The 56825-nt window shown below is 68.9% G+C and carries 52 protein-coding genes and 1 pseudogene (1 of these 53 running past the window's edge); 28 read left to right on the top strand and 25 right to left on the bottom strand.

Translation table 11 applies throughout. The annotated features are described in order from the left end of the window. Nucleotides 1-252 precede the first annotated feature (252 nt). Together ACIRRA_RS38735 and ACIRRA_RS38740 are read right to left on the bottom strand one after the other, a co-directional pair. Complete coding sequence (locus tag ACIRRA_RS38735) at nt 253-1068, bottom strand: SDR family oxidoreductase (RefSeq protein WP_402779061.1); 816 nt, start codon at nt 1066-1068, stop codon at nt 253-255. 10 nt (nt 1069-1078) lie between these two features. Beyond that, nucleotides 1079-1282, bottom strand: a complete 204-nt coding sequence (locus tag ACIRRA_RS38740; RefSeq protein WP_402779064.1) for a hypothetical protein — start codon at nt 1280-1282, stop codon at nt 1079-1081. A gap of 224 nt (nt 1283-1506) precedes the next feature. On the opposite strand from ACIRRA_RS38740, the gene ACIRRA_RS38745 reads away from it, so the two are divergent. Beyond that, the gene (locus ACIRRA_RS38745) at nt 1507-2535 is read left to right on the top strand and encodes an AraC family transcriptional regulator (protein ID WP_402779067.1); all 1029 of its coding nucleotides are present in this window, start codon (nt 1507-1509) and stop codon (nt 2533-2535) included. Between the two features lie 15 nt (nt 2536-2550). On the opposite strand, the gene ACIRRA_RS38750 is transcribed toward ACIRRA_RS38745, so the two are convergent. Both ACIRRA_RS38750 and ACIRRA_RS38755 read right to left on the bottom strand, forming a co-directional pair. Beyond that, a complete protein-coding gene (locus tag ACIRRA_RS38750) occupies nt 2551-4272 on the bottom strand; it encodes an amidohydrolase family protein (RefSeq protein WP_402779070.1) in 1722 nt (573 codons plus the stop codon). Between the two features lie 564 nt (nt 4273-4836). Continuing rightward, a complete protein-coding gene (locus ACIRRA_RS38755) occupies nt 4837-5145 on the bottom strand; it encodes a hypothetical protein (RefSeq protein WP_402779072.1) in 309 nt (102 codons plus the stop codon). Nucleotides 5146-5307: 162 nt separating this feature from the next. Here ACIRRA_RS38755 and ACIRRA_RS38760 point away from each other — a divergent pair, with 162 nt between their 5' ends. Then, nucleotides 5308-6006 (top strand): lysophospholipid acyltransferase family protein, encoded by a 699-nt coding sequence (locus ACIRRA_RS38760; RefSeq protein WP_402779075.1) that lies wholly within the window; start codon nt 5308-5310, stop codon nt 6004-6006. Between the two features lie 435 nt (nt 6007-6441). On the opposite strand, the gene ACIRRA_RS38765 is transcribed toward ACIRRA_RS38760, so the two are convergent. Further along, on the bottom strand, nt 6442-6831 hold the full coding sequence (locus ACIRRA_RS38765) for a RidA family protein (protein WP_402779078.1): 390 nt from the start codon (nt 6829-6831) through the stop codon (nt 6442-6444). Nucleotides 6832-7025: 194 nt separating this feature from the next. Here ACIRRA_RS38765 and ACIRRA_RS38770 point away from each other — a divergent pair, with 194 nt between their 5' ends. Next, nucleotides 7026-7484, top strand: coding sequence for an SRPBCC family protein (locus tag ACIRRA_RS38770; protein ID WP_402779081.1), 459 nt, complete (start codon nt 7026-7028; stop codon nt 7482-7484). Between the two features lie 25 nt (nt 7485-7509). On the opposite strand, the gene ACIRRA_RS38775 is transcribed toward ACIRRA_RS38770, so the two are convergent. The 6 genes and pseudogenes from ACIRRA_RS38775 to ACIRRA_RS38800 form a co-directional block, all read right to left on the bottom strand. Continuing rightward, nucleotides 7510-9060, bottom strand: a complete 1551-nt coding sequence (locus tag ACIRRA_RS38775; protein WP_402779084.1) for a flavin-containing monooxygenase — start codon at nt 9058-9060, stop codon at nt 7510-7512. A gap of 10 nt (nt 9061-9070) precedes the next feature. Next, entirely contained in the window at nt 9071-11668 is a 2598-nt protein-coding gene (locus tag ACIRRA_RS38780) for an SDR family NAD(P)-dependent oxidoreductase (protein ID WP_402779087.1), read from the bottom strand. A gap of 53 nt (nt 11669-11721) precedes the next feature. Next, nucleotides 11722-12108 (bottom strand): annotated as a pseudogene (locus tag ACIRRA_RS38785) (NAD(P)-binding protein); the annotation flags it as partial. Nucleotides 12109-12251: 143 nt separating this feature from the next. Next, nucleotides 12252-13703 carry an ABC1 kinase family protein gene (locus tag ACIRRA_RS38790; RefSeq protein WP_402779090.1) on the bottom strand — a complete coding sequence of 484 codons (1452 nt, stop codon included), beginning with the start codon at nt 13701-13703 and terminating at the stop codon, nt 12252-12254. 146 nt (nt 13704-13849) lie between these two features. Then, nucleotides 13850-14656, bottom strand: a complete 807-nt coding sequence (locus ACIRRA_RS38795; protein ID WP_402779092.1) for an amino acid-binding protein — start codon at nt 14654-14656, stop codon at nt 13850-13852. 153 nt (nt 14657-14809) lie between these two features. Then, nucleotides 14810-15145 carry a TfoX/Sxy family protein gene (locus tag ACIRRA_RS38800; RefSeq protein ID WP_402779095.1) on the bottom strand — a complete coding sequence of 112 codons (336 nt, stop codon included), beginning with the start codon at nt 15143-15145 and terminating at the stop codon, nt 14810-14812. Between the two features lie 128 nt (nt 15146-15273). Between ACIRRA_RS38800 and ACIRRA_RS38805 the strand changes: the two genes are divergently transcribed. Then, nucleotides 15274-16362 carry a glutamate--cysteine ligase gene (locus tag ACIRRA_RS38805; RefSeq protein WP_402779097.1) on the top strand — a complete coding sequence of 363 codons (1089 nt, stop codon included), beginning with the start codon at nt 15274-15276 and terminating at the stop codon, nt 16360-16362. A gap of 9 nt (nt 16363-16371) precedes the next feature. On the opposite strand, the gene ACIRRA_RS38810 is transcribed toward ACIRRA_RS38805, so the two are convergent. From ACIRRA_RS38810 to ACIRRA_RS38825, 4 genes are all read right to left on the bottom strand, one after another. Beyond that, nucleotides 16372-16911, bottom strand: coding sequence for a DUF4333 domain-containing protein (locus ACIRRA_RS38810; protein WP_402779100.1), 540 nt, complete (start codon nt 16909-16911; stop codon nt 16372-16374). A gap of 173 nt (nt 16912-17084) precedes the next feature. Then, the gene (locus ACIRRA_RS38815; protein ID WP_402779102.1) at nt 17085-17711 is read right to left on the bottom strand and encodes an MBL fold metallo-hydrolase; all 627 of its coding nucleotides are present in this window, start codon (nt 17709-17711) and stop codon (nt 17085-17087) included. Further along, nucleotides 17711-18796 (bottom strand): S-(hydroxymethyl)mycothiol dehydrogenase, encoded by a 1086-nt coding sequence (locus tag ACIRRA_RS38820; protein ID WP_402779104.1) that lies wholly within the window; start codon nt 18794-18796, stop codon nt 17711-17713. The genes ACIRRA_RS38815 and ACIRRA_RS38820 overlap by 1 nt, the downstream gene beginning before the upstream one ends. Nucleotides 18797-18918: 122 nt before the next feature. Continuing rightward, nucleotides 18919-19797: a LysR family transcriptional regulator ArgP gene (locus tag ACIRRA_RS38825; RefSeq protein ID WP_402779107.1), complete on the bottom strand. Its 879-nt coding sequence runs from the start codon at nt 19795-19797 to the stop codon at nt 18919-18921. A 73-nt stretch (nt 19798-19870) separates the two neighbouring features. Here ACIRRA_RS38825 and ACIRRA_RS38830 point away from each other — a divergent pair, with 73 nt between their 5' ends. Beyond that, nucleotides 19871-20488 carry a LysE/ArgO family amino acid transporter gene (locus ACIRRA_RS38830; RefSeq protein WP_402779110.1) on the top strand — a complete coding sequence of 206 codons (618 nt, stop codon included), beginning with the start codon at nt 19871-19873 and terminating at the stop codon, nt 20486-20488. A gap of 73 nt (nt 20489-20561) precedes the next feature. Continuing rightward, nucleotides 20562-20987 (top strand): ester cyclase, encoded by a 426-nt coding sequence (locus ACIRRA_RS38835; RefSeq protein WP_402779113.1) that lies wholly within the window; start codon nt 20562-20564, stop codon nt 20985-20987. 10 nt (nt 20988-20997) lie between these two features. On the opposite strand, the gene ACIRRA_RS38840 is transcribed toward ACIRRA_RS38835, so the two are convergent. From ACIRRA_RS38840 to ACIRRA_RS38850, 3 genes are all read right to left on the bottom strand, one after another. After that, entirely contained in the window at nt 20998-21795 is a 798-nt protein-coding gene (locus ACIRRA_RS38840) for a hypothetical protein (protein ID WP_402779115.1), read from the bottom strand. 88 nt (nt 21796-21883) lie between these two features. After that, nucleotides 21884-22894: a Gfo/Idh/MocA family oxidoreductase gene (locus tag ACIRRA_RS38845; RefSeq protein WP_402779116.1), complete on the bottom strand. Its 1011-nt coding sequence runs from the start codon at nt 22892-22894 to the stop codon at nt 21884-21886. A 14-nt stretch (nt 22895-22908) separates the two neighbouring features. Further along, a complete protein-coding gene (locus ACIRRA_RS38850; protein ID WP_402779118.1) occupies nt 22909-23913 on the bottom strand; it encodes a LacI family DNA-binding transcriptional regulator in 1005 nt (334 codons plus the stop codon). 251 nt (nt 23914-24164) lie between these two features. On the opposite strand from ACIRRA_RS38850, the gene ACIRRA_RS38855 reads away from it, so the two are divergent. From ACIRRA_RS38855 to ACIRRA_RS38935, 17 genes are all read left to right on the top strand, one after another. Then, entirely contained in the window at nt 24165-25097 is a 933-nt protein-coding gene (locus tag ACIRRA_RS38855) for a TIM barrel protein (RefSeq protein ID WP_402779120.1), read from the top strand. 16 nt (nt 25098-25113) lie between these two features. Beyond that, complete coding sequence (locus tag ACIRRA_RS38860) at nt 25114-26112, top strand: sugar ABC transporter substrate-binding protein (RefSeq protein WP_402779123.1); 999 nt, start codon at nt 25114-25116, stop codon at nt 26110-26112. 19 nt (nt 26113-26131) lie between these two features. Next, nucleotides 26132-27187 (top strand): ABC transporter permease, encoded by a 1056-nt coding sequence (locus ACIRRA_RS38865; RefSeq protein ID WP_402779126.1) that lies wholly within the window; start codon nt 26132-26134, stop codon nt 27185-27187. Next, nucleotides 27184-27993, top strand: coding sequence for an ATP-binding cassette domain-containing protein (locus tag ACIRRA_RS38870; protein ID WP_402779129.1), 810 nt, complete (start codon nt 27184-27186; stop codon nt 27991-27993). The genes ACIRRA_RS38865 and ACIRRA_RS38870 overlap by 4 nt, the downstream gene beginning before the upstream one ends. Then, nucleotides 27990-28928: a 5-dehydro-2-deoxygluconokinase gene (iolC, locus tag ACIRRA_RS38875; RefSeq protein ID WP_402779131.1), complete on the top strand. Its 939-nt coding sequence runs from the start codon at nt 27990-27992 to the stop codon at nt 28926-28928. Before ACIRRA_RS38870 ends, iolC begins: the two co-directional genes overlap by 4 nt. After that, nucleotides 28919-29812, top strand: coding sequence for an aldolase (locus tag ACIRRA_RS38880; RefSeq protein WP_402779134.1), 894 nt, complete (start codon nt 28919-28921; stop codon nt 29810-29812). Before iolC ends, ACIRRA_RS38880 begins: the two co-directional genes overlap by 10 nt. Before the next feature lie 163 nt (nt 29813-29975). Continuing rightward, nucleotides 29976-30866 carry a 5-deoxy-glucuronate isomerase gene (gene iolB / locus ACIRRA_RS38885; RefSeq protein ID WP_402779137.1) on the top strand — a complete coding sequence of 297 codons (891 nt, stop codon included), beginning with the start codon at nt 29976-29978 and terminating at the stop codon, nt 30864-30866. Continuing rightward, complete coding sequence (gene iolD, locus ACIRRA_RS38890; protein WP_402779140.1) at nt 30863-32728, top strand: 3D-(3,5/4)-trihydroxycyclohexane-1,2-dione acylhydrolase (decyclizing); 1866 nt, start codon at nt 30863-30865, stop codon at nt 32726-32728. Before iolB ends, iolD begins: the two co-directional genes overlap by 4 nt. 151 nt (nt 32729-32879) lie before the next feature. Next, on the top strand, nt 32880-34382 hold the full coding sequence (locus ACIRRA_RS38895) for a hypothetical protein (protein ID WP_402779143.1): 1503 nt from the start codon (nt 32880-32882) through the stop codon (nt 34380-34382). Nucleotides 34383-34489: 107 nt separating this feature from the next. Then, the gene (locus ACIRRA_RS38900; RefSeq protein ID WP_402779146.1) at nt 34490-35641 is read left to right on the top strand and encodes a serine hydrolase domain-containing protein; all 1152 of its coding nucleotides are present in this window, start codon (nt 34490-34492) and stop codon (nt 35639-35641) included. A gap of 691 nt (nt 35642-36332) precedes the next feature. Then, on the top strand, nt 36333-38288 hold the full coding sequence (locus ACIRRA_RS38905) for an MFS transporter (protein WP_402779149.1): 1956 nt from the start codon (nt 36333-36335) through the stop codon (nt 38286-38288). A 44-nt stretch (nt 38289-38332) separates the two neighbouring features. Then, nucleotides 38333-39247, top strand: a complete 915-nt coding sequence (locus tag ACIRRA_RS38910) for a winged helix-turn-helix transcriptional regulator (RefSeq protein WP_402779151.1) — start codon at nt 38333-38335, stop codon at nt 39245-39247. Nucleotides 39248-39316: 69 nt separating this feature from the next. Then, on the top strand, nt 39317-40777 hold the full coding sequence (locus ACIRRA_RS38915) for a carotenoid oxygenase family protein (protein ID WP_402779154.1): 1461 nt from the start codon (nt 39317-39319) through the stop codon (nt 40775-40777). A 14-nt stretch (nt 40778-40791) separates the two neighbouring features. Further along, entirely contained in the window at nt 40792-41997 is a 1206-nt protein-coding gene (locus ACIRRA_RS38920; RefSeq protein WP_402779157.1) for an LLM class flavin-dependent oxidoreductase, read from the top strand. Beyond that, complete coding sequence (locus ACIRRA_RS38925; RefSeq protein ID WP_402779160.1) at nt 41990-43174, top strand: acetyl-CoA C-acyltransferase; 1185 nt, start codon at nt 41990-41992, stop codon at nt 43172-43174. Before ACIRRA_RS38920 ends, ACIRRA_RS38925 begins: the two co-directional genes overlap by 8 nt. 46 nt (nt 43175-43220) lie before the next feature. Further along, the gene (locus tag ACIRRA_RS38930) at nt 43221-44945 is read left to right on the top strand and encodes a class I adenylate-forming enzyme family protein (protein ID WP_402779163.1); all 1725 of its coding nucleotides are present in this window, start codon (nt 43221-43223) and stop codon (nt 44943-44945) included. Between the two features lie 26 nt (nt 44946-44971). Next, nucleotides 44972-46192, top strand: a complete 1221-nt coding sequence (locus tag ACIRRA_RS38935) for an acetyl-CoA acetyltransferase (protein WP_402779166.1) — start codon at nt 44972-44974, stop codon at nt 46190-46192. A gap of 66 nt (nt 46193-46258) precedes the next feature. Here the strand turns inward: ACIRRA_RS38935 and ilvD are convergent, their stop codons facing one another. Next, on the bottom strand, nt 46259-48112 hold the full coding sequence (gene ilvD, locus ACIRRA_RS38940) for a dihydroxy-acid dehydratase (protein ID WP_402779168.1): 1854 nt from the start codon (nt 48110-48112) through the stop codon (nt 46259-46261). Nucleotides 48113-48216: 104 nt separating this feature from the next. On the opposite strand from ilvD, the gene ACIRRA_RS38945 reads away from it, so the two are divergent. Then, the gene (locus ACIRRA_RS38945; protein WP_402779171.1) at nt 48217-48813 is read left to right on the top strand and encodes a TetR family transcriptional regulator; all 597 of its coding nucleotides are present in this window, start codon (nt 48217-48219) and stop codon (nt 48811-48813) included. Between the two features lie 9 nt (nt 48814-48822). On the opposite strand, the gene ACIRRA_RS38950 is transcribed toward ACIRRA_RS38945, so the two are convergent. The 3 genes from ACIRRA_RS38950 to ACIRRA_RS38960 all read right to left on the bottom strand — a co-directional run bounded on the left by ACIRRA_RS38950 (nt 48823) and on the right by ACIRRA_RS38960 (nt 50779). Then, complete coding sequence (locus ACIRRA_RS38950; RefSeq protein WP_402779174.1) at nt 48823-49218, bottom strand: nitroreductase family deazaflavin-dependent oxidoreductase; 396 nt, start codon at nt 49216-49218, stop codon at nt 48823-48825. A 212-nt stretch (nt 49219-49430) separates the two neighbouring features. Next, complete coding sequence (locus ACIRRA_RS38955; RefSeq protein WP_402779177.1) at nt 49431-49778, bottom strand: hypothetical protein; 348 nt, start codon at nt 49776-49778, stop codon at nt 49431-49433. A gap of 158 nt (nt 49779-49936) precedes the next feature. Continuing rightward, nucleotides 49937-50779, bottom strand: coding sequence for an NAD-dependent protein deacetylase (locus ACIRRA_RS38960; protein WP_402779180.1), 843 nt, complete (start codon nt 50777-50779; stop codon nt 49937-49939). 86 nt (nt 50780-50865) lie between these two features. Between ACIRRA_RS38960 and ACIRRA_RS38965 the strand changes: the two genes are divergently transcribed. Beyond that, the gene (locus tag ACIRRA_RS38965; protein WP_402779183.1) at nt 50866-51045 is read left to right on the top strand and encodes a hypothetical protein; all 180 of its coding nucleotides are present in this window, start codon (nt 50866-50868) and stop codon (nt 51043-51045) included. Nucleotides 51046-51069: 24 nt separating this feature from the next. On the opposite strand, the gene ACIRRA_RS38970 is transcribed toward ACIRRA_RS38965, so the two are convergent. Beyond that, nucleotides 51070-52065 carry a 1-aminocyclopropane-1-carboxylate deaminase/D-cysteine desulfhydrase gene (locus ACIRRA_RS38970; protein ID WP_402779185.1) on the bottom strand — a complete coding sequence of 332 codons (996 nt, stop codon included), beginning with the start codon at nt 52063-52065 and terminating at the stop codon, nt 51070-51072. Between the two features lie 114 nt (nt 52066-52179). On the opposite strand from ACIRRA_RS38970, the gene ACIRRA_RS38975 reads away from it, so the two are divergent. Together ACIRRA_RS38975 and ACIRRA_RS38980 are read left to right on the top strand one after the other, a co-directional pair. After that, complete coding sequence (locus ACIRRA_RS38975; RefSeq protein ID WP_379401383.1) at nt 52180-53043, top strand: SDR family oxidoreductase; 864 nt, start codon at nt 52180-52182, stop codon at nt 53041-53043. A 21-nt stretch (nt 53044-53064) separates the two neighbouring features. Continuing rightward, nucleotides 53065-54375, top strand: coding sequence for a phytoene desaturase family protein (locus ACIRRA_RS38980; RefSeq protein WP_402779189.1), 1311 nt, complete (start codon nt 53065-53067; stop codon nt 54373-54375). Nucleotides 54376-54471: 96 nt separating this feature from the next. On the opposite strand, the gene ACIRRA_RS38985 is transcribed toward ACIRRA_RS38980, so the two are convergent. Next, the gene (locus ACIRRA_RS38985; protein WP_402779192.1) at nt 54472-55143 is read right to left on the bottom strand and encodes a TetR/AcrR family transcriptional regulator; all 672 of its coding nucleotides are present in this window, start codon (nt 55141-55143) and stop codon (nt 54472-54474) included. A gap of 70 nt (nt 55144-55213) precedes the next feature. On the opposite strand from ACIRRA_RS38985, the gene ACIRRA_RS38990 reads away from it, so the two are divergent. Then, complete coding sequence (locus ACIRRA_RS38990) at nt 55214-56632, top strand: cytochrome P450 (protein WP_402779194.1); 1419 nt, start codon at nt 55214-55216, stop codon at nt 56630-56632. A 38-nt stretch (nt 56633-56670) separates the two neighbouring features. Here the strand turns inward: ACIRRA_RS38990 and ACIRRA_RS38995 are convergent, their stop codons facing one another. Further along, a protein-coding gene (locus ACIRRA_RS38995) for a TY-Chap domain-containing protein (RefSeq protein ID WP_402779197.1) crosses the window boundary here: on the bottom strand, nt 56671-56825 show its 3' end. Its footprint extends 850 nt past the window's final position; the window shows 155 of its 1005 coding nt (coding positions 851-1005); its start codon lies beyond the right edge, outside the window; its stop codon occupies nt 56671-56673.

The following is a 56825-nucleotide window of genomic DNA, read 5'->3' on the forward strand; positions in this document are numbered from 1 at the left end:
GGTGGCCGCCCTTCACCGGCTCGACACGCCGACACCACCCCCAACCGTCCCCGACCAGGCAATCCACACGGTCACGAACTACGGCTGGAGTACTAGCCGATGTCCGGGACGCTGATGTGAGCTATGTCAAGGCTGCCACGCCGTGCGTGTGGTGATTTTCGTTGTGGCGGTGTGGATTCGGTCGTTTGGTAAATCCCTTACTAGGTAATCTTTGTCTGTCTCTTTGGGTTTCGGTTCTTCGGCATTTCGTCCTTATCGTTTGAGCCCTTGGGCGGTAGCGATCAGCCGCTCCATCGCAGTGCGAGGCAGGATGCGGCGGATGGCGAACATCAGCGGGGCATTGCTTCCTACCGCATACAGCGGCTTCGGTCGGTCCGAGTCGGCTGCTGACACAATGGTTTCCGCGACCTTCCCGGGCGGGATCCCCTTGCTCATCTGACTGTCGAGCTTTGCCATGAACTTGGTGAACTCTGCGGCGTGCGGAGAGCCTTCGGCGATGTATTTCATCCGGCGCTCGCTCAGGCCGGTGTCGATCTGGCCGGGTTCCACGGTGGTGATCCAGACCCCGTACGGCGACTCCTCGAACCGGGCGGCTGTCGCGAACCCGCGCAGTGCCGCCTTGGTCGCCACATACGAGGAGCGGTAGGGCATGGGGAAGCTGCCCAGCATGGAACCGACCATGACAACTCGCCCGTAGCCTCGCTGGCGCATCCCGGGCAGCACCGCCTGTGTCAGCGATACCGCACCGAACACGTTGAGCTGGAACAGTCTTTCGATCGCTTCTCGGGGCAGTTCGGCGAGCGGTCCGGCCTGGCTTTCTCCGGCGTTGTTGATCAGGATGTCGATTGCGCCGAGCGCGGTGGTGAAGCGGTCGATCGAGTCGAGGTCGGTGATGTCCAGCGCACGGTATTCGACTCCGGCCACGCGGTCGGCGGCGGCGATGGCGTCGGGGTTGCGGCTGGTGCCGATCACCTTGTGGCCGCGGGCCGCGAAGGCAGCGGCGGTGGCCTTGCCGATGCCGGAGGACGCGCCGGTGACAACCACGGAACGGGTGGTGTTGCTGCTCATACGGCAGACGTTATCGGGCTCGGCGGGACTCCGGCCAGGTGGCGGGCCGGGGTTGCGTCTGGATGTCGGGCCGTGAGCGCAGGACCTCGGTGCAGCGGGCCTGGCGGCTTTCCGCGGCCGATTCGCCGGTAGCCGACCGGATGCCGAGCCAAATGCCGATGCCGAAGGCGGATGCCGCCAGTGCGGGAATTAGCAGGATGGCGATGGAGCTCATGGTGGGAAGACCTCGATTGCTGGTCGTCGTCCGGACCGGATGTCGATGAATCGCACGGGGGCAGCGGCTGTTACGTGACGAATCGCGTGTCGCCCGAAATACATCATGCGTCGCATTCGAATCTGTCGGTTGCGCCACACCGGACGGTCTCTCGTTGATATGTTTCGCCAACCCGATGGGGAACAGACATTTGGTCGGGAGTAGTCGAAGAGGACGACGCGTACATGTTCGACTGGGATCTAGTCAGGAACACCTCCGGCGTGCACATCGTGACGCGACTCGCGGAGGAACGGGGGATGCCGGTGGGGGAGTGCCTGGCGGGCACGGGAGTGCCGCACGAGGCGGTGATCGATCGATACGCGGACCTGTCTGCGCGGCAGGAACTTACGGTGGTGCGCAATCTGCTCGCCCGGTTCGGGGACGAATCGGGGCTGGGTGTGGAGGCGGGTCTCCGCTATCGCGTCTCGCTGCGCGGTCCGTGGGGGCTGGCCCTGATGGCCAGCCGCACGCTGCGGGACGCCGTGCAGGTTGCCCTGCACTGCGTGGAGCCGGCGTTCGCCTTCGGCCGGTTGAGCTTCGAGGAGGCGGACGGCGAAGGGCGGCTGCGGTTCGATGATCGGGAGTTTCCCGAGGATGTCCGCGCCTTTCTGGGCGAGCGGGTCATGGCAGGTGTCCAGGTGATCGCTCGGGAATTGTTCTCTGTGGGAGTTCCGGTGCGGCGCTTGAGTTTCCGGCACGGCGCACCCGCCGATACCGCGCGATATCGGTCGGTCTTCGGGGTGGAGCCGGACTTCGGCGCGGCCGGCACCGAGCTCGCGTTCGACGCCGCCCATCTGGATGTGGCGCTGCCGCAGGCCAACGAGTGGGCGCGCAGCAGATGCGAGCAGATGTGCCGGGACCTGCTGGCCCGCCGCCACGCTCGTACCGGCGTCGCGGGCGCGGTGCGGGATCTGCTGATCCGCAATCCGGGGGTGCTTCCGGACCAGTCGGCGGTGGCGGCCGAGATGTACGTCAGTGCGCGCACGCTGTCGCGGCGGCTCCACGAGGAGGGCACCTCCTTCCGCACGCTGCTCGACGAGGTGCGGCAGGCACTGTCGGAGGAACTGCTCAACCGGACCGATATGACCACCGAACAGGTGGCGGGGCGGCTGGGCTACGCCGAGGCCGCCTCCTTCATCCGGGCCTTCCGGCGGTGGCAGGGTTGCCCGCCCCAGGAGTATCGCGCGCGCGGCAGGATGCCCGAACTCGTGTAGGCGCGTCGTTCGGTGTCAGTGCTGCGCGGTCAGGAAGGTGCCCGCGCGGAGCGTGGTGCCGAAACCGGGCGCGAATTCGCCGTACTCGTAGACCAGGTGGCCGCCGACCACGGTGGCGGCCACCGCACCGTCATTGCGGTTGACCATGCGCTGCAGGCCCGCGACACAGGGGAACGGCGCCTCGGTGTAAGCGCTGCTGGAGCCGTCGAAACCGGCGGGGTCGATGACGGCGATATCGGCGCGGCCGCCGACTCGCAGATGACCGGCGTCCAGGCCGTACGAGTCCGCCAATTCGCCCGTGACTCGGTGGATCGCGGTCTCGAGCGGCAGGAATCCGCGCTGGTGCGCGCGTTCGAGCAGGCGCAGCCCGAAGTTGTAGAAGGCCATATTGCGCAGGTGCGCACCGGAATCGGCGAAACCCACCTGCATCATCGGCGAGCGCTGCAGCCGGTCCAGAACCTCCTCGCGATCATTGGCGATGACGGTGCGCCACCGGAGCGCCGGGCCGTGCGCGACCGCCAGATCCAGCAGGGCGTCGGCCGGATGGATGCCGCGTTCGTCCGCCACCGCGCCGAAGGACTTGCCGACGACCTCCGGATCGGGGCAGGACACGATCACCGCGTCGTACAGGTCGCGGTTCCACACGCGCGGGCCGTACTTCTTGGCCAGGTCCTTGCGGAAATCGCGGCGATAGGATTCGTCTGCCAGCAGTTCGCTGCGTTTCATGACATCGCGGATATTGAGCGCGGCGACCCCGGAACCGAACTCCTCGAACACCACCAGGTCCACGCCGTCGGCGTACACCTCGAACGGGACCGGCAGATGCTGCCACCGGAAGCGTGCTCCGCCAACGGTATTCACGATCCAGGCCGCGGTGGTGGCGGCACGGGCGATGGTGCGGTCGGCCTTGACGTCCATGCCGGCGATGAGGGTGGTCTTGAGCGGCTTGCGGAAACGGCCCGCGCTCTCGGCGAAATAGCGGGCGATCTCGGCGCGGGCGGTGAGGTTGGGCGTGCTCTGGTGCACGCGGCCGCGGCGCCGCAGGATCGCATTGAGGGCGTGGTACTCCCGCCAGGTGGCGTACGTGGACGGCAGCTGCCGGGTGGGGAATCGGACGCCCTCCAGCTTGGAGAACGAGCTGCGAATCGTGGACAGGCCCAGGAAACCGGCGTCGAGGGCGTCGTCGAGCATGGCGCACATGCGGGTCAGCTCGGCCTCCGTCGGCCGTGCCGCCGCATCCACCGCGCGGGCCAGGCCCATGACGGTGACGCGCATATCCGAATGTCCAAGGAACGCAGCGACATTCGCGCCGAGGGGGCGGTCGGCGATGGCCTTCGCATAGGAGTGCGGGCCGTCCCAGTCCTTGTGCTCCTTGACGGCCGAATGCACCGCGTCCCACGGCAGGGCCTCGACGCGTGCGAACAGGTCGGCGCAGTCCTCGGCCTCCGAATACACGGTGGACAGCGAGCAGTTCCCGAGCACGACCGAGGTGACTCCGTGCCGGACCGATTCCCCCAATCCGGGACTTCCGAGCACCTCGGCGTCGTAGTGGGTGTGCACGTCGAGCATGCCCGGCATCACCCATCGGCCGGTGGCGTCGACCGTGCGCTCCCCGTCCGGAATCTCGCCGATGACCGTGACCTTGCCGTCGGTCACCCCCACATCCGCGCGTACCGGCGGCTTCCCGGTGCCGTCGAACACCGTGCCACCGTGTATCACCAAGTCGCACCGAGCCATCGCCATCACCCTGTTCATCAGCTCGCCATTGAGGGCTTTTTACAGGCTATAACCGAAATGTCCGGTTGGTCACGGGTCAGTGTGGCGGGACAATGATCATTGCGGCGGCGGCACGGTGATCGGGGTCCGGCGGGTGCTGTGCCGCGGCCGCTGCGCCGGGGCACGATCGGTGCTGCCAAGTTCTTGGACGGCGATCAGGTCGGTGTCGATCGCGGCGGCGGCTCGCCTGAGGCCGGGGGAGAGGCGTTGCCGGTGAACGGTTCCGGAAGCGACCCGGAAGGTATCCGAGGCTGGTGTGATGGCGATCTCTGGTGCTCACCACGAGCCGAAGATGAAGGCCCACACCAGAAGTGGGTAACGCATGTAGCCGCTCCGTCGGCACTGTTGTCCGACTCGCTCGGCGTCCATGCCTGTCGCTGCTCGGCCCCGCGTGGCGCTCTTGTCACGGGCCCGGGACCGGCCATCGTCTCCCAGGTCGCGGCGCTCCATGACGCCACGCCGGAGGTTGAATCGGATTCCGACGTAATGGTTTTCATCCCCAACTGACCGATTGGTGAACAGCGTTCACGGCGGCGTGGGGCAGAACGGTTCGCATGATACGGGCGATGTCGGTGCCGGTGTCTGCGGTTCGTCGAAGTGCGCGGTGCTCACCAGCAGCAGGATTGCGATGGCGATTGCGATAACCGCGGCGGACGCGGTCGCCACGACTCCCCAGTTGAGTCTCGGGAAGGTGATGACCTTGGTACCGTCTTCGACGACGAGGAAGAGCACCGCCGCATTCGCCGGAGATCGGGACAATTGAGACAAAACGGTGTGACGCCACCAGTTTCCAGTCATGGCCGCACTCGACCCTTTACTGAATTCTTTTGCCATTCTGCTGTGAGTACAGCAATCTTCAGGCTACGCCCGAAAAGTAGGCATAGCAATCTGCTATGGCACGGCTTCCGGTCGGCCCCTGAGTAGTTCTGCGGTGGCGCGCGCCCTTATGTCCAGTGAGGATGAAAACCATTGCCGGACTGCCCATGTGAGAGAGCGATGAACACCGAAGCACGACGCCCCAAAGGGCTGGGCAAGCGAGCCTGGCTGACGACGCACCTGGTCCGACGCCTTCTCCGCATCCTGGCGTGGTCGAACTTCGTCCACGTCACCGTGATCGGCCGCGACCGGATTCCGAAAACCGGTCCGGTCATCATCGCGAGCAACCACATCTCGATGCTCGACGCGGTTTTCCTCTGGGGAGCGCTCCGCCGTCGTGCCATCGCCATTGCCATGGCCGCACTGTGGTCCTGGCCGGTTATCGGCTGGCTTGTCCGCCGCCTGGGCCAGATTCCCGTCATTCGCCGCGACCCCGACTCCGGCCGCAATGCCATGGCCGAAGCGGAGCAAATTCTCCACCACGGCGGCGTGCTCATTATCTACCCGGAAGGCCGCCTGGTCGCACCCGGTGACCACGAGCCCTACAAACCCGGCGTAGCCAATCTGGCCCTGACAACCGGCGTCCCCATCATCCCGGTAGCCACCACCGGCACCAACAAAGTCCTCCCCATCCGCCGCGCCGCCACTGATGGTCACCCCTTCAACCGGCGCCACCCGGTAACCATCCACTTCGGCGCCCCCACCAACCCCGCCGACTTCGATGATCCCGAGAAACTGCTGGACCAACTCCGCCACCAAATCGAAGCCCTTCAAACCCCTCGACCCCGCCCCGCCCCCGACCACCCGACCGATTCCTGATGGCATCGTCATGTTCACGGTGTCCGGCTGAGGTTGCCGCGTGAATGTGCAAGTAATCCCAGGCCGGCTGTTCGAAGCGCCGACATCGGGGGCGACCGGGACGGACCGCCGAGCGTTCGGTGAATTCGTCGGTCCCCGAGGCGAACTCGTGTCCTGCGCGTTCGGCTGGACGGTTGCGGCCCACTCGGACGCCGGCCGGTTCGCCGTCGGTATCGGGGCGGGGAATCCTGGCGGTGGGACCTTTCATGCGGTGGTGCTCGTGCACGAAAACACGCATGCTTTCGCCCTCGTCGACGACCCATGACAAGGGCCCGTCTCTCATAGATGTCCTGAACCTCGAGCCGAGCTCCCACTCCACTCGTACGGCACCGGGCAGCCCCGAACCCGAACTCCAGGGGCCGACTGGGATTTCCGACGCGTGAAGGCAGAGCGCGGCTACGGGAGTACCGCGTCGGCTTCTATTTCGACCAGGAGGTCCGGGTCGATCAGTTGGGAGATTTCGAGCATGGTGGCGGCGGGGCGGATTTGGGCGAAGACTTCGCCGTGGGCCTTGCCTACTTCTTCCCAGCGGGAGATGTCGGTGACGTAGATTCGTGTGCGGATGACGTTTTCGAGGGAGGCGCCGACTTCGGTGAGCGCGGCGGCGATTCGGCGGAGGGCCTCGCGGGTTTGTTCGGCGATATCGTCGCCGCCTACGGGCGGGCCGTCGGGGGTGGCGGCGGTGGTGCCGGCCACCGCGATCCATTGGCCGACGCGGACCGCGCGCGAATAGCCGACGATCGGCTCCCATTGGGCACCTGAGGAAACAAGCTGTCGAACGGTCATCGTCCTATTCTGCACACCGCCGGGACTTGGGTGTTTCAGCAGACCCGAGCTACCTCCGCGCTACAGGCCGACGCCGTTGCGGAAGTGGTGCGTCACCGGTCGGGCAGGGCCTGGCACTCCCCGGCTTGCCACCGCTTGGTCGGCCCGGCCTCCCCGGGCGCGGTGGCCGGCTCGAGGGGTGGTTCGATCGGGGTATGAGCGAAGATGGAGAAGCCAGGCGAGCCGTGTCCGCAGAGCGTGAGGTAGCCGCGGGTGCCGCGCGGATATTCGAACTGATCGCTGATCCGGCGCAGCAGCCGCGCTGGGATGCGAACGACAATCTCGCACACGCGCAGCCCGGGCAGCGGGTGCGGTCGGTCGGTGACGTCTTCGAGATGACACTCACCAATGGAGCGGTCCGGGAGAATCGGATCGTCGAATTCGAGGAGGTGCGCCGAATCGCCTGGCTGCCTTCGGAACCCGGCGCGCAGCCTCCCGGGCACCTCTGGCGGTGGGAGCTGGAGCCATTGGGCGACAACCGGACCCGCGTGACGCACACCTACGACTGGACCGATCTGGCCGATGAGAAGCGCCTGGTCCGGGCGCGTGCCACCACTCCGGAGATGCTGCGGGGATCGGTGGATCGGCTCGCGGTGCTGGCCGAGGAGCAGTGATCGGCCTGCTGCACGCCCGGGGCTTTCAGGAGGCCGCGTCTTGGAGCTCGCGCACCGCCGCGGTGGTGTAACGGTAGTCGTCCAGCGGGAAATGCCGGTTCTCCCAATACATTTCCAGCTGCGTGGAGGGCCGGAAGGCCGCGCCATCGCCCTGGTAGTTGATGTAGTAGGTGTTCGAGGTGATGCAGCCCTGGGTGAACAGGTGGGTCCGCTTGGCCCGCCTGTCCATCCGGGCGAAGTACTCGTCGTGCGGCTGCTGCCGCACCTCCACCCGGGTCGCGCCGCGCCGGCGGGCCTCTCCGATGACCCGGGCCGCGTGCGCCGAGGTCGATTCGATCAGCGGGATATACGAGCCGGGCGCGTAGGCGTAGGGCCCGACGATCAGGAAGGCATTGGGGAACCTGGGCACCGACACCCCCTGATAGGCCTGGAAGCGGTGCTCGTCCCAGAACTCGCCCAGCTCGAGCCCGTCGCGACCGTAGATCGGATAGGGCGGCGTGTACCCCTTCTCCATCACCTTGAATCCGGTGGCGCACAGCACCATATCGAATTCCCGCTCCCGCCCGTCCGCGCTGACGACGCCGGTCGGCGTGAAATGCTCGATGGCCTCGGTGACCAGATCGACATGCGGCAGCGTGAAGGTCTTGAAATAGGAGTTCGAGATCGACGGCCGCTTGCACCCGAACCTGTAGTCGGGCGTCAACTTGCGGCGCAGCTCGGGATCGCGCACCTGACTGAAAAGAAAGGCCTTCATGGCGGTTTCGGCCGCCGTCATGCCCATCGAGGTCAATCGCGGATAGTTGGAGATGGCCAGCCCGGCTCCCAGACCCGCGTTCACGCCCACATTGCCGACGAAGCGCACCGTCCGCTGCAATGGGGCGAAGTTGAGCACCGCATTCGCGACCGGCCCCATGGGGAAGTCCACCTTGGGTCCGATCCAGATGGCCCGCCGCTGATACACGGTCAGCTGCGCGACCTCCTTGGCCAGTTCGGGAATCACCTGCAGCGCCGTGGCTCCGGTGCCGATCACCGCCACCCGCTCACCCCGGTAGTCGTAGTCGTGATCCCACCGGGAACTGTGCATGATCTTGCCGGTGTAGTCGCCGATCCCCGGAATATCCGGATTGTGCGGCTGCTCCAGCCCGCCGACCGCGCCGATCACATAGCGTGCCGTGATCTCCGCGCCGTCCTCGAGAGCGATCCGCCATACGTCCCGCTCCTCGTCGAAAACCCCTCGCACGACGCCCGATCCGAGCCGCAGCTTGCCGCGCAGCCCCTGCCGATCGACGACCTCCTCCGCGTACCGCTGCAATTCCGTGCCCGGCGCGAAGAACCGCGACCAGTGCGACCGCGGCTGAAACGAGAAGTTGTACACCGGCGACGGAATATCCACGGCCACACCGGGATAGGTGTTGGTCAGCCAGGTGCCGCCGACCTTCGGCCACTTGTCGACGAGGACGAAGTTCTCGACCCCGATCCGGCGCAGCGCGACACCCGCGCCGATCCCGCCCAGACCCGCGCCGACGATCACGACCTCATGGGTGGGCCGGGGCTGGGAACCATTGGTAGCGCTCATGGCTGAGACCTCATGTCCTGGACGAATCGGATTCGAGAGAGTCGCCGGACTCGGCCGTCGCGCGCGCCCGCGCGATGACCTCCGGAAGCTGTTGCCGCCGTAGCTTGCCCGCGGTCGTGCGCGGCAGTTCGGGTACGAACACGATGTCGCGCGGCACCTTGTAGCCGGCCAGCGTGGCCTTGATGTGCCGTTGCAGGGTGCGTGCCCCGGCGTGCGCCCCGGCCCGGAGCACCACGGCCGCCGCCAGCCGCTGCCCGAAATCGTCGTCGGGCACCCCCACGGCCCCGGCGTCGGCCACCGCCGGATGAGCCAGCAGCGCCTCCTCGACCTCCTGGGGGAAGACGTTCTCGCCGCCGGAGACGATCATGTCGTCGGAGCGGCCGTCCACGAACAGCCGGCCCTCGGCATCGACATGCCCGAGATCACCGGAGTCCATGTGCTGTCCGACCATGTCCCTGGTCCGGCCGTCGCTGTAGCCGGCGAACAGGCTCGGGTTCTTGTTGACGATCCGCCCGGTGACACCGGCGGGCACCTCGTGGCCCTCGCCGTCGACGATGCGGATGTCCACGATCCCGGCCAGCGGCCGCCCCACCGTCCCGGGCGCGGCCCTCAGGTCCGCGGGCGTGGCGAAGGTCCCCACACCGGTCTCGGTGGAGGCGTACGCGTTGAACAGCACCTCGCCGAACTCGTCCATGAAGGCGGTGGCCAGCCAGGGCGGCAGGGGAGCGGCCCCGCACATCACCATGTGCAGGCTCTCGAGGTGATAGCGGCGGCGGTCCGCAGCCGGGAGATCCATGATGCGTTTGAGCATGGTCGGCACCAGGCAGGCGATCTGCACACCGTGTCGCTCGATATCGGCGAGCACGGTCTCGGCGTCGAACCGGTCGTGCACGATGGCGGTCGACCCGAGCAGGAATGCCGCGCCGATCGCCAGGAACCCGTAGGTGTGATGCAGCGGCGGCGCGATCACCATGGGCCGGCCGAGCCGCGGAATCGGTTCGATCCGGGCCAGGTCGCTGAGCGCGAGCACCATGCGTGGGCTCAGCCCGGCCAGCACGGACCGCGCGCCGAGTGTGCGGGGCACACCTTTGGGTACTCCGGTGGTGCCGCCGGTGAGCAGAATGATCGTGCCCCCGCCTGCGGGTTCGCGCACCGGTGGCCCACCCGCGGCGACCAGCCCCGCGACGGTGGGCAGGCCGTCCGCAGCCCCCCGCACCACCACCCGCCGACCCCGATAGCCGGATTTGTCTATCGCGGTATGGAATTCGCCGTCGTACAGCAACAATTCCACGCGTTCGCGGTCGAGCACCTCACCGATCTGCGGCCCGGCGAAGCCGTAGTTCAACGGCACCAGATCCGCCGACAGCCGCGCCGCCGCATAGGCCGCGATCACGAATCCGCGGTGATTGCGGCACAGCACCCCGACCCGCTGCCCACGCCGCACATCCCAGCGCGCCCGCAGCGCCGCCGCCAGCCGCTGCACCTGCCGATCCAGCTCGGCGGCGCTGATCGGGCCCTCGTCGTCGATCATGGCGGGCCGATCGGGGAACCGCGCGGCGCACACCGACAGGGCCGTGGCCGGCCCCATCCCTTCGCGTAAGGCCCGGGCCAGCTGGGGAATCCGGGTGGGCGGCACCAGGTTCAGCGCGCCGCTGGCCGGAATCCACCCGGCCACCGTCACCGCGTCGTCGAGCAGGTTGGCCGCCCGCTCGACCCGCCCGATCGGCCCGGCCCAGTCGACCGGCCGATTGTTCCAGTTCCCGGCCTTCGCATAGGTGGTCAGCAACCGTTGCGCCGCACGGGAATTGTCCAGTGCATAGGACAGGGGCGCGCTCGCCCGCTCCCACCACGGCCGGATCGCCAGCGGGCGGTCCACGATTGCCCGGCACACCATGCTCGCCGCCTCTTCGGTCGACATGCTCGGGGTGTAGCGATAGATCCGGTACGGACCCAGCATGTCCGAGCGCACCAGCTGCAGGTGAACAGTCGTGACATCGATGCCGTCCGCCCGCAATTCCGGTGCGGCGCCGCGCATCCAGGAATTGAACGCCGACTTGGAGGCGATATAGGCCGTCCAGCCGACACCCGGGCCGTGCACACCGGCGGTACTGATATTGACGATGTGCCCCTGGCGGCGCCCCCGCATGGACGGCAGCAGGCTCAGCACCAGACGCATGGGGCCGAGAAAGTTGATGCGCGCGGTGTCGTCGAAATTGTCCCAGCGGTCCAGCGAATCCGACAGCCAGCGGCGAATCGATTTACCGGCATTGTTGACGAAGACATCCACGTGCCCGTGCTCGGCCAGCACGCGGTTGATGAGTGCCGCGCAGGCCTCGGTATCGGAGAGATCCGCCGGATAGGGGTGGACGGTTCCCGGGAATTCCGCTGTCTCCGTCCGCAATTCCGCCAGCAGGGACTCGCGGCGGGCGACCGCGAGCACGGTCGCGCCATTGGCGGCCAGGCGCCGCGCGGTGGCGCGCCCGACGCCCGAGGACGCACCCGTCACCAGGATCACCCGGCCCCTCACGGCCGGTGCCAGGCGGCGGTCGCTGACGCCGTATCCGGTCGCGCCCAGCGCGATCCGGACCGATTTCGGCAGTTCCATCATGGGCTCGACTTCCTTGTCGAACGGCGGGGTCGAGCGGGCAGCCGCTCGAATTCGCCATTCTCGAGATGCAGCGTCCAGCGGCGCCGGTCCTCGTCCCACTCCTCGCCGACCACGGTGGTCCCGAACCGGATGTGCGGATACAACCCGAACCGCCGCGCCACCGCCATGTGATATCGCTTCACCTCCGCGCCGGAGGCGAACAGCCTGCTCCAGTTGGGGTTTCGCGCGAACGAGTACTGGTAGGCCAGGGACGGGATATCGACTTCGAGCCCCGGGTAGTGGTTTTCGTGCCAGCTGCCGCCGGCCTCATCGGCCCGTTCCAGCAGGACGAAGTCGCGCACCCCCGCCCGCTTCGGCTCGACCCCCGCGGCAATGCCGCCGGGTCCCGCTCCGATGACGGCGACCTCGTGGTCCGGAGCCGAAAGCTCAGGAGGGCGGATGTCTTTGGATGCAGTGGTCACGACGGGGACCTTCCGGACAGACTCTGGCGCTACGTTGCGCCTGTCACCCCAGGGTAGTTCTGTCTGGGACAGTGATCAAGACCCTGGGGCGACGGTGATCCCGCACCCCCGTCCGGTGCGGCTCAGCCCGCCGCGAACCCGGTCGCCGCCGCGTCCGCCCGCCGCCGCCGCCCGGCATCGAGATCGGCCGGCTGCCCGCCGCGTGCCCGATGCCGGTCCATGACCGCGCTCAATTCCGGTGACCAGCGCAGAATCTCGGCGCGCATCGGCCCGGTCGTCCCCAGCTGCGCGACCAGCCCCAGCAGGGTGACCAGCCCGCGCTGGAACGGCATCAGATACGCGGGTATCCCGAGCTGACGGTACACATTGTCGAGCCTGGGGCTCATGGCGTCGCGGGTGCGGCCGCGCAGCCACTCGGTGTCGACCCGGGACGTCTCGTGCCGCAGCAGTTCGGTGAACGGCAGCAGCTTCTCGGCCAGCCCCGCGCTGTCCAGGCCGCGCTGCCCGTCGGTGAACCCGTGGCTGCGCGTGGCCAGGTCCAGCTCGGCCGGTCCGCCATTGATGAGCGCGTCGGCCAGGTCGTGCACCAGCGCCGGGAACTGGGCCGGCGGCCACGCCGGGCAGGCCCCGAAATCCACCACGCCCAGGCGGCCGTCGGGCAGCACCCGGAAATTGCCCGGATGCGGATCGCCGTAGAGCAGCCCCGAGCGTGGCGCGGACGACCAGAAGAACCGGACCGCCAGCATGCCCATCCGGTCGCGCTCGGCCTGCGCGCCCGCGGTGATCAAGCGGGACAGCGGAATTCCGTCCAGCCACTCGCCGACGATCACATCGCCGCTCTGCGCCACCACCTGCGGCACCCGGAAATCCGGATCCCCGGCGTAGGCTTCCGCGAAGCGACGCTGGCTCTGTGCCTCGGCCGTGAAATCCAGTTCCATGCGCAGGCATTCGGCCAGCTCGTCCACCACCGCGCGACCGTCGGCGTGCGGCGCGAAAACCGGTGTCAGCCAGGCCAGTCCGCGCAGCCGCTGCAGATCGCTGTCCACGGCCGCGCGGGCGCCGGGGTACATCACCTTGACCGCAACCGCCCGGCCGTCGCGCCAGATCGCCCGATGCACCTGGCCGATGGTGGCCGAGGCGGCCCGGCGATCGTCGAACTCCCGGAAGTTGTCCCGCCAATCGGGGCCGAAGGACGCCGCCAGCACGGTGTGCACGGTGCGTGGCAGCATGGGCGGCGCGGCGTCCTGCAGCCGGGCCAGTGCAATCCGATAGGGCTCGGCCAGCTCCGGCGGCAGGGCCAGCTCGTAGATGCCCAGGACCTGGCCCAGTTTGGCGGCGCAGCCCTTCAATTCGCCCAGCACCTCGGCCATGTGCTCGGCGGTACGCAGCTGGATCTCCCGATCGATCTCACCCGCCGGCCGGCCCAGTGCGCGCTTGCCGGCCCCGGCCGCCTGCCGCCCGGCGTAGGCCAGCGGTACCGCGGCCAGCTTCGCGGTGCGAATCACCTTGCGGGCGGGGGGATTCCCGCCGATGTCCGGATCCTCCCGTCGCGCACCGCTTCGCCGCAAACTCATCGATCAACCAACCCCTAGTGCGCGTTTCGATCGAATGCGCATCAGGGAGTCTGCCACGAAGTGAAACTATGCGGTACGAAAATCTGTACGCCCCGGTACCGCGTCCTGAATAGTGGGATGCGCGAAGGGAATCCGCTGGTGGAGGGTCAGTGCTGCCGGGCGGTGACCAGGGCCAGATCGGTGAGCCGGTGCGCCCGGGCGATCTCGGCGGGCGTGAACGGCTCCCCGGTGCGCAGGAAGGTCATGGCCGCGAGATCGTCGTGCGGGCCGATCTCGAGCAGGGTGCCGCCGGGCACGCGGCCCGGGTCCGGATCCGGAACGTATTGCGCACCCAGCAGTTCGGCGATGACCAGCGGCAGTTCCGCGGGATCGGCGGCCACCCGCGCGGCCAGTCCCAGCGCCCGTGTCTGGCCGTCGACCAGAGTGAGCGCCGACGCGGGCCAGATGCCGGCGGCGACCCCGCCCGCGCGGGCGATGGCCTGGGTCAGTCGCAGCGGACCGATCTCGGCCGGCGTCGAGACCACCAGCTCGTCGAGCACGCCGTTCTCCAGGTGATGCACGTGCACGGCGAGGATGTTGGCCCGCCGGTCGGCGAGCTGCTTGGCCAGCAGTTCCAGCCGCCCGGGCTTGTTGTCCAGGTGCACCCGGATACGCCACAGCCGCTCGGCGTTGTCGAGGCGGTGGCGGTGGCGCAGTTCCGGGGCGTGCAGCCAGCGGCCGAGATAGCGCATCGCACCGGGTTCGACCACCCAGATGACGAGAATGGTGGCGGTGACGGCCAGCACGGAAACCGTTGCCAGATAGGGCAGTTCGAAGTGGATGACAAGGGCGTGCAGGGCGAGCTCGACCGGTAGGACCGCGGCGAGCTTGGCCAGCGCCATGCGGGTGCGCTTCGGATGGGGCAGACGACCGCAGACTTCGCAGGCCAGCGTATGGATCTCGGTTTGCCTCATGTTCACCACAGTGCTGGACGCACGTTTCCCCAGCCATGGTGCGGTGTAAAGATGGGGTGACGGAACCCGGCAAACCTCCTGCCGCAGCTGGTCATTCGGTGAAGCGGGCCACAGTCGCGCCGGAGCTGTGCCCCGGCGCACATCGATTGCCCCCTATTTGGGCGGTAGCGTCTTGGCGAAGTCGACCCCGCGCCGCACCCACTCGTCGAGTGCATCGTCGTCGGCGACGGTCGCGGTGGTGACGCGCAGCCACCCGTTCATCTTCTTGCCACCCATCTCCATCGGCTCGACCGACCCCGCCCGCAGCAGCGCCGCGGAGGTGTCCGGATCGGTGCGTACCATCAGCCCGCCCTTGCCGCTGGCGGCGACGGCCATATTGCCGCCCACCAGAAACGCCAGGCCGCCGAACATCTTCTTCTCGACCACATTGACCAGTTCGGGCCCGAGTGCGTCCCTGATCCGGTCGGCCAGCTCCTCGTCGTATGCCATACCCGGCATTGTGAACCACCCGACCGACAGTTCGAGGCCGCGGCGCGCACTCGGGGCCCGACCGGCCGCGGACCGGAGAGACCATTCCGGCAGGTGTCGGCAGGTTCCCGGTGAGGTACACATGATTGGTGGAAGCCCCGCCGACAGTGGGTGTCGAAGAGGAGTTTCTCCTCGTGGATCCGCGCAGTGGCGTGCCGGTCGGCAGAAATGCCGACGTCGCCCGGACCGCAGCGGATCTCGGCATTGACCTGCAATTGGAAATCATGCGGTGCCAGGTGGAGACCAGCACCCGCGTGCACACGAATACCGGTGATCTGCTTCGGGAACTGCGGGAATTGCGGCGCGGCGCCGCGGCCTGCGCGGAGAAGAACGACGCGCTGCTGCTCGCCGCGGCGGTACCGCCGACCATTCCCGACGATCTCGCCATCACCGCCAACCCGCGCTACAGCCGGATCGTCGAGAGCTTCGGCCGGCTCGCGCACGAACAGGGCCTGTGCGGCTGCCACGTGCACGTGGCGGTGCCCGACCGGGCCGCCGCGCTGCAGGTGAGCAACTTCCTGCGGCCCTGGCTGCCCCTGCTGCTGGCGCTGACCGCCAACTCGGCGATCTACCGCGGCGTCGAAACCGGCTACCACAGCTGGCGTCATATCCTGTGGCGGCGCTGGCCCAGCGCCGGTCCGCCGCCGTACTTCGGTTCGGTCGCCGAGTTCGAGGCGGCCGTGGAGTCCATGCTGTCGCTGGGCGTCATCCTGGATCGCAAGATGGTCTACTGGGATGTGCGGCCCTCCAGCTCCTTTCCGACGGTGGAGGTACGGGTCAGCGATGTGCCCGCCACCGTGGAGGAGTCGGCGCTGCTGGCCAGCCTGGTGCGCGCCTGCGCAATGACCGCCCGCACAACCGATTCCGTGCCCGTCGTCGCGGAAGACACACTGCGCGCGGCATATTGGAAGGCGGCGCACGAGGGCATCGACGGGACCGGCATCGATCCGCTCGACGGGAGCACGGTCCCGGTGGCGGACCTGCTGACCCGGCTCATCGACCGCATCCGGCCCGCCCTGGAACAGCTGGACGACCTCGCCTTCGTCACCGACACCGTGGCCGCGCTCCTGGCGCGCGGCAACGGTGCGCGGCGTCAGCTCAATGCCTTCCGAACCCGCGGCCAGCTCTCGGACGTGGTGGGTGAACTGGCCGAGGCCACGCTCTATTCGTGCCGATAGTCCCCGGGTTCAGGGCATCGGCTGATCGTCGACGATCATGTCGTAGTTGACCTTCGAGCCCTCCACGTTCGTGGTCTTGGCGGTGACGCCCCAGCGGGTGCCGTCGGATTCGGTCACCACGCACCGGATGGTCGAGCCGGTGGCGCCGCGCAGCAGGCCGTTGCAGGTAGAGGATTGCGGGGCGGCGCCCACCTTCGACTGGTAGAAGTTCGAGACAGTGGAGGCCACGTCGTCCGGCGCCACGAAGGCGTCGGTCAGGGTCAGGTCGTAGTAGACGTCCTTGCCGTCCACCTTGGTGACCTTCGCATCGATCGCCCAGGTCTGCCCGTCGGCGGAGGTGGCGGTGCAGGTCTGGGTGGCGTCCACCTTGGCGGGCAGACTGCCGTCGCAGGTCACGGTTTTGGCGTCCTCGTGCGACTTGTCCTTGTAGAAGCTGGTGGCCTTCGTCTGCACGTCACTCTTGCTCACCGAGTCCGAACCGGAGGATGAGCACCCCACGGCGAGAAGCGGCACGAACGTCAGGGCCAGAGCGGTTGTCAGGTTTCTCATGGACAACTCTAGGCGCCGGTTTGCCGCGAAAAACTTGAAAATGAGCTTACGAAACCGGCGAGTCCGGCGTGTCCGGGGTGGGCGCGCCGCAGTGTGGGGCGGATTGGGGAGCTCGACAGATGACCGGTCCGGTGACATGCGCCGGACCGGTCCTACTGCCGTGCCGCATCGGGTCAGTTCACCCCGGCGCGCCACTCCTCGAGCTGCGGGGATTCCGCTCCGATGGTGGTGGATTCGCCATGCCCGGTGTGCACCAGGGTCTCCGGCGGCAGGGTGAGCAGGCGGTCGGCGATCGACTCGACAATGGTGCCGAAGTCCGAGTAGGACCGCCCGGTGGCGCCCGGCCCGCCGTGGAACAGGGTGTCGCCGGTGAACACCACGCCCAGGTCGGGGGAGTGGAAGCAGACCGCGCCCGGGGCGTGCCCCGGCGTGTGCAGCACGTACAGTTCGGTCCCGCCGACCTCGATCACCTGTTCGTCGGACAGCTCGCCGTCGGGGCTGGTTTCCGGATGCGTGTGCTGCCACAGCACCAGGTCGTCGGGATGCATGAGCACGGGAGCGCCGGTGGCCCTGGACAATTCGGGCGCGACGCGAATGTGGTCGTCGTGCGCGTGGGTGACCAGGATGGCCTTGACCTTGCGGGTGCCGATGACATCCAGGATCGCCTCGACATTGTGCGGCGCGTCGATGACGACGCACTCCAGGTCGTCGCCCACCACCCAGACATTGTTGTCGACGTCGAAGGTCTCGTTGTCGAGGCTGAAGGTGCCGATGGTGACGGCATGGTCGATGTGCGCCATCAGAGCACCACCACCGAGCGCAGCACGTCGCCGTGATGCATCTTGGTGAAGGCTGCCTCGACATCGTCCAGCGCGATGGTCTCGGAGACGAACCCGTCCAGGTCCAGCCGGCCCTGTTTGTAGAGTTCGACGAGATAGGGGAAGTCGCGTGAGGGCAGGCAGTCGCCGTACCAGGAGGATTTCAACGATCCACCGCGTGAGAAGAAGTCGATGAGCGGCATCTCGAGGGTCATGTCCGGTGTCGGCACGCCCACCAGCACCACGGTGCCCGCCAGATCGCGCGCGTAGAACGCCTGCTTCCAGGTCTCCGGGCGGCCCACGGCATCGATCACCACGTCCGCGCCGAAGCCGTCGGTGAGTTCCCGAACCCGTTCCACCGCATCCTCTTTGGCGGCATTGACGGTGTGGGTGGCTCCGAATCCGATGGCCCACTCCAGCTTCCGCTCGTCGATGTCGACCGCGATCACGGTGGTCGCGCCCGCCAGCTTCGCGCCCGCGATGGCGGCGTTGCCGACACCGCCGCAGCCGATGACGGCGACCGAATCACCGCGGCTCACCCCACCGGTATTGATGGCCGCGCCCAGCCCGGCCATGACACCGCAGCCCAGCAGCCCCGCCGCGGCGGGGGACACGCTCGGGTCCACCTTGGTGCACTGCCCGGCGTGCACCAGGGTCTTCTCGGCGAAGGCCCCGATGCCCAGCGCCGGGGTCAGTGGGGTCCCGTCGGTGAGCGTCATGGGCTGGGAGGCATTGAAGGTCGAGAAGCAGTACCAGGGCTTGCCTTTGCGGCAGGCGCGACACGAACCGCACACCGCCCGCCAGTTCAGGATGACGAAATCCCCGGGCTCCACATCGATGACGCCCTCGCCCACCGATTCCACGATGCCTGCGGCCTCGTGCCCGAGCAGGAACGGGAATTCGTCGTTGATGCCGCCCTCGCGGTAATGCAGGTCGGTGTGGCACACCCCGCAGGCCTGCACCCGCACCACGGCCTCACCCGGACCCGGGTCCGGGATGACGATGTCGGTGACTTCCACCGGGGCGTTCTTCGAGCGTGCAATGACGCCGCGCACAGTTTGGGACAACGAAATTCCTTCCTGGCTAACCGCAATGCCTTCGACTATCGCATCCGACCCCGCCCACGTCATCTATTACCCCGGGTGACGGAAAATGAATCTCCTTGTGGCCGATCACAACCTGTGGCCTTTCACAACAGGGATTCCCCGGCCGCCTCGGCGATCGTAGCGGCCACGAGGGTCAAAGCGGGGGAGTCGAGCCGCCATTGCTGCCAGTAGAGCGGGACATCCACGAATATCTTCTCGTCCAGCGGAATCAGCTCGTCCTCGGGGCGGATCATGAGGTCTGGGATCATGCCCCAGCCCATACCGGCGGATACCGCGTCATTGAATCCGGCCGAGGACGGGATGTAATGCCGGGGCGGATCCACGGGCTTGCGGGTGTAATGGCGCATGAGCCGGAACTGCAGATCGTCCTTGCGGTCGAACAGCACCACGGGCGCGTGTGCGAAGGATTTCGCATTCGCGCCGTCGGGGAACCAGGTGCGGGCGAAGGCGGGCTGTGCCATGGGCCGATAGCGCATGGCCCCCAGCCGCCGCACCGTGCAGCCCTGCACCGGTGCGGCGGTGGAGGTGATGGCCGCCATGACGGTGCCGTCGCGCAGCAAGCGCGTGGTGTGTTCCTCGTCCTCGCGATGGATGTCGAACGACACCCCGGCGGCGGCACGGCCGAGCGCGGGAATGACCCACGTCTGCAGTGAATCGGCATTGACGGCTATGGGAATGACCACCCGGGCGGCGCCGGGCTGGTGCACGTCGCCGAGTTCGCGCGCGGTATCGCCGGTGAGCAACTGGATCTGGCGGGCCAGTCGCAGCATCGTCAGCCCGGATTCGGTGGGCTGCACCGGTTTGGTGCGCTGCACCAGGATGCGGCCCGCGGCGTCCTCCAGCGCCTTGATGCGCTGGCTGATTGCCGAGGGCGTGACACTGAGTCTGCGGGCGGCGGCGTCGAAGGTGCCCTCGCTGATGACGGCGTCGAGGGCGCGCAGTTGGTCGAGCTGCAGGTCCATAGTAAGCAATCGTAATGGTGCCTCAGAATCTTTAGCTGGCCTGGTGCTGGACGACTGCCCTACTTTCTATCGAGTGAACGCATCATCGGCGGCCCTGGCGGCCATCTCGGGACTCGGATTCGGCCTGTCGCTCATTGTGGCGATCGGCGCGCAGAATGCCTTCGTGCTGCGTCAGGGGATCCGGCGCGAGCATGTCCTGCCGGTGGTCGCGGTGTGCATCGGCTCCGATGTGATCCTCATGATCCTGGGTGTCGCGGGCTTCGGGGCGATCGTGAACTCGGCCCCGATGGTCATGACCATCGCCAGGTACGCGGGGGCGGCCTTCCTGCTGGGCTATGCCGCGCTCGCTGCCAAGCGCGCGTTCTCCGCCTCGGCCCTGTCCGCGGGCGGCGGCGCGCCCATCGCGCTGGGCGCGGCCGTGGCCACCTGCCTGGCCGTCACCTGGCTCAACCCGCACGCCTATCTGGACACGGTCGTGCTGCTGGGTTCCTTCGCCAATACCTATGCCACCCCGGATCGCTGGTTCCTCACCGCGGGAGCCATTGCGGGCAGCCTGATCTGGTTCGTCTCGCTCGGTTTCGGCGCGCGGCTGCTGGCCCCGGTCTTCGCGAAGCCGCGCGCGTGGCGGGTGCTGGATTCGATGATCGCGCTTGTCATGACGGGTCTCGCTGTCGGTTTGCTGGTGAGCTGACACCACAGGCGGTAGTGACGACGGTCACGGTCGGGCCTGTCACATGTCGGCGTGCGCCGGTGTCTCATGGGGCATGCAGCAAGAACAGAACAAGGCGACCTTCAAACTCCTGCACGACGTGGTGAGTACCGGTGACATGGAACTGATCTCGAAGACCATCCACGAGATCACCCAGCCGGACGCCATCCTCAATGTTCCGTTCCCGGTCGACCATTCGGGCGCGGCGGGGCTCGAGCAGATCATGCGCGCCTTCGTGACCGGCTATCCCGACATCGAGCTGGACGTCGTGGACATGATCGCCGAGGGCGACAAGGTGGTCGGCCGGACCGTCGTCACCGGCACCAATGACGGCGCGTTCCTGGGCCGCCCGGCGACCGGGAAGGCCGTGCGGTACAACGAGATCTTCATCATGCGTTTCACCGACGGCCGGATCGCCGAGGTGTGGGGCGTGGCCGACACCCTCACCCAGCTGATCCAGCTGGGTGTCGTCACCCTGTAGGAGATCGGTTTCAGGGCACGGCTTTCCATGCGCCGATGTAGTTGCCGTTGTTGTTTCCATTGGTGGGCAGGCAGTAGACGGCCCGGCCGCTGGATGACTTGGCGACCACATCCTTCTTGAGATTGCAGATCTGGCCGGGCTCGTGCGTTCCGCTGGCCACGGGGCCCGGGCTGTCCCACGCATAGGTCGGTGTGGTCGATCCCGCGCGGCGGGAGCACAGCAGCTGGGTGCCGTTCGGGGCGTAGCTGAAGGTCCCGGCTTCGCTCGCGTTGCACGGGAATCCGAGCGAGGGCGTGCTGACCGACAGCCAGCGGAGCGTGCCGTCTCCGGCCGCGTTGCAGGTCAGGACCGATCCGTCGCCGGCGACAGCGGTCTGGCCGGGCTGGGTGCAGGTCCCGCTGACCGCGGCCGCGCTGGTCGTCGGGGCGGTCGTGGTGGTGGTCGTGGTGGTGGTGGCCGTGTCGGGCGCCGTGGTCACCTCGTCCACCTGTGCGGTCGTCGTGGGTGACGCGGATGTGGTGGTCGTGAGCAGGATTCGCGTCGGCGCGGGGCCCTTCGTGGCGTTCGGGGCCGCGTCCCAGCTGCCGTGGCCGGACAGGAGCAGGCCGCCGATGGCCAGCAACGCTACGACGATCGTGGCCGTGAGGCCGATGATCACGTACCGGCTGGCCTGCGAATTTCGCGGCCGGCCGCCTGGTCCGGCCTGCTGCCCGTCGTGGTCGTCGCGCACCGCGTCGAACACGACGGTGTCCTGCGTCCACAGCTCGTCCTGCGGATGATAGCCCGGTGGTATCGAATTGCCGCTCATCCCAATAGCTCTCGTCTCGGTGGTCCCGCTGTGATCACCGGGCACACCGAAGGGTAAACGCGGCGGCCGCGCTGCGATAGCCGAAGTTTCAGCGGCGGATGTCGGCCAGCCGCACCGGCTTGCCCTGATGCCGGGACAGCTCGCAGGCCTCGGCGATGTAGAAGGCCTCCAGGGCGTCGGCGGGCGGGCACGGATTGGCCAGCCGGCCGGTGATCACACCCAGGAAGGTGGCCAGCTCCTCGGCGTAGGCGGCGTGGAAGCGGTCCATGAAGCCCGGATAGGCGGGCAGGGCCGACGGCGCCTGGCCGGGTTCGACCGAGTGCAGCGGGGCGCGCTCGTCGAGCCCGACGATGGCATTGCCCTTGGAGCCCAGCACTTCCAGCCGCACGTCGTAGCCCGCGCCGTTGTAGCGGCTGAGCGCCACATTGGCCAGTGAGCCGTCGTCGAGACGCAGCACCACCGCGGCGGTGTCGACATCGTCCGCGTCGGCGAAGAACCGCTCCCCGCGATTGGATCCGGTGGCGTAGACCTCCACCACCTCGCGGCCGCTGACCCAACGGATGATGTCGAAATCGTGGACGCCGCAATCACGGAACAGCCCGCCCGAGCGCGGAATGTAGTCGGCGGGCGGTGGCGCGGGGTCGAGGGTGGTGGCGCGCAGGGTGTGGATCCAGCCCAGGTCCCCGGCGGCGACGGCGGCGCGCGCGGCCCGGTATCCGGCGTCGAAGCGGCGCTGGAAGCCGATCTGGACCGGGACGGTCGAGCGCTCCACGTGTTCGACCACCCGCAGCGTGCCCAGAATGTCGGCGGCGATGGGCTTTTCGCAGAAGACCGGGATGCCGCGGTCGACGGCGGCGGTGATGAGGGCCGGATGGGAGTCGGTGGCGGTGGTGATGACCAGGCCGTCGATACCGGCGGCGAAGAGCGCCTCGATATCGGGCGCGTACTCCACCTCGAGTTTGTCGGCGGTGGCGCGGGCGCGTTCGGCATCGGTGTCGGTGACGGCCACCGTACCCACGCCCGGCAGGGCCCTGAGGGTTTCGGCGTGGGAGGTGCCGATGCGGCCGGTGCCGGCGAGGCCCACTGTGATCGGGGACATGGCGATGGCTCCTGTCAGTCGCGGGGTGGGGCGGTGGTCGAGCGGATGACCAGTGAGGGTTCCAGGCGTTTGCGCACCGGATCGGTGCGGTCGGCGCGCAGTCGCTCGGTGAGGGCCTCCACGGCCAGCCGCCCGATGCGGGTGCGCGGCTGGTCGATGGTGGTGAGCGCGACGTGCCGCAGCGTCGCCAGCGAGGTGTTGTCGTAGCCGACGACCGAAACGTCCTCGGGCACACGCAGTCCCGCCTGTTCGAGCGCGGCCATCGCGCCCACGGCGTTGAAATCGTTGCCGCACACCAGTGCGGTGGGAAAAGCGCTGGGGGAGAAGATGTTCAGCAGGGTGCGGACGGCGGCCGCGCCCGCCTCGTCGGTGTGCTCGCTGGGAATCACCATGGGTTCGAGGTGGTAGCGAGTCATGGCGGTGGTGTAGCCCTTGCGCCGTGGCGGCGCCGCGAAGGCCGCGCCGCCGTCGAGGTGCACGATGCGCCGATGCCCCAGGGCGACAAGGTGATCCACGGCCAGTGCCGCGCCGAGCTCGCCGTCGTCGTTGACCGTGTCCACGGCCGGGCTGGTGGAGGTGCGCGAGACCAGGACGACCGGGCAGCTCGTCGCCGCGTCGCGAATGGCGGAGGCCGGCAGCACCGGGGAGAGCAGGATGACCCCGCCCGGGCGGAAGGCCAGCAGGCTCTCCAGCGCGGTCCGTTCCCGTGTCGCGCTGCGGCGGCCGGTATTGAGGATGAGCTCGAGCCCGGCCTGCCGTGCCGCCTCGTCCATGCCCTCGACGACATCGGCGAAGAAGGGATTGCGCAGGTCGGACACCATGACGCCGACGATATTGGAGGTCCGGCTGGCCAGCGACCGCGCCATGGCGTGCGGCTGGTAGCCGAGTTCGGCGGCAGCGGTGAGCACCGCGCGGCGGCGGTGCTCGCTGACCTTGGGGGAGTTGCGCATAACCAGCGAGACCAGCGCCCGGGAGACGCCGGCGCGGGCGGCGACGTCCTCCATGGTCGGTCTGGTCATGGTCGCCTCCCGTCGGTATCGATGTGTGTCGCACGCTACAGCGTCGCCGTGGGTGGAGGCAATGGAGCGCTCTAATCGGATATTCCGGACTCCGGTATCCGGCCTCATTTCGCCTGGAAGACAGCATTTTCCGCGTTGCTCAGTACTTTTCGGCACATGTCGGACCCTTGACACGAGAGTGAGCCACGTTACATTGTTGGAGCGCTCCAACGAGCCTCACCGATGGCCAACGACGGGTCTGGGAAGTGCTGATGACCGAACCGCTCCATCCGCTGCGTATCACCCCTCTGCGTATCACCCCCTTGCGTATCGCCGCCGCGCCGATCTCCTGGGGAGTCTGCGAGGTCCCCGGCTGGGGGCATGTCCTGGAACCGGACATCGTCCTGGCCGAGATGGCAGACCTCGGCATCACCGCCACCGAGTTCGGCCCGCCCGGCTACCTACCCGATGACCCCGTCGAGCTACGAAAGACCCTGAACACCTACGGTATTGCGCCGATCGGCGGCTTCCTCGCCCTGGCACTGCACCGCGAACCCGACCGGGCCGCGGCCGCCGCCCGCGCCGCGGCCGAGCGGTTCGCGGCCGCCGGCGCCGAGATCCTGGTGCTGGCCGCCGCCACCGGGCAGGACGGGTACGACACCCGGACACCTCTCGGCGATCGCGAATGGCGGACCCTCATCGACACCGCGGCCGCGGTCGGCGAGATCGCCGCCGCACAGGGACTGCGCGTCGCCCTGCACCCGCATGTGGGCACCCACGTCGAGACGGCCGCCGAGGTCGATCGCTTTCTCGCCGACTCCGAGCTGGACCTGTGTGTGGACACCGGGCACCTGCTCATCGGCGGCACCGACCCGGTCGATCTGGTCCGCCGTCACGCGGATCGCCTCGGGCACATCCACCTCAAGGATGTCCGCGCGGCCGTGGCCGCCGAAGTGCGCAGCGGGAGTATCGAATACAGCGAGGCCGTCCGGCAGGGGCTCTACGTTCCGCTGGGTACCGGAGATGTCGATATCGCGGCCCTGGTCCACGCGGCGTACGCCGGGGGATACCGGGGCTGGTACGTGATCGAGCAGGACACCGCATTGGGTCCCGGCGCTACCGCCGAGGGTCCGACGGATGATGCTCGGCAAAGTCTGAGACACCTGGCCGAGATCGGCGCTGGTCTCGCCTCGGCTCGGATTTAGTGGGGAGGTGACGACGATGATGTCCGCAATCTCCCGATCGCGCCGCCCCCGCTGGCTGCGCCTGTCGCCCTGGCTCGCAGCGGCGGCCGTGCTCGCCGCCTGCAGCGGCCCCGGTGCCGATGTCACCGGACCCGCCCAGGCCCCCGTCGCGGTGGGCACGCTGAAGTCGGTGGCGGTGGTGACCCACGGCTCGCCCGGTGACGCCTTCTGGAACGTGGTCAAGAACGGTGCGGAAGCCGCCGGGAAGGACCTCGGCGTCCGGGTCGAGTACAACTCCTCGGGCGATCCGACCCAGCAGGCCAAGCTCATCGACAATGCCGTGGCCCAGGGCGTGGACGGGCTGGTGGTGTCCATGGCCAATCCGGACGCGCTGAAGCCGTCGGTCGAGAAGGCCGTCGCCGCCGGGATTCCCGTGGTGACCATCAACTCCGGTGAGGCCGAGAGCGTCCAGTTCGGGGCCATCGGCCATGTCGGCCAGAGTGAGCGCCTGGCCGGTGAATCCGCCGGGAAGCGGCTGGCCGACGCCGGAAAACACAAGATGCTGTGCGTGATCCACGAGGCCGGGAATGTCGGTGCGAACGAACGCTGCGCCGGCGCGAGCCAGGGCTTCGGGACCGCGACCACGCTGCAGGTGGATATCAACAACCCGACCGATGGGCAGTCGCGCATCAAGGGCGCGCTGGAGGCCGATCGCTCCATCGACGCGGTGCTGACGCTGAATTCGCAGATCGCCGCCCGCGCGGTGGACGCGGTGCGGGAGTCCGCCTCGACGGCGACGGTGGCCACCTTCGACCTGAATTCCGATGTGGTGAGCGCGATCCGGGCTGGGACGCTGTTGTTCGCGGTGGATCAGCAGCAGTACGAGCAGGGCTATCTACCGGTGGTGATGCTGAAGCTCTACAAGTCGAACCTGAACACCGTGGGCGGCGGCCATCCGGTGCAGACCGGCCCGGCGTTCGTGGACAAGAGCAATGTCGATGCCGTCGCCGCGCTGGTCGGCCAGGGCACGCGGTGAACGGCCGGGAGACGATGAGATGACAACGACGACAACGACATCCGAGACCACGACGGCCGCGCCATCGCCGGATCGGCTGGCCATCCTCAACCGACTGGTGGCCCGCCCCGAGGTGGGCGCGCTGCTGGGCGCGGTGGCGGTCTTTGTGTTCTTCGGTCTGGTCACCACGAAATTCCTGAAGCCACTGGGCATTTCGACCTGGCTGGACGACGCCTCCACGCTCGGCATCATGGCGGTGGCGGTGGCCATGCTCATGATCGGCGGCGAATTCGACCTGTCCACCGGCGTGATGACCGCCTCCACCGCGCTGATCACCGGACTGCTGGCGGTGCACGCGGGCTGGAATGTGTGGCTCGCGCTGGTGGTTTCGCTGGCATTCGCGCTCACGGTGGGTGCGCTCAACGGGTGGGTGGTGATGCGCACCGGGTTGCCCAGCTTCATCGTCACACTGGGCACCTTTCTGGCATTGCAGGGTCTGAATCTCGGTGTGACGCGCTGGGCCACCGGCACCGTGCAGGTGTCGGGCGTGCGCGGCGCGGACGGATATCGGTCCGCCGGTTGGGTTTTCGCCTCCACCACCAAGATCGGCAATGCCAGCATCCAGGCGTCGGTGGTGTGGTGGATCGTGGTCGCCGCCATCGCGGCGATCGTGCTGGCGCGCACCCGGTTCGGCAACTGGATCTTCGCGGTCGGCGGTTCGCTGCCCACCGCCCGCGCGGTGGGCGTGCCGGCCACCCGCACCAAGATCCTGCTGTTCATGACCACCGCGTTCGCGGGCTGGATCGTGGGCGCGTGCAACCTCATGCGGTTCGCCAGCGTGCAGGCCAATCAGGGTGTGGGACTGGAATTCCAGTACATCATCGCCGCGGTGATCGGCGGCTGCCTGCTCACCGGCGGGTTCGGTTCGGTGGTGGGCGCGGCCATCGGGGCGCTCATCTTCGGCATGGCGCGGCAGGGCATCGTGCTGGCTGGGTGGAACAGCGACTGGTTCATGCTGTTCCTCGGCGTGCTGCTGTTCTCGGCCGTGCTGGTCAACAACGCATTCAAGAAGCGGGCGGAAAGGGTACGGCGATGACCGCGACGGACAACGACACCGGGACCGTGGTGCCGCTCATCGAAACGGCCGGCGTCGGAAAGAGTTACGGCGGCGTGGTGGCGCTGCGCGACGTGTCGACGGTGGTGAAAGCCGGTGAGGTCACCTGCGTGCTGGGCGACAACGGCGCGGGCAAATCGACGCTGATCAAGATCCTGGCGGGCGTGCACCAGCACGACACCGGGGAGCTGCGCATCGACGGGCAATCGATGCGGCTGTCCTCGCCGCGTGCGGCGCTGGACCTCGGCATCGCCACCGTCTACCAGGATCTGGCGGTGGTGCCGTTGATGAGCGTGTGGCGCAACTTCGTGCTCGGCTCGGAGCCCGTCAAGCGCTATGGCCCGCTCGAGCTGCTGGACCGCGGGCAGGCGCAGGATATCGCGCGAAAAGGTCTGGCGGACATGGGAATCGACATCCCCGATCTGGAGCAGCCGGTCGGCACGCTGTCCGGCGGTCAGCGTCAGTGTGTGGCCATCGCGCGGGCGGTGCACTACGGGGCCAAGGTGCTCATCCTCGACGAGCCGACCGCGGCCCTGGGCGTGAAGCAGGCCGGTGTGGTGCTGCGATATGTCGTGCAGGCGCGCGATCGCGGACTGGGCGTCGTGCTCATCACCCACAACCCGCATCACGCCTACCCGGTCGGCGACCGCTTCCTGCTCCTCAAACGGGGCGCCACGCTGGGCAGCTACGAGAAGTCCGCGATCGACCTCACCGAGTTGACCCGGCAGATGGCCGGCGGCGCGGAACTCGAGGCGTTGCAACACGAATTGGAGCGGGTGGTGTCGTGACCGAGCTGGAGGTGCTGACGATCGGCCGGGTCGGCGTCGACCTCTATCCCGAGCAGAGCGGGGTGCCGCTCGCCGAGGTGACGACCTTCGCCAAATTCCTCGGCGGCACGGCCACCAATGTGTCGGTGGCGGCGGCGCGGCTGGGTCGCCGCGCCGCGGTGCTCACCAAGGTGGGGCCGGACGGGTTCGGGGACTTCGTGCGCGACGCCCTCGAGGGGTTCGGGGTGTCGGCGCGGTATGTGGGGACGGCGGCGGGACTGCAGACGCCGGTGGTGTTCTGCGAACTGAAGCCGCCCGCGGACCCGCCGCTGCTGTTCTATCGCGCGCCCATCGCGCCGGACCTCACCCTCACCGCGGCCGAGATCCCCTGGGACGTGGTCGATTCCGTGCCGCTGCTGTGGGTGACCGGGACCGGGGTGAGCGCCGAACCCGGCCGCACCACCCAGCGGGCCATCCTGGAACGCCGGGCCCGACGCGGGCACACCGTGCTGGATCTGGACTACCGGCCCATGTTCTGGCCCGACGCGGCGACCGCGCGCGCCGAGATCGGCTGGATGGTCGATCACGTGAACGTGGTGGTGGGCAACCGGACCGAAGTGGAGGTGGCGGTCGGCACCGCCGATCCCGACGTGGCCGCGGACCGGTTGCTGGCCCGCGGGGTCCGGCTGGCCGTGGTCAAGCGCGGCGCGGAGGGCGTGCTGATCGCCACCGACTCCGAGCGCTGGACGGTGCCGCCCTGCCGGGTGGAGGTGCTGTGCGGGCTGGGCGCGGGCGACGGATTCGGGGGCGCGCTCATCCACGGGCTGCTGTCCGGCTGGGCTCCGCATCGCCTGGCCGCCTACGCCAATGCCGCCGGCGCGCTGGTGGCATCGCGGCTGGCCTGCGCCGACGCCATGCCGACCGATGCCGAGATCGAGGAGATGCTGTGCACCTGACCGATGCGCGGTGGTACGAACTGCTGCACACCCGTGCCACGGACCCCGAGGCCGTCCGGCGCGCCTACGCCGACCGGCGGCGACGCGCGAACCTGCTGTCGGACCGGGGAACCCTGTTCCTGGTGGCGGCCGACCACCCGGCCCGCGGCGCGCTGGGCGTCGGCGCCGACCGCACCGCCATGGCCGACCGCCGCACCCTGCTGGAACGGCTGCTCATCGCCCTGGCCAACCCCGCCGTCGACGGTGTGCTCGGCTCGCCCGACATCGTGGAGGAATTGCTGCTGCTGGACGCCGTGCACGAGAAGATCGTCATCGGCTCCATGAACCGCGGCGGGCTGGCGGGCGCCGACTGGGAGATCGACGATCGCTTCACCGGGTACGACGCCGAAGCGCTGGTGAAGTACCGCCTCGACGGCGGGAAAATGCTTCTGCGCCTGGTCGATTCGGATCCCGGCACCATCCCGACCCTGGAGGCCTGCGCCCGCGCGGTCTCCGAACTGGCCGAACACGGGCTCATGGCCATGGTGGAACCCCTGCCGTACGCCCGCGACGCCGACGGCGCGCTGACCATGCACAAGGACGCCGCCTCACTGCAGCGAGCGATTACCGTCGCCTCCGGCCTCGGGGTCACCTCCGCCTATACGTGGCTGAAAATACCTGCCCCCGACGATGTCTCGGTGCTCGACGCCACCACACTCCCCGTCGTCATTCTCGGCGGTGCGCCCTCCGGTGACCCGGAATCCGATCTCGCCTCCTGGGGTGCGGCCCTGCGCCACGATGTCGCGCGTGGCCTGGTGGTGGGCCGCAGCCTGCTCTACCCGCCCGACGGGAATGTCGCCGGCGCGGTCCAGGCCGCCGCGCAGGTACTGGAGGCGGCACGATGAGCTCACCGCACCCGCTCGGACATATTCGGCTCGCTGCCGGAACCCACTGGACCGCAGCGATTTCCGTCGCGACACCATGCCCGCCCCGGCACCGGCCCGACGTGAGCGGCGACATGGCGGGGGAACCTCGGATCGAATGGGCGGGCCGGAAAGGGGTGCGACGATGAAGGACCTGCATCGACCGGCCGGAACGCTGGCGGATTCGGGCGATCCCGTGCTGCTGACGCCGGAGGACGCGGGCTGGGCCTACGCCGGACTGCGGGTGCTGCGGCTGGCAGCGGGGGAGCGTCGGGTGGTGAGCACCGGAGACTTCGAAGCCTTTGTCCTGCCACTGGCCGGGGCGTGCACCGTGCGGGTGGACGGGCTGGTGTTCGAACTCGCCGGGCGGGATTCGGTTTTCACCCGCGTGACCGACTTCGCCTACGTGCCGCGCGACGCGGAGGTGGAGCTGACGACCGCGGGCGGGATCGAGGTGGCGTTGCCGATGGCGCGCTGCACGAACCGGCTGGACCCGAAATACGGTCCGGCCGAGCGGGTTCCGGTCGAGGTGCGCGGGGCGGGGCGGGCGACGCGGCAGGTCACCAACTTCGGGACGCCGGGCGCGTGGGCGCACGCCGACAAGCTGAACGCGTGCGAACTGCTCACACCCGACGGGAACTGGTCCTCGTACCCACCGCACAAGCATGACGAGGCCTCCGAGTGCGAGGTCGTCAACGAGGAGATCTACTACTTCCGCATCGCCGGGCGCGACGGAATCACCCCGGGGCCCCAGGGTTTCGGGATGCACCGCACCTACACCGCCGACGGATCGCTCGACGTGAACGTGGCGGTTCGGGACGGGGATGTGTTCCTGGTGCCGCACGGCTACCACGGTCCGTGCACGGCCGCGCCCGGGTACCCCATGTACTACCTGAACGTGCTGGCCGGGCCCGCGCCCGAGCGATCCATGGCCTTCTGCGACGACCCCGCGCACGCCTGGGTGCGGGCGGCTTGGGCGAGCCAGGCGGCGGATCCGCGGTGCCCGGTCACCTCCCACGAAGGACGGCTCGCATGAAGCTGACGACCGCGCAGGCCCTGGTGACCTGGCTTATCGCCCAGCGCTCGGAAACCCTCGAAGGCGACGAAGTGCCGCTGTTCCCCGCGGCTTTCGGCATCTTCGGGCACGGCAATGTGCTCGGCCTCGGGACCGCGCTGGCCGAGCATCGCGACGAGCTGCCGCTCTGGCGCGGGCACACCGAGGAGGGCATGGCGCTGGCGGCGGTCGGGCTGGCCAAGGCCACGCAGCGGCGGCAGGTCGGGATCGCCACCTCATCGATCGGGCCGGGTGCGCTGAACATGGTGACGGCCGCCGGTGTGGCACACGCGAATCGGCTGCCCGTGCTGCTGCTCCCGGGGGACACCTTCGTCAGTCGCGCGCCCGACCCGGTGCTGCAGCAGGTTGAGCACTTCGGCGACCCCACCGTCACCGTCAACGACGCGTTTCGTCCGGTGAGCCGTTATTTCGACCGGATCACCCGGCCCGAGCAACTGCTCGCGACACTGCCGCAGGCGGCGCGGATCCTCACCGACCCCGCCGAGGCCGGACCCGTGGTGCTGGCCCTGCCGCAGGACGTGCAGGCCGAGACCTACGACTTTCCCGATGCCCTGTTCGAGCCGGTCGTCCATCATGTCCCGCGCCCACGGCCGGATCGGCGCGGCATCACCGAGGCCGCCCGTGTTCTGCGCGCCGCGAAGCGTCCCCTGCTCGTCCTCGGGGGCGGTGTGCGGTACTCCGGTGCGGGCGGGCAGGCGCTGGAATTCGCTCAGCGCCACGGGATTCCGGTGACCGAGACGACGGCGGGCCGCACGCTGGTCCCGCACGACCACCCGCTGTACGCGGGACCGCTGGGCATCACCGGTGCGGCATCGGCGAATACGCTCGCCGCGGCGGCGGACGCGGTGCTGGCGGTAGGCACGCGCCTGCAGGACTTCACCACCGCGTCCTGGACCGTCTTCGCGCCGGAAGTCCGTCTGGTCCACATCAATACCGCACGCTTCGACGCCGTGAAGCACGGCGCGCTGGCCGTGGTCGGCGACGCCGACGCCACCCTGCGCGACCTGGAACCCGAACTGGTCGAGTGGCTCGCCGACCCGGACTGGACGGCACGGGCCGCGGCGGTCCGGGCGGACTGGGACGCGCATATCGACAAACTGCGCGCCCCGACGCCGGGGACGCCCAGCTATGCGCAGATCGTCGGCGCCGTGAACGATCTCAGCGGCGCCTCCGACTACGTCATGACCGCCTCCGGCGGTCTGCCCGGCGAACTGGTCGGCGGCTGGCGCGCGGCCGGCGGCGTACCGACCATGGATGTCGAGTACGGCTTCTCCTGCATGGGATACGAGCTCGCCGGAGCCTGGGGCGCGGCGCTGGCCCGGGCGCAATCCGGCGCCTCGGAACCGGAGGGCCTGGTCACCACCCTGCTCGGGGACGGCTCCTACCTGATGCTCAACTCCGAGCTCTTCTCCGCCGCCTTCGCCGGGCATCCGCTGGTCGCGGTGGTGTGCGACAACGACGGGTACGCGGTCATCGCGCGACTGCAGCAGGGACAGGGGGCCGAGCCCTTCAACAACTTCTACGCGGATTGCCGCACCAATCACGCCACCCCGCCCCGGGTCGACTTCGCCGCCCACGCGCGGGCATTGGGTTGCGCGGTGTTCACCGCGAGCGAACTCGGCGAGTTCCGCGACGCCTACGCGGGCGCTCGCGACGCCGCCCGCACCGGGCAGCGGCCCGCGGTCGTGGTGGTCCGCACCCGCCCGTCGACCTGGACCGAGGCCGGTGCCTGGTGGGAAGTTGGTGTGCCGCCGCATCTCTCGGGACGCGCGGAATACGACCGGGTGAAGCCCGGGCAGGTGCGGTACACGCATCCCGCATGATCGACGCCGCCACGCGCGGGTGATCGGAAGTCCGGGCATCCCGCCGGTTGGGCGACCCGCGCGCCGAATATATGGCAGACTCGGCGCAAACACGCGGACGGTCGCCGATCGGGAAGGCGCGTGCACGGGTTACGGGAGTTTGAAGGTCGCAATGGATCTCAGCGCCATCGAGCGCCAGGTGGCCGCGGATCGCGGGGCCGCGCGGGACCGGACGCCCGAAACCGAGCTGGCACTGGCCACCTCGCTGTGCGAGCTGGCCCGCGGGCTCATGGCCACCAAGAACGACCCGGCGCAGCGGGATCGGTCGGCGTCGGCCCTGGAGCCCGCGCAGGAAGCGGTGCTCATCCGGCTGCGCTGGCTCACCGCCGGGCATGTCACCGCGCCCTTCGCCGCCGAGGTGACCGAGGCGCTGCGGTTGTTCGAACAGGCCGCCCGCACCATCGGGCACCGGGAGCTGGCCACCTCCACCATCCGCAATGCCTGCCAGGCGTATCGGCATGTGGCGCAGAACTATCCGCTCGCGGCGGGCGCGTCCGCGGACGCGCTGTCCAAGTGCAGTGTGTGGCTGTGCCGGCTGGATCCCAAGGCCGCGGTGGCCGCGGGGGAGGACGCGGTGCGCATCCGCGCCGGGCTCTTCGCCGCCGATCCGGATCAGGCAAACCGCTACCTCGCCTCCTTGAACACCCTACTGCGCACCCTCATGGTGGGCCGCCAGCGCAAGCAGGCGCTGGCCATGTACCGCGAGTGCTACGCGGGCGTCACCACCCCGGCCATGACGCAGCGGCTGCGCGAAATCCGGGTCGAGGACATCGGATTCACCAGCAAGACCGTCACCGCCCTGCGCAAGCTGGAATGCGCCACACTCGAACGCGCGGGCTACCTGACCCAGCAGCAGATCCTCTATCAGACGGCCGGTGACCTGGCCACCATCGAGGAGATCAACTGGCAGCTGGCGCTGATCGGCCTCAAGCCGATCGCCGCGGGCGCGCTGCCGGACCAGCCGTCCAAGCCGGTGGAGATCAGCACCTCCTTCGGCGCGCTGAGCGTGCGCTGCTCCTCGCGCAATGCCGTCACCCTGGTGCGCGCGGCCATTCTCGCCGCCTACACCGCCGACGGCGCGCAGCCCGTGCCCAGCTCGGCCTATCTCGGCGTCGACGAAAAGCACTGGAGCACACCCGAACCCGAGCCCAACCGCGCGGAACGACTCGGCGAGGACGTGGTCCTGATCGAAAAGGTCTCCGAGCACTGGGTTTCGGTGAAGAGCCTGAACTGGGAGGTGGCTCCTGTGGGCCGCCACCCGCTGGCGCTGCGTCTGTCCCAGGAGTGGCCGGTCGTCAGCGTCACCACCACCGAGCAGATGTCCTACGAGCTGTGCTGGTACGAAGGCGGCGCCGCCACCCAGTACGCAGCGCTCGGCCTCCCCGCCGCCCAGACGCCGCTCGAAAAGCCGCTGGCCCCCTTGGATTTCAAGGCCCTGTCCGAGTATGGCGCGGACTACGCCTCCGAGACCCAGGTCCGCTCCGCCTTCGGCAATACGACCATGTTCACCAAGCTCACCTGCCTTCCCGGCAGTGGTATCCGCCAGGCCGCCGAGGCCGGGCCGCTCGCCTCGCACGGCTCCAACATTCTGTATTTCCGCAGCGCCGACGAGTAGTCGGCGAGCTGTTCGCTGCCCACCGGATATCTCCACGAGGTATCCGGTGCCGCCGCATGTCGCGCTGTGCACTGGTCTGCAAAATTAGAACGTGTTCTAATTCGGTCATGAGCGTTTTCGTGAAGGGTGAGGTCGATCCCGCCTTCCGGGCTGTGCGCGAGGTGTTCGAATCGAGCTTCGCCGACGGGCGGAACACGGGGGCGGCGGTCGCCGTGATCGTAGATGGACGGACGGTCGTCGATCTGTGGGGTGGGGTGGCGGACACGCGGGCGAACCGGCCCTGGGAGTGGGACACCCGCGTGGTGACCTTCTCCTGCACCAAGGCCCTCACCGCGACGGCCGCCCTCGCTGTGGCCCACGACCAGGGAGTCGGCTGGGACGAACCGGTGACGACCTGGTGGCCGGAATACGGTGCGGCGGGCAAGGAATCGACGACGCTCGCCGACCTGCTGGCCCACCGCGCGGGACTGCCGGCTTTCGACCGCCCGGTCCCGGTCGAGGAGGCGGCGGATCCGGCGGCCATGGCCGCGCTGCTGGCGGCACAGGAGCCGATCTGGTCGCCCGGCGCCGAACACGGCTACCACGCGCTGACCTTCGGGTGGCTGGTCGGCGAATTCGTCCGCAGGCACACGGAATCCACGGTTGGCGACTACGTGCGCCGCCACTTCGGTGAGGATCTGTGGATCGGCGCGCCACCGCACATCGCGCGGCAGGCCGCGCGCACCGCCTTCCCATCCGCCCGGGAGATGGCCTGGACCGACCCCGGCCCGATCGACGCGGACACGGTCACCAGGATGGCCGATGCCTACCGCGACCCCGGCTCACTCGCGATGCGCGCCTCCACGAATCCCGTTGGCTCGTACAACAAGCCGGAGGTCCTGGCGGGTGGCTGGCCCGCCTCCGGCCTGGTCACCACCGCCCGCGCGCTGGCCCGCTTCTACAGTGACCTGGTGAGTGGCGCCCTGCTGCCCATGGCCGTGCTGCGCGACGCGGTGTGTGAACAGGTGCGGGGTCCCGACTCGGTGTTGTTGCTGGAGAGCGCCTTCGGGCTCGGATACATGCTCCCGTGCGAGAACTTGATTCTCCCCGAGCCCGCCCGCTCCTCGGTCTTCGGCCACCCGGGCGCTGGCGGCGCACTCGGCCTCGGCGACCTCGACAACCGTGTCGCCATCGCCTTCACCCCGAACCTGCGCCGCGACTGGCTCTCCGGCGATCGCCGCGGCCACGACCTGGTCGCCGCCACCTACAGCGTGCTGTAACCAGGGCAGATGCCGGATGGCCTGAGCCATCCGCCAGGACGGCTATGTGGGCGCGATCAGCGAATCCGCCGAAGTCATCGGGAAATAACGGCGGCGCTGAGTTCCCGGGCGCGTCTCCAGCGCGCCGGTGCCGCGGCTGAGTACTGGACGGCGAGGCATGCGAGCAATGCGACACCCAGCGTGAATTCCGCCGAGGTCTCCCGCCTCCGCTCCACCCTGCTCGCCATCATCGGCGGCGCCGGCTCCTCCTACGCCACCGGCCCCCATCAATCCACAGCCGTCATGACACCCGACCAACCCCTCCCCATGAGGCCAATCCGCCCTCGAAACCCCTGTGCCCTCGCCAATTTCAGTCGTTGTCACCATCGTCCGCCACACCACCTCCGATCAGCACGCTGACGTTCGGCAACTTCTGTGCAGCCCTCGTGTCGCTCCTGGGCCGGGTGAGCCGCCCGGCGCGTAAATTCTTGCCACCGACCCGCGGGATCATCGAGCCGATAGTGGTCGCACTCCATGCGGTCCCCTGGGCGGCGGACCCCACGCGGCTCGACACGCGCGGGAACGCGGATTTCGGTAACAGTGATTCAAGTCACTCATGACCGCTACCCTGTTTTCACCCGGCTGTTCGCGCTGCGTCGCGAAGGGCATTTCGGCCTGCGCGAAACGCCGTGGAGAGAAAGGCGTCTCGATAATGAGTACCACTCCGATCGCTGTCCCTCCGGCCGCGCCAGGATCTGCGCCGCCGACCCTGCTCACCGGCCTCTGGCAGCGCAAACTGCCGCATTATCCGGACACGCCCGCGCGTGCCTGGTATCTGTTCGTCGTGGTGATCACCTCGATCTCGCTGTACTACCAGCAGATCGTGGCGGGTTCGGTGGGCAATCAGCTCATCGCCTATTTCCATCTGACATTCCGGTACTTTGTCGGCATCTTCATCGTGGGCGCGGCGTTCGGCGCGGTGGCCTCGGTGGTGACCGGCCTGCTGGATCGGTGGGGGCGCGCCAATATCGTCGCCTACGGGATGGTGATCTGTTCGCTGCTCACCCTGTTCGCGGTGCCGGCCTGCACCACCAAAGAGCAGTATCTGATCACCTACAGCCTGGTCAGCATTGTGGAGGGCGCGGTGCTGGTCGCGACTCCAGCACTGGTACGCGACTTCTCGCCGCAGCTGGACCGCGCCTCGGCCATGGGATTCTGGACGCTCGGCCCGGTGCTGGGCGCGCTGGTCACCACCGAGGTGGCCAACCACACCCTGGACGCGCATCCTGACTGGCAGTACGCCTACCGGCTGTGCGGCGCGATCAGCGTGGTGATCGCGCTGCTCGCGCTGGTGGCACTGCGGGAGCTCAATCCCGCGCTGCGCGATCAGATCATGGTGTCGCTGCGCGACCGCGCGCTGATCGAGGCGCGGGCCCGCGGCCTCGACGTGAGCAAGCTGGAACGGCATCAGTGGCGGCAGATGATGCACTTCGACATCGTGGGTTCGGCCTTCGCGATCTCGGTGTTCCTGGCGTTCTTCTACACCATCATCTCGTTCCTCGCGGTGTACATGGCGACCAACTTCGGCTTCACGTCGGCGCAGGCCAACGGGCTCGGCAACTGGTACTGGATCGCGAGCGCGATCACCCTGGTGACTACCGGCGTCGTGTCCGACCGGCTGAAGGTGCGCAAACCGTTCATGATCTTCGGTTCGGTCGTCAGCATCGTGGGCATCTACACCTTCATGGGTTACACCGACAAGGCCGGCACCGACTACTACACGTTCGCGGCGGTCCTGACGCTGATCGCCATGGGCAGCGGCATCGTCTACGCCACGTGGATGGCCGGTTTCACCGAGACCGTGGAGAAACGCAATCCAGCGGCCACGGCGGTGGGGCTGGCGGTGTGGGGCGGCCTCCTGCGCACGGTCGTCACCCTGGTGCTCTTCGGCCTGTTGGTGGTGGTCACCGCCGCGGGCACGCTGGTGAACTACGGCCCACGGCTGCAAACGATTTCGACCAAGTACCGCGACGAGATCGCGACCATCCAGACGGTCGGCGAGGACACGCTGACGGCGCTCGGCAAGAATCCGAATGATCAAGCCGCACAGGTGAACGCACTGGTCAAGCTGACCGGGGCCTCGGCCTCGGATGTGCAGACGGCACTGTCGGTGAACGCCAAGTACCCGGACGAACTGGCCACCTTGCAGGCGATCGATCCGCAGGTGCTGGTCAAACTGATGTTGAACCCCAACGATCAAGCGACCGCGGCAACCGCGGTCGGGCAGGTCGCGCGGAAGTTCAATATCCCGCCGGACCAGGCCACCGCCCGGATCGCGGCCGCCCAGAAGGTTCCGCTCGATCAGCTGGCCGTGGTCTCGCAGGTCGGCCCGCAACTCGCAGTCGCGAGCGCGCAGCTCAAAGCGGTGGGCGCCATACCGGCCGACGATCTTGCATACCTGTCCGCGCACGGCAAGGACGTCCAGCAGGCCAAGGCGGATTCGGCCAAGCAGTGGAAGCGCTGGTGGCTGATCTGCCTGATCGCGCAGGTGGTGTTCCTGCCATTCGTGTTCTTCATGTCCGGGCATTGGAGCCCGAAGAAGGCGGCCCAGGACACGGCCGAGCATGACGCGGCCGTGCAGCGTGAGCTGGCGACCTTGAGCGAGTAGGACGCTGACCGCGTTGACAGCGAAAGTTCAGTACAGTTATTGAAGTGACGAATCCGGTAGCCGCGACGTTCGATCTGCTCGGTGATCGCCTGACGCTGACGATCCTGCGGCACGCCTTCGTCGACCACGCGCGCCGGTTCACCCAGTGGGCCGACCGCACCGCAGCGCCGCCCGCCGTGCTCACCGCCCGGCTGGCGGCGCTCGTCGATGCGGGGGTGCTGGTGCGCGCGCCGCGGCCGGGCTCGGCCGATCGCTACGAATACCGGCTCACCGACCTGGGGCTGGCGACCTGGGAGATCCTGGTCTGCGTCTGGTCCTGGCAGCGGGAGTGGACGGCCGAGTGGGCGCTGCTGCCGGAGCTGACCCACACCGGGTGCGGGCATCGCGGCCCGCCGGTCGTCATGTGCCGGGGCTGCGGCCGCGACGTCACCGCCCACGACGCCGAGGTGGAACTGGATCGGGATGCGCTGTGGCGCCTCACGTCCGGCCGCCGGCGCTCGGCGCGGGCGACCGCGCTCACCCGCGGCGACGCGCGTTTCGACGAGATCATGGAGGCCATCGGCGACCGGTGGAGCGCGGCCGTCACCGGGCTGGCCCTGGCCGGGGCGCGGCGATTCTCGGATTTCCGTGCGGCACTGGGTATCTCGCCGACCACGCTCACCGAACGGCTGGCGCGGCTGGTGGACGCGGGCATCTTGCAGCGGCCCGAGCCGGACGGGCGCGACTATCGGCTGACCCCGCGCGGGCGGGCGCTGTTCGGGGTCTTCGCCTTCCTGCTGGCCTGGTCCCGGCGTGCACATCCGGAGACCCCGGATCCGGGTCTGAGCCTCCGGCACAAGGAATGCGGCGCGGTATTGGTCCCCGCGCTGCGCTGCCGGGGCTGCGCGGCCGTGCTCGGCCGACGGGACGTGCGCTTCGAGCCGTCGGCCACACGCCCGGCCCTTGACAGCCCTCGGTGAGACGCGTATCACTTCACTAACTGTAGTGAATCTCGCCGGGTGTCGACTCCCGGTCGCTGGAGGCTTCGCATGCCGCTCAACGAAGAACTCATCGCGCCCGCCGCCGAGGCGCTCACCAACCCGTATCTGGAAGGCCCGTACGCGCCCTGTGCGCAGGAGACCACGGCCACGAATCTGACTGTGCTGCACGGGGAACTGCCGGTCGACCTCGATGGCGTCTACGTCCGCAACGGCCCCAATCCGCAGTTCGCCCCGATCGGCCGCTACCACTGGTTCGACGGCGATGGCATGCTGCACGCGGTCCACTTCGAGAACGGCCGGGCCACCTACCGCAACCGCTTCATCCGCACCGGCGAGTTCGATGCCGAGCACGCGGCGGGAATCGCGCTGTGGCGCGGCGTGATCGAGCCCTGGGACCACAATCCGCCCGGTGATCGCCGCGAACGCAATGCGGCCAATACCGATGTCGTCTACCACCACGGCAATCTGCTGGCCCTGTGGTATCGGGCGGGCAAGCCCTACGCGCTCGACCCGGTCAGCCTCGAGACCCGCGGCGTCGACACCTTCCACGGCACCCTGCGCGGCGAGGTGTCGGCGCACGCCAAGGTGGACGAGCACACCGAGGAACTGCTGTTCTTCGACTACGGCATCCATTCGCCGTATCTGCGCTACGGGGTGGCCGACCCGGGCGGCACGGTCACCCATTTCACCGGGCTGGAACTACCCGGCCCGCGTCTGCCGCACGACATGGCGATCACCGAGAACCATTCGATCCTCATGGATCTGCCGCTCTACAACGATCCGCGCGCGGCCGCGGCCGGCCGCTTCAAGATCTTCTTCGACCGCACGCTGCCCAGCCGGTTCGCGGTGCTGCCGCGGTATGGCGAAGGGGCGCAGGCGAAGTGGTTCGAGGCCGAATCCGGCTACATCTATCACACTGTCAATTCGTGGGAGGAGGGCGAGGAAATCGTCCTGGTGGTCTGCCGGGTCTCCGAACCGAGCCCGGTGTCCGACCGCGCTCACCCCCTGGCCCAGCTGCTGGCCTATCTCCGGCCGGAAGCCACGCTGCACAGATACCGCTTCAACCTCCGCACCGGCGCCACCACCGAGGAGGTCATGGACGACGTCAACACCGAGTTCCCTGCCATCGATCAGGGCCGCACCGGCCGCGCGAGCCGCTACTCGTATCAGATGCGGCTGTCGGTCGACCGCACCATGATCTTCGATGCCGTCATCAAGTACGACATCCGCACGGGCGCGAAACACACCGCGCCCTTCGGCGACGGCATCTTCGGCAGCGAACTCACCGTGGTCCCGCGCCCCGGCGGCGCCGCCGAGGACGACGCCTGGCTCACCATGTTCGCCCACAACAACCACACCGGTCTCGGCGAGGTGTGGATCTACGACGCCGCCGACCTCACCTCGGGCCCCGTGTGCCGCCTCGGCCTGCCGGTCCGTGTCCCGCTCGGCTTCCACGCCACCTGGGTCAGTGGGGACCGCATGCGCGCCGCCGCCCGCCCGCTCTCCTGAAAAAGGTTGTCCGCGTGCCCCTTCCGCATCTGAGCGTCACCCTTCCGTACTGGCAGAACCGCGAACCCCTGGACGCCCTGCTGGTGGCCGAGGCCGCCGGCAAGCTGGGCCTCCACCGTCTCTGGATCGGCGAGATGGCGACCTTCGACGCCTTCGCCCTGGCCACCGCCATCGGCCGCGCCCCGGGCCGGATCCCGCTGTGCCTCGGCCCGCTCGCCGTCGGCGTCCGCAGCCCCGCGACCATCGCCATGGGGACGGCCACCGTCGCCACTCTCACCGGCCGCCCGGTCGACGTCGCCCTGGGCACCTCCAGCACGGTGGTGGTCAGCGACTGGCACGGCCGCCGAAGGCACCGCACCGCACGGCATCTGGAGGAGACGACCCGCATCGTACGGGCCCTGCTGGCCGGGGAGAAGGTCGAATACGACGGCATGATCGAACGCATGCGAGGGTTCCGCCTCCGCCTGCCCGCACTGCGCCCGGCCCTGGCCCGCAGCGTGTACGGACCGGATGCGTCCGCCGAGATCGGTTGGCCCAGTACGGGATCGGAGCACGGCCGGGCGTCCTCGAACGGCCATGGTCGCGAACATCGGTCGCGGTTCCCCGCCGACCGGACTACCGGCGGCGAGATCATCGTCGCGGCCTTCGGCGAGCGGGCGCTCGAGGTCGCCGCGCGCTGCGCCGATCGGGTGGTGCTGAATCTGGTGACACCGGCCCAGGTCGCCCGATGTGTCACCGCGATAGGCGAATTCGCCGCGCGGGCCGGGCGGGCGGCACCGCCGGTCTCCGTGTGGGTGATCGCGGCCGCGGATCCCGACCCGGACATGTACACGACCGTCCGGCAGGGTGTGGTCGGATACCTGCGCGCCCCCGGGTATGACGCCATGTTCACCGAGGCCGGATTCGGAGACGTGGTCCGGCTGGCGCACAGCGGAGCCCACCCGCGTGAGGTACTGGCGGCCATCCCCGACGAATTGCCCGCGGCCGTCGGCATGTTCGGAGATGCGCGAACATTGGCGGCCCGCCTGGGCGAGTACGGGGATGCGGGAGCCGACGAGGTGGTCATCGTTCCGGTGACGACGGCCGACGACCCGGCCGGATATCGGACCCTCGACGCGCTCACCGGGATCTGTACGGGTTCGGGCCCCGGAGTACCGGACACTGGCGAGGAAGAGTCCGACCCGGACTCGGCACAACAGCGGAGGCATATCGATGAGTGAGGCGTTCGTCTATGACGCGGTGCGGTTGCCGCGAGGGCGGGTGCGCAAGGGCGGGGGCACCTTGGCGGAGGTACCGCCATACGAGTTGTTCGGGCAGTTGCTGGCGGCGCTGGAGGAGCGGGGATGTCCGCCGGCGGCGGTCGACGACGTGCTGGTCGGGGTGAGTACCGCGGTGGGGGAGCAGGGTGCGAATGTGGCCCGGGCCGCGGTGTTGTGGGCGGGCTGGCCGGATTCCGTGCCGGGGGCGGTGGTTTCGCGACTCTGCTGTTCCGGTTTGGACGCGGTGGAGGGCGCGGCGGCGCGGGTGGCGGCCGGGTTCGCGGATGTGATCGTCGCGGGCGGGGTGGAGTCGATGTCGCGGGTGCCGATGCTGGCGGATCGGCCCGCCATCGCCGGGGACGCCGATCTGGGGGAGCGGACCGGGTTCGTCACCATCGGGGTGTCGGCGGATCTCACTGCGGCCGAGTACGGCATCACCCGGCCGGAACTGGACGCCTTCGCGGTGCGGTCGCATCGAAAGGCCGGCAGCGCAGCCACATCGGCGTCGGTGATCCCGGCACGCAAGGGCGGCACCGTGCTCCTCGCCGCCGACGAGGGCGCGCGGCCGGACGCGTGTGCGTCGGCCTTCGCCGCGCTGCCCACCCTGTTCGGAGCCGATCCGTCCTGGGAACGGGTGGCCCGGCGGACGCCGCAGGCGCGGCGTCCCGTCGCTGGGCTGCACACCATTGCCACCGCGCCGCAGCTGGCCGACGGGGCTTCGGCTCTGCTGCTGGGCAATCGGCGCGCCGAGCACATGCTCGGGCGGCCACCGGTGGCGCAGATCGTGGGCACGGCCCAGACGGCCGTCCGCTCACCGCTGCTGACCGCTCCGACCAGCGCGGCCCGGGTGGCCCTGCAACGGGCGGGCATCTCGCCCGCGCAGCTGGACGTGATCGAGGTGAACGAATCCTTCGCCGTCACACCGCTGGTGCTCATGCGTGAGCTCGGAGTGGACGCGTCCCGGGTGAATCCGTCCGGCGGTGCCGTGGCGGTCGGTCATCCGCTCGGCGCGACCGGGGGGATCCTCATCGCCCAGGCGCTGGACGAGCTGCGCCGTCGCGACGGCGAGCACGCGCTGGTCGCCATTCCCGCCGCGCTCGGGCTCGGCTCGGCCGTGGTGCTGCGTCGTATGACCTGACCCGCGGCGCGCCGTCACCGGACCAACTCATCACCAGGGAACTCCGATGGTCGAAATCTCCTCCTCCGCAACGACGTCCTCCGCCCGCCCGGTACACGTCTGCCATCCGGCGGATACGGTGCGCACCTATCTGGAGCGCGGCTGGTGGCAGCCCGAGACGATTCCCGACGTCTTCCGCCACCGCGTCACCGAGGCCCCCGACGCGCCCGCCATCACCGACCCGGCCAACCTGGCCGACCTGACCGGCGCGCACGCCCGCACCCTCACCTGGCGCGAACTCGACGATCACGTCACCGATATCGCGGCGGTCCTGCTGGACAACGGGATTCGCCAGGGCTCCACCGTCGCGATCCAACTGCCCAATTCGATCGCCCTGACCGCCGCATACCTCGCCCTGTGGCGGCTGGGCGCGGTGGCCACGCCGATGCCCGCGTCCTTCCGGCGGCACGAGCTGTCGGGCATTGTCGCTGCGACCGATGCCGAGGCCGTCATTACCGTTGGGGCGCTGGGAGATCGGGCACTCGCGGCGGAGGCACTGACCGTCATCGGCGGGCAGGGCGCCGTCCTCACCTTCGGGCCGGGAGTCCCGGAGCAGGCGATCGCCCTCGACGGCCCGGTCGGCGCAGCTGCTCGCACGCGCGTGCGCGACTACACCCGTACGCTCCACGTCACCGTCAACGATCGCATCACCATCTGCTGGACCAGCGGCACCGAGGCCGCGCCCAAGGGCATCCCGCGCTGCCACGGCGACTGGCTCGCCGTGGCGGGCGGCGTCCAGGACGGGCTCGGCATGACACCGGATTCGGTGGTGCTCAACCCCTTTCCCATGGTGAACATGGCCGGATTCGCGGGCTCGTTCCTGCCGTGGCTGCTGGCGGGCGGGCATCTGGTCCAGCATCACCCGCTGGATCTGCCCGTGTTCTTCCGGCAGCTCGCCGAGCACCGGGTCACCCACACGAGCATGCCGCCCGCCCTGCTCACCATGCTGCTGCAGAACGATGCCCTGCGCGCCCGGGCCGACCTGTCCTCGCTGCGCACGGTCGGCTCGGGCGGTGCGCCGCTGCCGCCGCCGGTGGTGCGGCGCTGGCAGGAGGAACTGGGTATCCAGGTGATCAACTTCTTCGGATCCAATGAGGGAGTGAGCCTGCTGGGCGCACCCGCCGACCTACCGGATCCCACCCTGCGCGCCCAGCATCTGCCGTATTACGGTGCGGCCGGGGTGCGCTGGTCCACCAGACTGGCGGAACGGACGGCGGTGAAACTGGTCGACGTCACCACCGGGGCGACGGTCACCGAGATCGGCGGGCGCGGCGAACTGCGCCTGCGCGGCCCGGCCGTCTTCGCCGGCTACCTCCCCGGCACCGCTACCGCCGAGCCCTTCGACGACGAGGGATACCTGTGCAGCGGTGACGTTTTCGAACGGTGCGGCGACGGCGGCCGGTATCTGCGCTTCGTCGACCGCGTGAAGGAGATCATCATCCGCGGCGGCATGAACATTGCGCCCGCCGAGATCGAGGGCCTGCTCATCGGCCATCCCGCGATCGCGGATGTCGCCGTCGTCGGCTATCCCGACGCGGTGCTCGGCGAAAGATGCTGTGCCGTGGTCGTTCCCGTGCCCGGCGCCTCCGTGACCCTCACCGACCTGGTCGAGCATCTGCGGGCCCGCGAGGTGGCCTCGTTCAAACTGCCCGAGCGCCTGGAGCTCACCGACACGCTCCCGCGCAATCCGGTCGGCAAACTGCTGCGCCGGGAACTACGCGCCCGGCTCTGACCACTCTTCGATCGCAGGAGGACCCCGTGTCCGTGCACATTCTGGGCGGCGGCCAAACCGATTTCGCCGTCAACTGGCACCGCGTCGGCCTCGGATTCGACGCCCTGATCCGTGCCGTCCTGGACGAGACGCTCGCCGCCGTCCGCCTCGACGCCACCGCGATCGAGGTGATCCACGTCGGCAACGCCTTCGGCCAATTGTTCACCGGCCAGGGCCATCTCGGCGGCATGCCCGCCACCATCCATCCGGAGCTGTGGGGCATTCCGGCCGCCCGCCACGAAGCCGCCTGCGCCTCCGGCAGCATGGCCGCCCTGGCCGCCATGGCCGATCTCGAATCCGGCCGCTACGACTGCGCACTCGTGATCGGCGCGGAGCTGGAGAAGACCGTCCCCGGCGGGCAGGCGGCCGCCTACATGGGCGCGGCGGCCTGGGCGGGCCACGAGGCACAGGACACCGACCTGGTGTGGCCGACCCAGTTCGCCACCATCGCGGCGGAATACGACCGGCGCTACGGCCTCGACCCCGCGTACCTGCGCGCCATCAGCGCGCTGAATATCGCGAATGCCCGCTCGAATCCCCGTGCCCAGACCAGGAATTGGTCCTACACCGACGCGAGCTTCACCGATGACGACACCGCTAACCCGCCGGTGACCGGCGTCCTGCGCCGCCAGGACTGCAGCCAGATGACCGACGGCGCGGCGGCCGTGATTCTCGTCTCGGACCGGTTCCTACAGCGGCACAGCAACATCCGCGCCGACACCACCGCGCTGATCTCGGGCTGGGGCCACCGCACCGTCGGCCTCCCGCTCGACGCGAAGTTCCGCGCTTCGGCCGCCGAACCCTATGTCTTCCCGCACCTGCGTACCGCGGTCCTCGACGCGCTGTCCCGCGCCGGTCTGGCCGACATCCACCAGCTCGGCGGCCTCGAGGTCCACGACTGCTTCTCCATGTCGGAGTACGTGGCCATCGACCACCTCGGCCTCACCGCGCCCGGCGAGAGCTGGAAGGCCGTGGAATCCGGCGACATCGCCCGCACCGGCAGCCTGCCGATCAACCCCGGCGGCGGACTGATCGGCATCGGCCACCCGGTCGGCGCAACCGGAGTCCGTATGCTCCTCGACGCGTACCAGCAGGTCACCGGCCGGGCAGGCGATTGCCAGCTGCCGGGCGTCACCCGCTACGGCACCGTGAACATCGGTGGCAGCACCACGGTCGCGAGCTTCATCGTCGAATCCGCCGCCGACTGACAGAGGCGGTACGGGTGGCCGGATACTGAGCGTGTGGGGTCACCTGTCACCCGGCGAGTTCTGCTCTCACCCGGCGAGTTTGGCGGGGTCGCGCACCGCGCCCCGGTCGGCCGAGGTGGCCAGCAGAGCATAGGTTTTCAATGCCAGCGAGATCTCACGCTCGCGGTGGCGCGGCTGGTATCCGCCGTTCGCTTCCAATTCCACGCGGCGGGTGGCCAATTCGGCGTCGTCGACATGGAGGGTGAGGGTCCGCGACGGGATGTCGATGGTGATGGTGTCGCCGTCCTCGACCAGCGCCAGCGGTCCGCCGGCCGCCGCCTCGGGCGAGATGTGGCCGATGGAGCAGCCGGAGGAGCCGCCCGAGAAGCGGCCGTCGGTGATCAGCGCGCACTCCCGGGCCAGGCCCAGGCCCTTGAGATACGAAGTCGGATACAGCATTTCCTGCATGCCCGGCCCGCCGCGCGGACCCTCGTAGCGGATGACCAGCACATCGCCGGCCTTGATCCGGCCCGACAGGATCGCCTCGACCGCATCCTCCTGCGACTCCACCACCACGGCGGGACCGGTGAAGGTGTGCATGTGTGCAGCCACGCCCGCGGACTTCACCACCGCTCCGTCGGGGGACAGGTTGCCGCGCAACACCGCGAGGCCGCCGTCGCGCGAATGGGCATGGGCGACATCGCGAATGCAGCCCGCCGCGGCATCGAGATCGAGGGTGTGCCAGCGCTCGGACTGGGAGAACGCGCTGGCCGACCGCTTGCCGCCGGGAGCGGCGTGGAACAGTTCCCGCGCCGCCCCGGAGGGGCGCTCGGCGCGCACGTCCCACTCGGCCAGCCACGCGTCGAGCGAATCCGCGTGCACCGCATGCACATCGCGGTGCAGCAGTCCGGCCCGGTTCAGTTCGCCGAGCAGCGCCGGAATGCCGCCCGCGCGGTGCACGTCCTCGATCAGATAGTCGCCGTTGGGCGCCACCTTGCACAGGCACGGCACCTGCAACGACATCTTCTCGATATCGGTGAGCGTGTAGTCCAGCCCGGACTCCTGCGCCGCCGCCAGCAGGTGCAGCACCGTGTTGGTGGATCCGCCCATGGCCAGGTCCAGGGCCATCGCATTGTCGAAGGCCTTGTGGGAGGCGATATTCCGGGGCAGGACCGACGCATCGTCCTCGTCGTAGTAGCGGCGCGCCAGGTCCATGACGGTGCGTCCAGCCGCCCGGTACAGCTCGGCCCGCGCGGTGTGGGTGGCCAGCGTGGTGCCGTTGCCCGGGAGCGCCAGGCCCAGCGCCTCGGTGAGGCAGTTCATGGAGTTGGCGGTGAACATGCCCGCGCACGAGCCGCAGGTCGGACAGGCGTTCTCCTCGATGCGCTCCAGATCCGCGTCGGACACGTCGGGCGAGACCGCCTCGGCCATGGTGACGATGAGGTCGAGCCGGCTGCGCACGGTGCCGTCGACCAGCACCGCGGTGCCGCCCTCCATCGGTCCGCCGGAGACGAACACCGTCGGAATGTTCAGCCGCAGGGCCGCCATGAGCATGCCCGGAGTGATCTTGTCGCAGTTGGAGATGCACACCAGCGCGTCGGCGCAGTGCGCGTTCACCATGTACTCGATCGAATCCGCGATCAGGTCCCGGGATGGCAGCGAGTACAGCATGCCGCTGTGCCCCATGGCGATTCCGTCGTCGACCGCGATGGTGTTGAACTCTCGCGCGATACCGCCCGCGGCCCGCACCGCCTCGGAAACCATGCGGCCGACCGGTTGGAGGTGGGTGTGGCCCGGCACGAACTCCGTGAAGCTGTTCGCGATCGCGATGACGGGCTTGCGGCCGATATCCGCCGAGGGCACGCCGCTGGCCCGCATGAGGGCGCGGGCCCCGGCCATGTTCCGTCCGTGCGTGACCGTGCGGGAGCGCAACTCGGGCACGATGCCACCTCCTCCTCAATCTGCAACCAGATGGTTGCAACCGTGTGGTTGGAGTTTGCCACGACCGTGAGCCCAAATGCAACCGTGTGGTTGGAGATGGTTGGATGGACGCCATGGCGTGGGACACCGAGAGGACCAGACGGCTGCTGCTCGAGGCGGCGGTGCTCGAATTCGCCGAACGCGGACCCGACGGCGCCCGGGTGAACGCCATCGCGGCCCGCGCCGGGATCAACAAGGAACGCATCTACCAGTACTTCGGCGACAAACGCGGCCTGTTCGAGGCTGTGCTGACCGATCAGCTCGAGCAGCTCGCCGCCGCCAGCCCGCTGACCGCCGACAAGGCCGGCGACCTGGCGGACTACGCCGGTCACGTCTTCGACTTCCACCGCACCCACCCGCAGTTCCTGCGCCTCATGTACTGGGAAGGGCTGCAGCCGCACGAGGGTCAGCTGTCCGCCGAGTCCGCGCGCGCCTCGCACTACGCGGACAAGGTGGCGGCTCTGGCCGCTGCCCAGCGCGCCGGCACCCTGCCCGACGACGTCGCACCGGGCTATCTGCTCTACGCGGTCGCGGCCCTGGCCGCCTGGTGGTTCGCCGCCCCGCAGGTGGTGCGGATGATCCTGGGCGCGGACGCCGACGATCCGGAAACCCTGCGCGCGGCATTGGTCGCGCTGGTGCGCCGGCTCGAGGTCCGGGCCTAGAGCAGCGTGTTACTCCCCGGAAGCGATGTCCGCGGCGAACAGCGGGAACCGGCGGGCGGCGATCCGGGCGGGGAACGGGACTTCCGGGCCCGCCTCGCCGCGGCCGACTATCCGGGGGTTGACGAGTTTGTACCGGTGAAAAGCGTGGGAGGTAGCGGCTTCTCCGGCGGCGAGAACGTTTTTGATCCAATCGGTCCGGCCGTGGCCCATGACCACATAGAGCGAGCCGTCGAAGCGAAAAGCGTTGACCGGTGTGGAATACGCTCGGCCCGACTTGCGGCCGCGGTGTTCGATCACGGCGAACCCGGGCAGATACGGCGCGAGCGGGCGAACCACCGGGTTCATGTACCTGACCTGCAAGCGGTCCAGCCACGCCGGGAACATGTTGGGTTCGGTCGTCGGCATTTCGGTTTCCCCTGTCCACGCCTGATGTCTCAGACAGACTACAACCACACTCCCGGCCAGCGAGGATTCGGCGCGTCCACCGCGAATTCCGCGTGAAGGAGGACTGACGGCATCACCGGCGCCAGCCCCCGACGACATGCCGCTCGACGGAGTCACCCTCGTAACCCCGGGAAGGTCGCCGTCGGAGGTCGGCTGCCGCGTGCGGTATTCGCTCAGCTCTTGGCCGCGGGCTCGGCGGTCTGCCCGTCCTCGGCGTGCTCGGTGGTGCCGGCCGCACGCTCCGCCTTGATGTCGGCCTGCCACTTCTCGAAATCGGTTCGCATCACCACGATCTGATGTTCGATGGCTTCCCTGGTGTCCGACCACCACTTCTGGGCGACGTCGCGCAACTCGGCCGTGGTCTTCTCGAACTCGCTGCCCTCGCGCTCGAAGGTCGCCTCCACCTCCTTCCGACGCGCCTGGAGCGCGGCGCGGTTCTGCTCGCGCGCCGCGGTGGACGACTCCTCGAACCGCTTCACCTGTGCGGCGAGGTCCATCAGTGATTCAGACAACGGCTTCATGGTCTCTTCCTCTCGAATCTCTTGATCCGCGTTGGGGATCCGGCATCGGCCACCACCAAGCCTGGCTTCCGCGACCGGCGGGTCCAAGGGCAGAACGTCCCCTGAAATACCTGCCACTCGGCATCGATTGCCCGCCCGCCGCGTTGCGTCGGTCGAAATCAGCTGGCGGTGAGGGCATCCGACAATGCGGTGAGGACAGGGGCGCAGCCGGCGTCGAGAATGAGGGTGGCCAGGGCGTCGGCACGGGTGCCGCCGCGGTTCAGGATGATCAGCGGACGGCCGGATTTGGCGGTGCGGCGGGCGAAGCGGAGACCGGACATGACCGTCAGGGACGAGCCGACGACCAGGAGGGCGTCGGCGGAGTCCACCAGGTCGAGGGCCGCCGCGACACGAGGTTTGGGGACCGATTCGCCGAAGTAGACGATGTCGGGTTTGAGGAGGCCGCCGCAGTGCAGGCAGTCGACCATGCGGAAGGAGTCGGTGTCGGTCACGACGGCGTCGGCGTCCGGCGCGACCTCGAGGCCGTCGAGCGGGATCGAGTCGGCGAAGCCGGGATTGGCTGCCTCGAGACGATCGGCCAGAGCCATGCGCGACGTGAGGGCGTCGCAGGCGAGGCAGCGGACGCGGGCGTAGACACCGTGCAGATCGATGACCCTGCGATGACCGGCCTTGGTGTGCAGCAGGTCCACGTTCTGGGTGATGAGGCCGCTGACGAGGCCCGCACGTTCCAGCCGGGCCAGCGCCCGATGCGACGGATTCGGCCGGGCCGCGTCCATGCGCCGCCATCCGACGTGATTGCGGGCCCAATAGCGTTGGCGGAACAGCGGATCGCCGATGAACTGCTGATAGGTCATCGGGGTCCGGGGCGGGGCGTCGGCGCTGCGGTAATCCGGAATGCCGCTGTCGGTGGAGATGCCCGCGCCCGTGAGCACGGCCAGGCGACGGCCGGAGACCAGGTCCAGCAGGCGATCGAGCTGCTGCGCGGAACCGGAATCGGGCATGCGGCCAGCCTACGACGCACCCGTCGTGTCACGTCCGAGGACCCTGCGTCGTCACTTACGAGATCGGCGGCCCGCGTATCTACACCATGAAGGAACTCGAGCGCAGCTACCTGGAGGCCACCGGCCGCCGCCGTCCGGTGTTTACCATGAAGGTCCCCGGAAAGGCGGCCCGCGCGTATGCTGCGGGCGGCAACCTCACCCCGGAGCAGGCCGTCGGCGGGCGTACCTGGGAGGAACTCCTGGCCGCCAAGCTCGCCGCCGCGTGAGCGCACGGCATGCGGAAACCGATGTCAGCGCGGTCCGTTGGTGTTGAGGTACACCACCGAACCGTCGAACCGGCCGTGCGCGTTCATGTCCAGCAGCGCGGCCATGGCCTTCGCGGTGTAGACCGGCTCCAGCCGCATGTGCTCCCGATCCTCCGAGAGCGCCTGTGCCGTAGCTGCTTCCGGCATCGGATGGCCGTATCCCGGACCGAGGTAGTCGGTGACGATGTCCAGATTGTCGGTGGGGGAGAGGCTCTCGGGTAACCGCGCGCCGCGCGCCCGCAGCAGCCGCTCGGTGCGGCCCGCCAGCTTGGCGAGCGCCGGTTCGTCGAGTCGCAGCGTGTCGTTCACGACCACACCCACCACCCGCGTCCGCAATTCGGCCAGCCGCAAGCCGAGTGACAGCCCCGCCGCCGTCCCGCCCGATCCGACCGGGATCACGATGTGGCTCGGCTCCGGAAGGTCGCCGGTGCGCACCTGATCCGCCAATTCCAGTGCGGCCTCGACATATCCGAGCGCACCCACCGGTGACGACCCGCCCGCGGGCAGGAAGTAGGGCGGCCGCAGGCCGGTGAAATGCCGGGCCAGCAGATACGGCGCACTCACAATCGTGCGCGCCTTGGTGTGGGTGAAGTGCAGCTCGGCTCCCGAGGCCCGCAATCGCTCGAGCTGCGCCCGCACATGCTCGTCGACCGGCTGATCCACAAGCGCCAGAACGGTTTTCAGCCCGTGTTCACGCCCATAGAGCGCGGTCGCCAGCCCCCAGTTGGTGCCCAGCCCGCCCACCGTCACGATGGTGGTCCGCCGTCGGCGCAGTGCGTCGGGCAGTAGCCATTCCAGCTTGCGGACCTTGTTGCCGCCCCAGCCGCCGTCACCGAAAGCGCTGTCGTCCTTGAGCCAGATGTCCGAGCCCGCCGTGTCGAGTGACTCCAGCCTCCGCACCGGCGTCGGGCCGGTCCCCAGCCTCACGTGGGGCAGAGTCCGCTGGAGCTCGGGGTAGCGGCGGTGCAGGTGCGGGGTCATCACGCCAACCCTATCGACTGTCCAGTTTTTCGACGAGTGTGGCGGGCAGCACACAGGTGCCGGATTCGCTCCTGCTACGTTCCGAACTGTCATTAACTTCGGCAAGGAGATTTCATGCCTGGTGTAACCGATCGCGTCGTCATTGTCACCGGAGCCGGTGGCGGACTGGGCCGGGAGTACGCATTGTTGCTCGCCCGCGAGGGCGCGCTGGTCGTCGTCAACGACCTCGGCGGTGCGCGCGACGGCTCCGGATCCGGCCACAATATGGCCGACGCCGTGGTCGAGGAGATCCGCGCGGCTGGCGGCACCGCCGTCGCCAACTACGACAGCGTCGCCACCGAGGAGGGTGCGAAGGCGCTGGTCCAGACCGCGATCGACAGCTTCGGCGCGGTGCACGGCGTGGTCAACAACGCGGGCATCCTGCGCGACATGAGCTTCGTGAAGATGACCCCCGAGGCCTTCGAGGCCGTGCAGCGCGTGCACCTGTTCGGCTCGTTCTACGTCACCCACGCCGCCTGGCCGCACTTCCGTGAGCAGGGTTTCGGCCGCGTCGTCATGGCCACCTCCACCTCCGGCCTGTACGGCAACTTCGGCCAGGCGAATTACGGCGCAGCCAAACTCGGCCTGGTCGGCATGATGAACACCCTCGCCATCGAGGGCCGCAAGTACGACATCACCGTCAATGCCGTCGCGCCCATGGCCGCCACCCGCATGACCGCCGACATCGCCTCGGCCGAGATGCTCGAGAAGCTGCCGCCGGCCCAGGTCGCGCCCATCGTCGGCCATCTGATGAGCGAGGACTGCACCGACTCCGGCATGGTGCTGGTGGTCGGCGGCGGCTCGGTGCAGCGGGCCCAGCTGTTCGCAAACCAGCCCGTGTTCTTCAGTGAGGTCCCGACGGTGGACCAGGTGCGGGAGAATTGGAGCCGTATTACCGATATGTCCGACGCTCGGCCCGGGGTGAACCCAGCGGGCTGAGCCTGCCCGAGGAGCCTCGCCATGAGCGAGAACACGTGGGACGCGCTGGTTGTCGGAGCCGGAGCGGGCGGGCTGTGCGCGGCCGCCCGGCTCTCGCACCACGGCTACCGCACCCTGGTGGTCGAACGCCTGGATCGGATCGGCGGGCGAGCCTCCACCACCGAACTCGACGGTTTCATCGTCAATACCGGCGCGGTCGTCGTCGAACTCGGCGGCATCACCGAACGGACCTTCGCGGAGGTGGGCGCGAAATTCGAAGTGCGCCCGGCGGATCCGCCGATCCTGTTCCGCATCAACGGCCGTGACGTGGATGTCGCCAGCGGTGGCTGGGGGCTGCTCATCTCCCAGCTGACCCGCCAGGGGGCCAAGCTGCTCACCGGAATCGGCGCGGCCCGCACCGAGGGCGAGCTGCCCGACCGGGAACTGTCCACCGCCGACTGGGTGCGGCGCTACACCAAAAACGAGGCGGTGCAAGGCATATTCCGCAATATGTGCGGCTCGATCTTCGCCGTCGGCTCGGAGGAGCTCCCCGCGCGCGTGTTCCTCACCTACTTCACCCGCACGTCCGCGTTCAAGAAACTCGGCTTCTGCCCCGAGGGCACCATCGGCATCTGGAAGGCCCTGGTGGAGGTGGTGGAACGCAATGGGGGACAGGTGCGTCTGGGCAGCGAGGTGCAGCAGCTGCTCGTCGAGGACGATCGCGTCACCGGGGCCCGCATCCGGCACGAGGGCGAAACCTCCGATGTCTCCTGCGCTTTCGCGGTCAGTGACATCGGGCCGTCGGCCACACTGGATCTCGTTGGCCCCGAACACTTTCCGTCCGACTACGTCGGGTCGGTGCTGCAACGCGATCTGCCCTGCGCCATGATCTCGGTCAATTTCGCCAGCCGGGAACCGCTCATCGACGCCCCCTGCCTGCTCAGCTTCGCCCGCACCAGGCGGCTGTGCTACGTCGCCAACTTCACCGCCACCTGCCCGGAGATGGCCCCCGAGGGCTGGCACCTCTACGTCGGCACCGGGGTGCCCAAGCCGTCGGTGGGCGATTTCGACCCCGAGGCCGAAACCGCGCTCGTGCTCCAGGATCTGCGCGAGGAGATCCCGGGCTTCGACACGGCCCGCATCCTGTCCATCGCGGTCACCCGTGACGACTGGCCACCCCAGCGCACGGTCGCCGGCTACGACCTACCCCACGACACCCCGATCGCGAATCTCTGGAATGTCGGCGACGCGGTCAAGGAGTACGCCAACGGCGGCATCACCGCCTGCACCGAGACCGCGAAGATCGTCGTCGACGAGATCATCGCCAGCGGCGTGGGTCGATCCGCGATGTGACAACTGATTTCGTGGCGACGAGGGTAACTCGTGGGTACCCCCAGGATCGGTCCGGCGCCTGACCGGCGGCACGCGTGCGCGACCGGCAACGGCTCGTCAGCCGGGCGCTGAAGTCCCGGGAAGGCGGATCAGCTCGGTGATCCCGGGCAGCCGGTCCACCATGGCCACAACGTAATCCGCGACGATCCCGATCAGCACGGGCCGTTCGACCTTCAGGCCGCCGTCGAGCCACACCAGGATCAGCTCGGCCGCGCCGCCGGTGATCAGCTGGGCCAGCGCGGTCAGGGCGGTGTCGTCGCCCTCGGGAATGTCGAGCAGGACCCGCGTCTGCTCGATGAGCAGCTGCGCCACCCGGCGCATGCCCTCGAAGCGGCGGCGCATGAGCATCTCGCTGCCGTAGGCCTGTGCGAAGGCGATGTTCGCCCGGCGCGGATCGTCGGTCACCGTGATGATGAGCGCCGCCACCCCGGCCCGCAGTTTCTCCTCGGGCCCGCCGGGGGTCTCGGTCATGGCCGTGCGAGCCTGCTCGAGGGCCGCGCCCTGCACCTCGTCCAGCAGTGCGGAGGCCAGCGCGTCCAGACCGGTGAAGGATTCGTAGAAGAAGCGCGGCCCCACCCTCGCCTGCTCACAGACCCCGCGCACGGTGAGCGCGGCCAGCCCCTGCGTGCCGACGATCTCGAGGGCCGCGTCCAGCAGCCGTCGACGGCGCTGCTCGCGACGCTCGTCGGTCGTGGTGCCGCGATAGGTCCCGTTGAAAGCCCGCGTCACCCTGACAGCTTGGCACAGAAATCGGGAAACGACCGTTTACGGAAACTATCGTTTCCGCTACCGTTGAGGCATGGCTGTGCGAAAAGCCGTGGTGAACCATCGAATTCAGTGCCGCGCCGCCGGGGTACTGGAGCGCTATCCCAGCGTGCCGCGGGCACTGGCGACACCGCCGCCCGGCAGCGGGCTCAAACCGGTGATGGGTGATTTCGGCCCGCCCGGCATCGGCCACGTGGTGAGCACCCTCGCCGACCCCCTCACCTTCAGCCGCGACCGCATGCGCCGCTACGGCCCCGTGCAGTGGATGGGCGTCTTCGGGCGGCAGGTGGTCGGCATCGGCAGCCCGGCGGCCGTGGAGGAGGTGCTGCTGGACCGCAAGCACGTGCTCTCCGCGCAGCAGGGCTGGGAATTCCTCATCGGCCCGTTCTTCCGCGGTGGAATCCTGCTGCGCGACTTCGACGATCACGCCTACCACCGCCGCATCCTGCAGCAGGCCTTCACCCGGCCGCGGCTCATCGGCTACCTCAACCTCACCACCCCGCGCATCGTGCGCGGCGTCGACTCCTGGCTGCCCGCCGCCGATTTCCCGCTCTACGACCACGTCAAGCGCATGCTGCTGGAACAGGCCACCGTGGTCTTCGCGGGCGCGGAACTCGGACCCGAGGGCACCCGCCTGTCCCAGGCCTTCGAGGACGCCGTGCACGGCGGCAAGGCCATCATCCGCACCAATATGCCCGGCGGCGTGTGGAATCGGGGCCTGCGCGGCCGCCGGCTGCTCGAGGAATACTTCCGCCGGGAACTGCCCGCCAAGCGCGCCGGCGACGGCGAGGACCTGTTCAGCGTGCTCTGCCACGCCGAGACCGAGGACGGCGAATCCTTCACCGACGCCGACATCGTCGACCACATGATCTTCGTCATGATGGCCGCCCACGACACCAGCACCCTGGCCATCTCCATGCTGGCCTACGAGCTGGCCCGGCACCCGGAATGGCAGCAGCGGCTGCGCAAGGAATCGGAGGCGCTGGGCAAACCCACCCTCGACTACGCCGACCTGGACCGGCTGCCCGCCCTGGAGATGGCCTTCCGCGAGACCCTGCGCATGTACGCGCCGGTCGGCCAGATGGTGCGAGAAGCGCTGGAGGACACCGAGATCGCCGGGTACTTCATCCCCAAGGGCGCGCTGGTCATGGTCGGCTCGTACTCGATGATGCGCAGTGAGGAGTACTGGCACGACCCGGACGTCTTCGACCCGGAACGCTTCGATCCCGCACGCGCCGAGGACAAGTCGCACCGCTTCGCCTGGCCGCCGTTCGGTGGCGGCGCGCACAAGTGCATCGGCCGGTACTTCGGCGGCATGACCGTCAAGGCCACCATGCACCGCATGCTGCTGAACTACCGGTGGAGCGTGCCGGACGGCTACCGGGTGCCCCTGGTCGCCGGCACCGGCCCGACGCCGGCGGACGGCCTGCCGATCCACCTGCGACGGCTCTGAGCCTCACCCGCGCCCGCGGACGACCGCCGTGCGGCGGCTCACCGGACGTCGCGCGGAATCCCGAGTTCGATGTCCAGGTAGCGCAATTCCGGATCGCGGCGGCGGCCGTTGCGGAACGCCCGGAACACCAGATCCTGCGGATGCCCGACGGTGAACACCTCGGTGAAGGTGGCCACCGTCCGCTGCGGCGCGC

Source organism: Nocardia sp. NPDC101769, from assembly GCF_044766925.1.
Taxonomy (GTDB): domain Bacteria; phylum Actinomycetota; class Actinomycetes; order Mycobacteriales; family Mycobacteriaceae; genus Nocardia.

Bases quoted from the DNA above. Each gene is read 5' to 3' on its own strand.
- ACIRRA_RS38735 (WP_402779061.1), bottom strand. From the start codon at position 1,068: ATGAGCAGCAACACCACCCGTTCCGTGGTTGTCACCGGCGCGTCCTCC.
- ACIRRA_RS38740 (WP_402779064.1), bottom strand. From the start codon at position 1,282: ATGAGCTCCATCGCCATCCTGCTAATTCCCGCACTGGCGGCATCCGCC.
- ACIRRA_RS38745 (WP_402779067.1), top strand. From the start codon at position 1,507: ATGTTCGACTGGGATCTAGTCAGGAACACCTCCGGCGTGCACATCGTG.
- ACIRRA_RS38750 (WP_402779070.1), bottom strand. From the start codon at position 4,272: ATGGCTCGGTGCGACTTGGTGATACACGGTGGCACGGTGTTCGACGGC.
- ACIRRA_RS38755 (WP_402779072.1), bottom strand. From the start codon at position 5,145: ATGGCAAAAGAATTCAGTAAAGGGTCGAGTGCGGCCATGACTGGAAAC.
- ACIRRA_RS38760 (WP_402779075.1), top strand. From the start codon at position 5,308: ATGAACACCGAAGCACGACGCCCCAAAGGGCTGGGCAAGCGAGCCTGG.
- ACIRRA_RS38765 (WP_402779078.1), bottom strand. From the start codon at position 6,831: ATGACCGTTCGACAGCTTGTTTCCTCAGGTGCCCAATGGGAGCCGATC.
- ACIRRA_RS38770 (WP_402779081.1), top strand. From the start codon at position 7,026: ATGAGCGAAGATGGAGAAGCCAGGCGAGCCGTGTCCGCAGAGCGTGAG.
- ACIRRA_RS38775 (WP_402779084.1), bottom strand. From the start codon at position 9,060: ATGAGCGCTACCAATGGTTCCCAGCCCCGGCCCACCCATGAGGTCGTG.
- ACIRRA_RS38780 (WP_402779087.1), bottom strand. From the start codon at position 11,668: ATGATGGAACTGCCGAAATCGGTCCGGATCGCGCTGGGCGCGACCGGA.
- ACIRRA_RS38790 (WP_402779090.1), bottom strand. From the start codon at position 13,703: ATGAGTTTGCGGCGAAGCGGTGCGCGACGGGAGGATCCGGACATCGGC.
- ACIRRA_RS38795 (WP_402779092.1), bottom strand. From the start codon at position 14,656: ATGAGGCAAACCGAGATCCATACGCTGGCCTGCGAAGTCTGCGGTCGT.
- ACIRRA_RS38800 (WP_402779095.1), bottom strand. From the start codon at position 15,145: ATGGCATACGACGAGGAGCTGGCCGACCGGATCAGGGACGCACTCGGG.
- ACIRRA_RS38810 (WP_402779100.1), bottom strand. From the start codon at position 16,911: ATGAGAAACCTGACAACCGCTCTGGCCCTGACGTTCGTGCCGCTTCTC.
- ACIRRA_RS38815 (WP_402779102.1), bottom strand. From the start codon at position 17,711: ATGGCGCACATCGACCATGCCGTCACCATCGGCACCTTCAGCCTCGAC.
- ACIRRA_RS38825 (WP_402779107.1), bottom strand. From the start codon at position 19,797: ATGGACCTGCAGCTCGACCAACTGCGCGCCCTCGACGCCGTCATCAGC.
- ACIRRA_RS38835 (WP_402779113.1), top strand. From the start codon at position 20,562: ATGCAGCAAGAACAGAACAAGGCGACCTTCAAACTCCTGCACGACGTG.
- ACIRRA_RS38840 (WP_402779115.1), bottom strand. From the start codon at position 21,795: ATGAGCGGCAATTCGATACCACCGGGCTATCATCCGCAGGACGAGCTG.
- ACIRRA_RS38845 (WP_402779116.1), bottom strand. From the start codon at position 22,894: ATGTCCCCGATCACAGTGGGCCTCGCCGGCACCGGCCGCATCGGCACC.
- ACIRRA_RS38850 (WP_402779118.1), bottom strand. From the start codon at position 23,913: ATGACCAGACCGACCATGGAGGACGTCGCCGCCCGCGCCGGCGTCTCC.
- ACIRRA_RS38855 (WP_402779120.1), top strand. From the start codon at position 24,165: ATGACCGAACCGCTCCATCCGCTGCGTATCACCCCTCTGCGTATCACC.
- ACIRRA_RS38860 (WP_402779123.1), top strand. From the start codon at position 25,114: ATGATGTCCGCAATCTCCCGATCGCGCCGCCCCCGCTGGCTGCGCCTG.
- ACIRRA_RS38865 (WP_402779126.1), top strand. From the start codon at position 26,132: ATGACAACGACGACAACGACATCCGAGACCACGACGGCCGCGCCATCG.
- ACIRRA_RS38870 (WP_402779129.1), top strand. From the start codon at position 27,184: ATGACCGCGACGGACAACGACACCGGGACCGTGGTGCCGCTCATCGAA.
- iolB (WP_402779137.1), top strand. From the start codon at position 29,976: ATGAAGGACCTGCATCGACCGGCCGGAACGCTGGCGGATTCGGGCGAT.
- iolD (WP_402779140.1), top strand. From the start codon at position 30,863: ATGAAGCTGACGACCGCGCAGGCCCTGGTGACCTGGCTTATCGCCCAG.
- ACIRRA_RS38895 (WP_402779143.1), top strand. From the start codon at position 32,880: ATGGATCTCAGCGCCATCGAGCGCCAGGTGGCCGCGGATCGCGGGGCC.
- ACIRRA_RS38900 (WP_402779146.1), top strand. From the start codon at position 34,490: ATGAGCGTTTTCGTGAAGGGTGAGGTCGATCCCGCCTTCCGGGCTGTG.
- ACIRRA_RS38905 (WP_402779149.1), top strand. From the start codon at position 36,333: ATGAGTACCACTCCGATCGCTGTCCCTCCGGCCGCGCCAGGATCTGCG.
- ACIRRA_RS38915 (WP_402779154.1), top strand. From the start codon at position 39,317: ATGCCGCTCAACGAAGAACTCATCGCGCCCGCCGCCGAGGCGCTCACC.
- ACIRRA_RS38925 (WP_402779160.1), top strand. From the start codon at position 41,990: ATGAGTGAGGCGTTCGTCTATGACGCGGTGCGGTTGCCGCGAGGGCGG.
- ACIRRA_RS38930 (WP_402779163.1), top strand. From the start codon at position 43,221: ATGGTCGAAATCTCCTCCTCCGCAACGACGTCCTCCGCCCGCCCGGTA.
- ACIRRA_RS38945 (WP_402779171.1), top strand. From the start codon at position 48,217: ATGGACGCCATGGCGTGGGACACCGAGAGGACCAGACGGCTGCTGCTC.
- ACIRRA_RS38950 (WP_402779174.1), bottom strand. From the start codon at position 49,218: ATGCCGACGACCGAACCCAACATGTTCCCGGCGTGGCTGGACCGCTTG.
- ACIRRA_RS38955 (WP_402779177.1), bottom strand. From the start codon at position 49,778: ATGAAGCCGTTGTCTGAATCACTGATGGACCTCGCCGCACAGGTGAAG.
- ACIRRA_RS38960 (WP_402779180.1), bottom strand. From the start codon at position 50,779: ATGCCCGATTCCGGTTCCGCGCAGCAGCTCGATCGCCTGCTGGACCTG.
- ACIRRA_RS38965 (WP_402779183.1), top strand. From the start codon at position 50,866: ATGAAGGAACTCGAGCGCAGCTACCTGGAGGCCACCGGCCGCCGCCGT.
- ACIRRA_RS38970 (WP_402779185.1), bottom strand. From the start codon at position 52,065: ATGACCCCGCACCTGCACCGCCGCTACCCCGAGCTCCAGCGGACTCTG.
- ACIRRA_RS38975 (WP_379401383.1), top strand. From the start codon at position 52,180: ATGCCTGGTGTAACCGATCGCGTCGTCATTGTCACCGGAGCCGGTGGC.
- ACIRRA_RS38980 (WP_402779189.1), top strand. From the start codon at position 53,065: ATGAGCGAGAACACGTGGGACGCGCTGGTTGTCGGAGCCGGAGCGGGC.
- ACIRRA_RS38990 (WP_402779194.1), top strand. From the start codon at position 55,214: ATGGCTGTGCGAAAAGCCGTGGTGAACCATCGAATTCAGTGCCGCGCC.